This window comes from Iodidimonas muriae (assembly GCF_014647255.1).
Lineage (GTDB): Bacteria > Pseudomonadota > Alphaproteobacteria > Sphingomonadales > Rhodothalassiaceae > Iodidimonas > Iodidimonas muriae.
The window spans coordinates 55,968-113,638 of the sequence record NZ_BMOV01000001.1 but is presented as its reverse complement, the minus strand read 5'-3'; the positions used below and the strand labels follow the sequence as shown (position 1 = coordinate 113,638).

Annotated in this window: 47 protein-coding genes and 2 tRNA genes (2 of these 49 cut by a window edge); 23 read left to right on the top strand and 26 right to left on the bottom strand. The window is 55.1% G+C overall.

Annotated features, from left to right (window positions below; genetic code table 11):
• The 15 genes from IEX96_RS00540 to IEX96_RS00470 form a co-directional block, all read left to right on the top strand.
• Positions 1 to 903: the 3' portion of a peptidase domain-containing ABC transporter gene (locus IEX96_RS00540; protein WP_188873301.1), read on the top strand. Its footprint begins 936 nt before the window's first position; 903 of the gene's 1,839 nt are visible here — the last part of the coding sequence; its start codon lies off the left edge, out of view; it ends in the stop codon at positions 901 to 903.
• Positions 900 to 3,095 (top strand): peptidase domain-containing ABC transporter, encoded by a 2,196-nt coding sequence (locus IEX96_RS00535; RefSeq protein ID WP_188873300.1) that lies wholly within the window; start codon positions 900 to 902, stop codon positions 3,093 to 3,095. The genes IEX96_RS00540 and IEX96_RS00535 overlap by 4 nt, the downstream gene beginning before the upstream one ends.
• Positions 3,092 to 4,471 (top strand): HlyD family type I secretion periplasmic adaptor subunit, encoded by a 1,380-nt coding sequence (locus IEX96_RS00530; protein WP_150004610.1) that lies wholly within the window; start codon positions 3,092 to 3,094, stop codon positions 4,469 to 4,471. The genes IEX96_RS00535 and IEX96_RS00530 overlap by 4 nt, the downstream gene beginning before the upstream one ends.
• 288 nt (positions 4,472 to 4,759) lie before the next feature.
• Positions 4,760 to 5,266, top strand: coding sequence for a PAS domain-containing protein (locus IEX96_RS00525; RefSeq protein ID WP_150004609.1), 507 nt, complete (start codon positions 4,760 to 4,762; stop codon positions 5,264 to 5,266).
• A 42-nt stretch (positions 5,267 to 5,308) separates the two neighbouring features.
• Positions 5,309 to 6,037: a vWA domain-containing protein gene (locus IEX96_RS00520; RefSeq protein WP_188873299.1), complete on the top strand. Its 729-nt coding sequence runs from the start codon at positions 5,309 to 5,311 to the stop codon at positions 6,035 to 6,037.
• Complete coding sequence (locus IEX96_RS00515; protein WP_150004608.1) at positions 6,034 to 6,765, top strand: DnaJ domain-containing protein; 732 nt, start codon at positions 6,034 to 6,036, stop codon at positions 6,763 to 6,765. The genes IEX96_RS00520 and IEX96_RS00515 overlap by 4 nt, the downstream gene beginning before the upstream one ends.
• 116 nt (positions 6,766 to 6,881) lie before the next feature.
• Positions 6,882 to 8,264 carry a phosphoglucomutase/phosphomannomutase PgmG gene (gene pgmG, locus IEX96_RS00510; RefSeq protein WP_188873298.1) on the top strand — a complete coding sequence of 461 codons (1,383 nt, stop codon included), beginning with the start codon at positions 6,882 to 6,884 and terminating at the stop codon, positions 8,262 to 8,264.
• A 265-nt stretch (positions 8,265 to 8,529) separates the two neighbouring features.
• Positions 8,530 to 9,390 carry a phasin family protein gene (locus IEX96_RS00505; protein ID WP_150004607.1) on the top strand — a complete coding sequence of 287 codons (861 nt, stop codon included), beginning with the start codon at positions 8,530 to 8,532 and terminating at the stop codon, positions 9,388 to 9,390.
• Between the two features lie 342 nt (positions 9,391 to 9,732).
• Entirely contained in the window at positions 9,733 to 10,065 is a 333-nt protein-coding gene (gene clpS, locus IEX96_RS00500; protein ID WP_150001058.1) for an ATP-dependent Clp protease adapter ClpS, read from the top strand.
• A gap of 70 nt (positions 10,066 to 10,135) precedes the next feature.
• Positions 10,136 to 12,472 (top strand): ATP-dependent Clp protease ATP-binding subunit ClpA, encoded by a 2,337-nt coding sequence (gene clpA, locus IEX96_RS00495; RefSeq protein ID WP_150004606.1) that lies wholly within the window; start codon positions 10,136 to 10,138, stop codon positions 12,470 to 12,472.
• A gap of 257 nt (positions 12,473 to 12,729) precedes the next feature.
• A complete protein-coding gene (gene galU, locus IEX96_RS00490) occupies positions 12,730 to 13,602 on the top strand; it encodes a UTP--glucose-1-phosphate uridylyltransferase GalU (RefSeq protein WP_188873297.1) in 873 nt (290 codons plus the stop codon).
• 12 nt (positions 13,603 to 13,614) lie between these two features.
• On the top strand, positions 13,615 to 14,967 hold the full coding sequence (locus IEX96_RS00485) for a UDP-glucose dehydrogenase family protein (protein ID WP_188873296.1): 1,353 nt from the start codon (positions 13,615 to 13,617) through the stop codon (positions 14,965 to 14,967).
• Between the two features lie 84 nt (positions 14,968 to 15,051).
• Positions 15,052 to 15,140 (top strand) — tRNA-Leu (locus IEX96_RS00480).
• A gap of 82 nt (positions 15,141 to 15,222) precedes the next feature.
• On the top strand, positions 15,223 to 16,689 hold the full coding sequence (gene mgtE / locus IEX96_RS00475) for a magnesium transporter (protein WP_229773430.1): 1,467 nt from the start codon (positions 15,223 to 15,225) through the stop codon (positions 16,687 to 16,689).
• 57 nt (positions 16,690 to 16,746) lie between these two features.
• Positions 16,747 to 17,520 (top strand): response regulator, encoded by a 774-nt coding sequence (locus tag IEX96_RS00470; RefSeq protein ID WP_188873295.1) that lies wholly within the window; start codon positions 16,747 to 16,749, stop codon positions 17,518 to 17,520.
• On the opposite strand, the gene panC is transcribed toward IEX96_RS00470, so the two are convergent.
• From panC to IEX96_RS00410, 12 genes are all read right to left on the bottom strand, one after another.
• The gene (gene panC / locus IEX96_RS00465) at positions 17,517 to 18,407 is read right to left on the bottom strand and encodes a pantoate--beta-alanine ligase (protein ID WP_150004604.1); all 891 of its coding nucleotides are present in this window, start codon (positions 18,405 to 18,407) and stop codon (positions 17,517 to 17,519) included. The genes IEX96_RS00470 and panC overlap by 4 nt on opposite strands.
• Before the next feature lie 141 nt (positions 18,408 to 18,548).
• The gene (gene recO / locus IEX96_RS00460) at positions 18,549 to 19,295 is read right to left on the bottom strand and encodes a DNA repair protein RecO (RefSeq protein WP_150004603.1); all 747 of its coding nucleotides are present in this window, start codon (positions 19,293 to 19,295) and stop codon (positions 18,549 to 18,551) included.
• 37 nt (positions 19,296 to 19,332) lie between these two features.
• A complete protein-coding gene (gene era / locus IEX96_RS00455) occupies positions 19,333 to 20,247 on the bottom strand; it encodes a GTPase Era (RefSeq protein WP_150004602.1) in 915 nt (304 codons plus the stop codon).
• Complete coding sequence (gene rnc / locus IEX96_RS00450; protein ID WP_150004601.1) at positions 20,247 to 20,939, bottom strand: ribonuclease III; 693 nt, start codon at positions 20,937 to 20,939, stop codon at positions 20,247 to 20,249. The genes era and rnc overlap by 1 nt, the downstream gene beginning before the upstream one ends.
• Before the next feature lie 13 nt (positions 20,940 to 20,952).
• Positions 20,953 to 21,735, bottom strand: a complete 783-nt coding sequence (gene lepB, locus IEX96_RS00445; RefSeq protein ID WP_229773428.1) for a signal peptidase I — start codon at positions 21,733 to 21,735, stop codon at positions 20,953 to 20,955.
• A gap of 127 nt (positions 21,736 to 21,862) precedes the next feature.
• On the bottom strand, positions 21,863 to 22,291 hold the full coding sequence (acpS, locus tag IEX96_RS00440; protein ID WP_150004807.1) for a holo-ACP synthase: 429 nt from the start codon (positions 22,289 to 22,291) through the stop codon (positions 21,863 to 21,865).
• On the bottom strand, positions 22,291 to 23,052 hold the full coding sequence (locus tag IEX96_RS00435) for a pyridoxine 5'-phosphate synthase (protein ID WP_188873294.1): 762 nt from the start codon (positions 23,050 to 23,052) through the stop codon (positions 22,291 to 22,293). The genes acpS and IEX96_RS00435 overlap by 1 nt, the downstream gene beginning before the upstream one ends.
• Positions 23,053 to 23,060: 8 nt before the next feature.
• Positions 23,061 to 23,654: a DUF2062 domain-containing protein gene (locus IEX96_RS00430; RefSeq protein ID WP_150004599.1), complete on the bottom strand. Its 594-nt coding sequence runs from the start codon at positions 23,652 to 23,654 to the stop codon at positions 23,061 to 23,063.
• 33 nt (positions 23,655 to 23,687) lie between these two features.
• Positions 23,688 to 24,269: an orotate phosphoribosyltransferase gene (gene pyrE / locus IEX96_RS00425; protein WP_150004598.1), complete on the bottom strand. Its 582-nt coding sequence runs from the start codon at positions 24,267 to 24,269 to the stop codon at positions 23,688 to 23,690.
• 62 nt (positions 24,270 to 24,331) lie between these two features.
• Positions 24,332 to 26,488: a RelA/SpoT family protein gene (locus IEX96_RS00420; protein WP_150004597.1), complete on the bottom strand. Its 2,157-nt coding sequence runs from the start codon at positions 26,486 to 26,488 to the stop codon at positions 24,332 to 24,334.
• Between the two features lie 207 nt (positions 26,489 to 26,695).
• Entirely contained in the window at positions 26,696 to 26,998 is a 303-nt protein-coding gene (rpoZ, locus tag IEX96_RS00415; protein WP_150004596.1) for a DNA-directed RNA polymerase subunit omega, read from the bottom strand.
• A gap of 105 nt (positions 26,999 to 27,103) precedes the next feature.
• Positions 27,104 to 27,277, bottom strand: a complete 174-nt coding sequence (locus IEX96_RS00410; RefSeq protein WP_188873293.1) for a hypothetical protein — start codon at positions 27,275 to 27,277, stop codon at positions 27,104 to 27,106.
• A gap of 154 nt (positions 27,278 to 27,431) precedes the next feature.
• Between IEX96_RS00410 and IEX96_RS00405 the strand changes: the two genes are divergently transcribed.
• Positions 27,432 to 29,270, top strand: coding sequence for a cation:proton antiporter (locus tag IEX96_RS00405; RefSeq protein WP_150004595.1), 1,839 nt, complete (start codon positions 27,432 to 27,434; stop codon positions 29,268 to 29,270).
• 37 nt (positions 29,271 to 29,307) lie between these two features.
• Here the strand turns inward: IEX96_RS00405 and IEX96_RS00400 are convergent, their stop codons facing one another.
• Positions 29,308 to 30,399: a patatin-like phospholipase domain-containing protein gene (locus IEX96_RS00400; protein WP_188873292.1), complete on the bottom strand. Its 1,092-nt coding sequence runs from the start codon at positions 30,397 to 30,399 to the stop codon at positions 29,308 to 29,310.
• A gap of 203 nt (positions 30,400 to 30,602) precedes the next feature.
• Between IEX96_RS00400 and IEX96_RS00395 the strand changes: the two genes are divergently transcribed.
• From IEX96_RS00395 to ilvN, 3 genes are all read left to right on the top strand, one after another.
• Positions 30,603 to 32,174 (top strand): EAL domain-containing protein, encoded by a 1,572-nt coding sequence (locus IEX96_RS00395; RefSeq protein WP_188873291.1) that lies wholly within the window; start codon positions 30,603 to 30,605, stop codon positions 32,172 to 32,174.
• Positions 32,175 to 32,328: 154 nt separating this feature from the next.
• Positions 32,329 to 34,146, top strand: coding sequence for an acetolactate synthase 3 large subunit (locus IEX96_RS00390; RefSeq protein ID WP_150004592.1), 1,818 nt, complete (start codon positions 32,329 to 32,331; stop codon positions 34,144 to 34,146).
• Positions 34,147 to 34,191: 45 nt separating this feature from the next.
• On the top strand, positions 34,192 to 34,707 hold the full coding sequence (ilvN, locus tag IEX96_RS00385) for an acetolactate synthase small subunit (RefSeq protein ID WP_150004591.1): 516 nt from the start codon (positions 34,192 to 34,194) through the stop codon (positions 34,705 to 34,707).
• A gap of 134 nt (positions 34,708 to 34,841) precedes the next feature.
• Here ilvN and IEX96_RS00380 read toward each other — a convergent pair.
• From IEX96_RS00380 to IEX96_RS00350, 7 genes are all read right to left on the bottom strand, one after another.
• Positions 34,842 to 34,916: transfer RNA gene (locus IEX96_RS00380), tRNA-Gln, on the bottom strand.
• A 64-nt stretch (positions 34,917 to 34,980) separates the two neighbouring features.
• Positions 34,981 to 36,006 (bottom strand): glycosyltransferase family 4 protein, encoded by a 1,026-nt coding sequence (locus IEX96_RS00375; RefSeq protein WP_188873290.1) that lies wholly within the window; start codon positions 36,004 to 36,006, stop codon positions 34,981 to 34,983.
• A gap of 219 nt (positions 36,007 to 36,225) precedes the next feature.
• The gene (locus tag IEX96_RS00370; RefSeq protein WP_188873289.1) at positions 36,226 to 39,138 is read right to left on the bottom strand and encodes a YjbH domain-containing protein; all 2,913 of its coding nucleotides are present in this window, start codon (positions 39,136 to 39,138) and stop codon (positions 36,226 to 36,228) included.
• Between the two features lie 8 nt (positions 39,139 to 39,146).
• A complete protein-coding gene (locus IEX96_RS00365; protein WP_188873288.1) occupies positions 39,147 to 42,026 on the bottom strand; it encodes an SLBB domain-containing protein in 2,880 nt (959 codons plus the stop codon).
• Positions 42,027 to 42,160: 134 nt separating this feature from the next.
• Entirely contained in the window at positions 42,161 to 43,051 is an 891-nt protein-coding gene (locus tag IEX96_RS00360; protein WP_188873287.1) for a 4-(cytidine 5'-diphospho)-2-C-methyl-D-erythritol kinase, read from the bottom strand.
• Complete coding sequence (locus IEX96_RS00355; protein WP_188873286.1) at positions 43,048 to 44,838, bottom strand: tetratricopeptide repeat protein; 1,791 nt, start codon at positions 44,836 to 44,838, stop codon at positions 43,048 to 43,050. Before IEX96_RS00355 ends, IEX96_RS00360 begins: the two co-directional genes overlap by 4 nt.
• A 99-nt stretch (positions 44,839 to 44,937) precedes the next feature.
• Positions 44,938 to 46,593: an electron transfer flavoprotein-ubiquinone oxidoreductase gene (locus IEX96_RS00350; RefSeq protein ID WP_188873285.1), complete on the bottom strand. Its 1,656-nt coding sequence runs from the start codon at positions 46,591 to 46,593 to the stop codon at positions 44,938 to 44,940.
• A 240-nt stretch (positions 46,594 to 46,833) separates the two neighbouring features.
• Here IEX96_RS00350 and IEX96_RS00345 point away from each other — a divergent pair, with 240 nt between their 5' ends.
• From IEX96_RS00345 to moaB, 3 genes are read left to right on the top strand one after another with little or no spacing between them, the layout of a single operon-like run.
• Positions 46,834 to 47,673 (top strand): uracil-DNA glycosylase, encoded by an 840-nt coding sequence (locus IEX96_RS00345; protein WP_188873284.1) that lies wholly within the window; start codon positions 46,834 to 46,836, stop codon positions 47,671 to 47,673.
• The gene (locus IEX96_RS00340; RefSeq protein ID WP_188873283.1) at positions 47,666 to 49,555 is read left to right on the top strand and encodes a lytic transglycosylase domain-containing protein; all 1,890 of its coding nucleotides are present in this window, start codon (positions 47,666 to 47,668) and stop codon (positions 49,553 to 49,555) included. The genes IEX96_RS00345 and IEX96_RS00340 overlap by 8 nt, the downstream gene beginning before the upstream one ends.
• A complete protein-coding gene (moaB, locus tag IEX96_RS00335; RefSeq protein WP_150004581.1) occupies positions 49,542 to 50,072 on the top strand; it encodes a molybdenum cofactor biosynthesis protein B in 531 nt (176 codons plus the stop codon). The genes IEX96_RS00340 and moaB overlap by 14 nt, the downstream gene beginning before the upstream one ends.
• On the opposite strand, the gene IEX96_RS00330 is transcribed toward moaB, so the two are convergent.
• The 3 genes from IEX96_RS00330 to IEX96_RS00320 all read right to left on the bottom strand — a co-directional run bounded on the left by IEX96_RS00330 (position 50,059) and on the right by IEX96_RS00320 (position 53,924).
• Positions 50,059 to 50,577, bottom strand: a complete 519-nt coding sequence (locus tag IEX96_RS00330) for a hypothetical protein (RefSeq protein ID WP_150004580.1) — start codon at positions 50,575 to 50,577, stop codon at positions 50,059 to 50,061. The two genes, moaB and IEX96_RS00330, sit on opposite strands and share 14 nt — an antisense overlap.
• A gap of 123 nt (positions 50,578 to 50,700) precedes the next feature.
• Positions 50,701 to 52,851 carry an acylase gene (locus tag IEX96_RS00325; RefSeq protein WP_188873282.1) on the bottom strand — a complete coding sequence of 717 codons (2,151 nt, stop codon included), beginning with the start codon at positions 52,849 to 52,851 and terminating at the stop codon, positions 50,701 to 50,703.
• Between the two features lie 41 nt (positions 52,852 to 52,892).
• On the bottom strand, positions 52,893 to 53,924 hold the full coding sequence (locus tag IEX96_RS00320; protein ID WP_188873281.1) for a beta-propeller fold lactonase family protein: 1,032 nt from the start codon (positions 53,922 to 53,924) through the stop codon (positions 52,893 to 52,895).
• 127 nt (positions 53,925 to 54,051) lie between these two features.
• Here IEX96_RS00320 and IEX96_RS00315 point away from each other — a divergent pair, with 127 nt between their 5' ends.
• Positions 54,052 to 55,362 carry an MFS transporter gene (locus IEX96_RS00315; protein WP_150004574.1) on the top strand — a complete coding sequence of 437 codons (1,311 nt, stop codon included), beginning with the start codon at positions 54,052 to 54,054 and terminating at the stop codon, positions 55,360 to 55,362.
• Positions 55,363 to 55,371: 9 nt separating this feature from the next.
• Here the strand turns inward: IEX96_RS00315 and surE are convergent, their stop codons facing one another.
• The 3 genes in view from surE to tatC are tightly spaced (at most 31 nt apart) and all read right to left on the bottom strand, a layout consistent with a single transcriptional unit that may run on beyond the window.
• Positions 55,372 to 56,160, bottom strand: a complete 789-nt coding sequence (gene surE, locus IEX96_RS00310) for a 5'/3'-nucleotidase SurE (RefSeq protein ID WP_150001020.1) — start codon at positions 56,158 to 56,160, stop codon at positions 55,372 to 55,374.
• Complete coding sequence (gene serS, locus IEX96_RS00305; RefSeq protein WP_188873280.1) at positions 56,157 to 57,428, bottom strand: serine--tRNA ligase; 1,272 nt, start codon at positions 57,426 to 57,428, stop codon at positions 56,157 to 56,159. The genes surE and serS overlap by 4 nt, the downstream gene beginning before the upstream one ends.
• 31 nt (positions 57,429 to 57,459) lie before the next feature.
• Positions 57,460 to 57,671, bottom strand: the final stretch of a protein-coding gene (gene tatC, locus IEX96_RS00300; RefSeq protein WP_229773426.1) for a twin-arginine translocase subunit TatC. Its footprint extends 610 nt past the window's final position; the window shows 212 of its 822 coding nt (coding positions 611–822); its start codon lies off the right edge, out of view; its stop codon occupies positions 57,460 to 57,462.

Genomic DNA, 57,671 nt, shown 5'->3' with positions numbered 1-57,671 from the left:
GGACGTACGGTTCAGCCCGCCCTGCGCGCTTTGGGACTCTGGTCGCGCTTTCAATCGGTGTCTTTGGCAGAAGACAATCTGCGCGACATTGATGCCATTCCTGCGGAAAGCCGCGGGCGCTTCAAAATGGACCGGTTTGCCTCGCTTGATCTGAAAAATCTGCACTTTCGCTATAGCCCCGACGACCCCGAGGTTTTGCGCAATATCAATTTAAGGCTGGAGCAAGGGCAGATCATCGGCATCACCGGCAAGAACGGTGTGGGCAAATCCACTTTACTCAATCTGGTAGCGGGTCAAATTGTTCCCACAAAGGGCACGGCTCTTTTGAATGGGCAACCGCCCCATGATTTTGATGCGGAAAGTGTGTTCAATCAGATTTCCTATATTCCGCAACGCCCGACCCTGTTCCACGGAACCATTCTAGACAATCTGACCATGTTCCGTTCGGATGAAGTGGACATTATGCAACGCGCCTTGGAATTGGCGGCCAAGCTGCATCTGGACGAAGTATTTGCCCGGCTTCCCAATGGATATGACACCGAAGTTGGTGACAGTTCAGCCGATCTGCTTCCCGCTGGCGTTGCACAGCGCATCACCATCGTCCGCGCCTTGATCAACCGCCCGTCCCTAATCCTGTTTGATGAATCCAATACCAGCCTTGATGGCTATAGCGACCGGGCCTTATGCGACCTGATGCGCAGCCTGAAAGGCTCCGTGTCTATGATTCTGGTCAGCTATCGCCCTTCCCTTCTGGCTTTGGCCGATCAAAGATTCAGCCTTGAAGACGGGCGCCTTAAACCGCTTGATTCTGCGGCCATGGCAACAAGCCAAGGAAAACTGTCCCGGACAAACGAAAATTCAGGCCATAGCCAACCGCCTGCATCCCCAAAGGGTCACCCATGACAGACGCACGCAACGCACCGGATGAGCTTCAAAAGCCCAGAAAGGCCGCTTTAAGCAGCCATGATGCCGATGCCTTGGCCTCCGCGATCCGGCACGGTTCTCTTGGCGATTTCACGGCACAATCGGGCTTTGCAGCTTGCCTGATGGCTTTGCTGGATGCCCGCGGCTGGCGCGGCACCCAACGTGAACTGAGTGAAGCCCTCCCCCATTTTGCTTCGGATCTGAGCCTGGCCAGCCTGCGCAATGTGCTGGCCACTCTTGGCTTTCGCACCGTAGAGCGCCCGGTCAAAGCCGGTGAAAGCCTTGATCCGCGTGTAATGCCGTGCCTGTTTATCAATGGCACGGGCGATCCAAGCGTTTTGACGCTGGATGATGAAGGGCATGTAAGCTCTTTTTCCGGTGATGAAAAAGCGTGGCGGACCCATTCGGGCATTTTGGAAGATGGTCTGGCCATTCTGATCGTTGAATTCGACGAGGATGCCGATCCAAGCCGCCCCGATGTCAAATGGACACGATCCATCTTGCGCCGTTTGCGCCCACGGATCTGGCGTCTTCTGGGCATGACCTTTCTGTTGAACCTGCTGGCATTGGTCGGCCCATTGTTCATCATGGCCATCTATGATCAGGTGATTGCATCGGGCTCCAGCCGCATTTTGCTGCCCCTTGCCATCGGGCTGATTTTGGCTGCGTTGATCGATCTGGGCACACGGGCTTTGCGCGGCAAAGCCATTGCCTATATCGCCGGACGGCTGGAATTCCTGATTTCCAGAAGCGTTTTTCGGCAAATATTGTCTCTTCCCATCTCACGCACCGAATCGGCCCCGTTAAGTGGCCAGATTTCGCGGATCCGAGAGTTCGACAATATGCGCGAGATGTTTGTCGGCACGCTGGTTTCTGTGCTTTTGGAACTGCCGTTCATCGTGCTGTTCATGCTGGTCATCGGGATGTTGGCCGGTTGGGTGGTGCTTATTCCCCTTGTTATGCTGGCACTGTTCGCGGTGCTTGGCATTTTCATCCTTCCCGATCTCAAACGGTCCATCGCCAAATCTTCCGCTCTGCGCTCCAAGCAATATCGCTTCCTTGTGGAATTTGTCACCAATCTGCGCACCATCCGGGAAGCGGGAGCCGCAGAAAAATGGGTCGAGCGATATCGTGAAATGTCGGCCGCCAACAGTCTGGCTCAATTTCGCAACGGACAGATTTCGTTTCTGCTGCAAACACTGGCGCAAACCATCATGGTCATGGCGGGTGGTGCCACCATCATTGCAGGCGTTCTGCGGGTTCTGGATGGCACCATGACCGCCGGTGGACTGATTGCGGTGATGGCCCTTGTGTGGCGGGTTCTGTCCCCGATCCAGAATTTATTTCTGACCATCACCCGCGCCGAACAGATCAAGATGTCGGTCGCGCATCTGGATAAATTGATGAAAATGAAGGGCGAACAGACCCGCAAACATTCCGGCGGTATTCTTCGCCAATGGTCAGGGGCCATTGATTTCACCCGCGTCAGTTTCCGCTATCAGGCCAATACGGACCCGGTCCTTCTAGGCGTTAATTTTCAAATTCGCCCCGGAGAGATGATCGCCATCATGGGGCCGAATGGGTCCGGGAAGTCTTCGATCCTGCGCCTGATTGCCGGGCTTTATGATTCTCAGGCCGGGCAAGTGAGTATTGATGGATTGGACGTGCGCCAGATCGACCCACAAGAATTGCGCCAGCAAATTGCCTATGTCCCCCAGCAATGCCACATCTTTCATGGCACCGTGGCGCAAAATTTGCGGTTTTCCAATCCGGTGGCCAGCGATGCGGATCTGGAAGAAGCCTGCCGGGAAGCCGGACTTTGGGATGATATTCTGCGGATGCCGGATGGGCTTGAAACCCGCTTTGGCGATCAAACCGTGTGGCAACTGAATGCAGGCTTTCGCCAGCGCCTGTCTTTGGCCCGCGGCTATTTGCGTGATGCGTCCATCGTTTTGCTGGATGAACCGGCACAAGCCCTTGATACGGCAGGGGATCTGGCCTTGATTGACGCCTTGCAAAAAATGCGTGGCGAGAAAACAGTTATCATGGTTTCGCACCGCCCAAGCCATATCCGGCTGGCGGATCGCGTGCTGCAATTGGAAAACGGTATGCTGGTCCAAGATGGGACGCCTGAGCAAATTTATGCCCGGATCGGAGAGAAAACCCTATGAGTAAATTGCCTGCAGCCTCTGAAAACGCCGATCACAAAGGCCGCCATAGCCTCCCTTCCTTGCGCTTCACCAAAGGCGAACGACAGGTCCTGAGCCGGTCTGTTTATCTAGAGGAAACAGGTCCGTCTTTGGGGATTTACGGCATTATTTTTGCCATCACCGGACTGATCGCGGTGTTCATCATTTGGTCGGCGCTCACCCGTCTGGATGAAACGGTTGCAGCGCGTGGCTCCATTTTACCTGCGAGTTTCGTGCAGCCGGTGCAACATCTTGAAGGCGGGATTGTTTCCTCCGTTGCCGTAAATGACGGTGATTATGTGGAAGCAGGCGATGAAATCGTCACCATGGACCACACCCTTGCCCGCTCTGACTACTTATCCTTGAAGGTTCGGGAAGCGTCTTTGGCATTGCAAATCGAACGGCTACGCGCATTTGCTTTGGGCAAAGCCCCTGATTTTTCGGTCTATGTCGGCGACTATCCCGATCTGGTTGCCGATCAGAAAGCCATCTATTCGGCGCAAGCAGAAGCCCGTGATGCACAAATCGCCATCATTGATTCCCAGATCATCGCACGCCAGCAAGAAGTCAACGGCCTGCGCGAGCATCTTATCATGCTGGAAAAGCAGCGCATTTTGCTGGCCGAAGAACTGGATATGCGCAAAACCCTTCTGGACAAGGGCCTCACCAATAAAGTCGTTTATCTGGATACCCAAAGGCGCAGCAATCAAGTGGAAGGCGAAATCGCCCGCACCCGCTCTGAAATTGCCCGCGCCGAAGCCGATGTTGCACAAGCGCAGGGAAGCCGGTTGGAAATTGAGGAACGATTGCGCGGTGATGCATTGGAACAACTTGGCCGGTTTTCCAATGATCAGGCAGAAATCAACGAACAGCTTACCCAATTGTCTGACCGTGTGGATCGTACCGTGGTACGCGCCCCTGTTGCCGGGCGCGTGGCGGGCTTGAGCGTGACCGGCCCCGGCGGGGTTTTACCGCCCGGCGCATTGATTGCAGAAATTGTTCCCGACAATAACGGCATCCTTGCCGAAGGACGCATCAGCCCCCGCGATATTGGCCATATCACCGTTGGTCAAACTGTTACTGTGAAAGTGGATACCTATGATTACACACGCTTTGGCGGTGTCACGGGGACAGTAAAATCGGTTTCGGCCACCAGCTTCAAAGACGAAGATGGCAATTTCTATTTCAAATGCCTGATCAGTCTCGACAAAAATTATGTGGGGAATGATCCCCGAAATAATGCAATCACCGCAGGTATGACACTGGTGGCGGATATCAAAACCGGTGAAAAAAGCCTTCTTGGATATCTATGGCGTCCGGTGCAGCAATCCCTTTCCGGAGCCTTCACCGAACGCTGAACAAACAATACGGGAAAAAGGATATGCGTGTCTTTTTCTTTGGGCCGCATATCCTCTTTTTTTACCCGATGGAAAAGAATCCGTCTCCCTTATGAAATCGCTTCAAACGACCCAAAAAATAAGACGAGAAGTCTTGGAAAAAGAAGAACAGTTATTTCTATATTTTCAAAAAATTTACACCATGTAATATAAAGACATAATATTACTTTTTCTAGACTAGTAACAAACAATCAGATAAATCACCGTCACACATTGGATAATTTTTCTAATTTCCGGACACTCTGTGTGATGAAACAAAAAATATTTTCAGCAGCGGCTGACACTTTAAAAGACTCCGAGCTCCGTCCTCTTTATGATTTGTGGGATAGCCGCCGCGGTGAACGCTTTTTACCCGACCGCAAAGATTTCCAATTCAGAGACTTTCAGCCCTGGTTTGGACGGATCGCCGTCGGCTCGATCCCGGCTTCCGGCCAGCATATCTGCTTTGACCTTGTCGGCACGGAAATCACCAAGTGGGACGGCCTGGATATGACAGGACAGATCTTTTCCTTTTCCCCCGGATCCCCCACGCTCCAACTGATTGTTGCCCCTTATCTTCATGCCTATAAAACGCAGAAACCAACAGTATCTGTCTCTTTCAAAAGCAACACACAGGGAGAATTGACACGATTGGTGTTGCCCTGCTCCCATGATGGTGTCTCGGTCAATAAACAGATCGTCGCCTTTTCATTGAACCCCGCCTTCAAGGCTCTTTTCAAGAAGGGCAGCCTGCTTGATTTGATGACACCGGGATAAAGCGTTCTTGCACCCAAGAGCATGTGCAGCCATGTTTTATCCATGAGACAGCCTCGAAAATCACTCGAAACCAGCCGAACCGCAAAAGCCGTGGATAGCCGCACGGCCATTGACCACTTTCTGAACACCATAGCAAAGCGGCCAACCAACGCCCCGCGCACCGGACGGCTGGCCTTTGCTTTGGATGCCACCATGAGCCGACAGCCCACATGGGACCGGGCCAGCCATATTCAAAGCGATATGTTTCTGGCCGCCCAGGACCTTGGCGGGCTTTTGGTGCAATTGATCTATTTTCGCGGATTTCGGGAATGTCGCGCCAGCGGCTGGACCGATAATGGTGCGGCCCTTGCCCGCAAGATGGCCAATGTAACCTGCCAAGGCGGTCTGACCCAGATCGGCCGTGTGCTAAAGCACGTACAAAAAGAACATCATAAAGCCCCCGTTCATGCGGCAATTTTCATTGGCGATGCCTGCGAGGAAAATGCCGATGAGTTGTGCCATTTGGCTTCAGAGCTTGGCATCCTCCATGTGCCTGTTTTTGTGTTCCAGGAAGGCAGCGATCCCACCGCCACCATCGCATTCAAGGAAATCGCACGGCTTTCGGGCGGTGCCTGGGCGCCCTTCGATATGAACAGTCCAGCGCAATTGCGCGACCTCTTAAAAGCCGTTGCCATTTATGCCACCGGCGGGCGGCAGGCCTTACAGGACCAATGTGAAAACACATCCGCCCGACAACGGCTTTTGGAACAATTGAAAGGACCGACGCCATGATCTGGCTAGGCGCAGGGGTTTTGAGCCTGATCCTTTTGCTTTTCGCATTGAACGCTGTTGCCCAGGCATCCAGACAGCAAATCGTCCGTTCCTTTATCGCTTTGTCCCTCGTTTTATTGGGGATTGCGGGCCTTTTGTTAGCCATCACCGGAAAACTGGCCCTGGCCTTTCCGCTTCTTGGCTCTGCCGGCGTTGGTCTGTTGAAATTACGCGCCCTTGCCCACTTGTTTTCGGCGCGCGCCTCATGGGATGCAACGGCAGCACCGTCCGGACGCACATCGCAAGTCCGCAGCCTGTGGCTTTTGATGGTGATGGACCATGACAGCGGCCATATGGAAGGCGAGATCCTAATGGGCCGGTTTGAAGGACGCCTGCTCAGCCAGCTGACATCCGAAGAATTGCTGGATTTGCACCAGGATATTGCGGGCCATGATGAAGACAGCCTGCGGTTGTTGGAGGCATGGCTTGATCGGGAATATGGCACGGATTGGCGCCGTGAGGCCCATCACACGGATAAACCGCAAGATCCCCCGAGCCCAGCCACCGGCATGAATGTAGAAGAAGCCCGTGCCATTCTGGGGGTGGATGAAAACGCCGATGCCGATGCCATCCACAAAGCCCATCGTTCATTGATGAAAAAGCTGCATCCCGATCAGGGCGGGAACACATATTTCGCGGCCAAGCTCAATCAGGCCAAAGATGTCCTTTTGAACGAAAGGCCATCCTGATCCACCCACAGACATATCCATGACCGCATGATGGCACCATCATGGTCGCATCTTGCAAACACTTCAGGCATAAATAGCACAAAGATATCGTGCCGATTTTAGGGGACCAAGGCCACATGGGGACACCGCATCACTTCGATCCAACGATTTTGCGTGAATATGACATACGCGGGATTGTCGATAAAACGCTGGGGGATGCGGATGCTTGCGCCCTTGGAAAGGCATACGGGACGCAATTGCGCCAAAAAGGCGGACGCCAAGTGGTCGTGGGATATGATGGACGTGAAAGCTCCCCCCGTTTGGCAAAAGCCCTGATCGACGGGCTGATCTCCACCGGCATATCCGTGCGCGCCATTGGCCTTGGCCCCACGCCGATGGTCTATTATGCGGTGCATGAACTGCAAGCCGATGGCGGTTTGATGATTACCGGCTCACATAATCCGCCAGATTATAACGGCATCAAAATGATGATGGGCAAAGCCCCTGTTTTCGGCGAACAGATCAAGGCGCTGGGCGCTCTGGCGGCGTCGGGCGATTTTGCACAAGGCGCGGGCACGCTTGAAACCGTTCCCGTTTTCGTTCGCTATGTCGACCGTTTGTTGCGCGATTTCACCGGAGCCCCCATGGCCGTGGCCTGGGACCCGGGCAATGGTGCCGCAGGCGATGCGGTAACGGCGCTGGTGAAGCGCCTTCCCGGTCGCCATATTGTCATCAATGCAGACATTGACGGACGCTTTCCCAATCACCATCCCGATCCAACGGTGGAAGAAAATCTTGAACAGCTCAAGCAGGTCGTTATCCGTGAAGGCATGGATCTGGGGCTTGCCTTTGATGGCGATGGTGACCGCATAGGGGCCGTTGACCGCACGGGCCATGTGGTGTGGGGCGATCAAATTCTGCTGATTTTGGCCCGCCACCTTCTAAAAGAGCACAAAGGCGCTACCATTATCGCCGACGTGAAAGCCAGCCAGGTGTTCTTCGATGGCGTGGTGCAAGCCGGTGGCAAAGCGGAAATGTGGAAAACCGGCCATTCCCTGATAAAATCCCGCATGGCGGAAACCGGCGCACCACTGGCCGGCGAAATGAGCGGCCATATTTTCTATAAAGATCGCTTTTATGGCCATGATGACGGGCTCTATGCGGCCATCCGCTTCCTGAATGCCATATCTGCTCAGGGTGGCGATTTGGCCCGCTTACGCCAAGAGATGCCGCATGTTCTGAACACTCCGGAATTGCGTTTCCCCTGCGCGGAAGACCGCAAAATTCCGGTGATCGAAGGGGTGCGCGACCGGCTGTCCCAATCTGGCGCGCAGGTGATCGATGTGGACGGGGTTCGGGTGCTAACGGAAGATGGATGGTGGCTTTTGCGAGCCTCCAATACGCAAGATGTTCTGGTTGCACGGGTGGAAGCCCGCGATGAAGCCGGCTTGACCCGGTTGAAAGACCTTTTGCGCGGGCAATTAAAACAGGCGGGGATCGAACCACCTGCCGATCTTTGAAAAACAAAAACCACAAAGCTTTGCCGACCCACCTTGAGCGCGTGTCATTTGCGCTGTGGCCCGATAAAACGCTGTCCCGGATATGTCACCGATTCGCCCCTTATTTTGGATATGGGAAAAAGCATAAGACGGCTGAATAGCAAGTTCATCAAGACTTCCAGCCGCTTATGCTGCACTGCAAAATAATTTTGACGAAAGCCCCGAAAACTCCCATAGTTCCCATGCACGGATGGGTCTGCGGATATAGCCGCATAGGGAGAATATCATGACAGCCAAGAACAGCCTGACACGCGAAAAGACCATATCGGCCTCCAATGCGGCCCCAAAGGCAAGCATGGCCAGCGCACCGAAATCGGCCAAAAGCAGCACAAAAACCAAGGCAAAGGGCGAAGCGCCAAAATCCGCTTCTGCATCAGCCAAGCCAAAACAAAATGCCCCTCAAAAAGAGGCACCAAAGCCGGTGAAGGCAAAAGCGGAAAAGCCCACAGCCCCCAAGGCGGACAAGCCAAAGAAAGCTGCGGCCAAAAGCACAAAGGCCACAAAAGCCTCAAGCGCCAAAACCGCCGCGAGCCCCGCCGCGCATAAACCGATCAATGAAGATGCCTCGGTAAAGGCTGCTGAAAAAGCCTATGCCGATGCCACATTGACGGCCAAGGCCCCTGCGGAAAAAATGCTGACCGATATGGAAAAGGCGGTGGATGCAACCGTGGAAGCCGCAACGGTGGAATTAAACGCCACAACCCAATTGAGCGAACGCGGAATTCAAGATGCCACCATGAATTTGGAAGCCTTGATGACCTTCCAGAAAGAAGCTCTGGACAGCCTTGTGGGCGCGACCGTTACCGCCGTTCAAAATATAGAAAATTTGTCCGATCAGATGTCGGACCTTGCCCAACAGCGCAGCGAAAAGCAGGCCTCCTTCTTTTCCGCCTTTTGCGAGGCAAAAGATCCTGTGTCCTTATGCAAAGTGCATGAAGCCTATGTGCGCGACAGCTATGACAGCATGATCGCGCAATATACCGCATCAACCGAAATCTGGATGCGTATGGGACGGGAATCGATGGACCCATTGAGCACGCAATTTGCGCGCATGGTGGATCATATGAAAGGCTTGTCGGGTCAATAAGCCCACGCCAGAAGCTTTCACCATAATTTTCAGCAATCCAAGCCCCCTTCCACCTTCATATGACAGGTGCGGAGGGGGGGGGTCTATAAAATTTCCAGCGAAAAAATACGCAGGAAACACTACATCGTTATACTGGCGTTAATCTTGTTTATGCACAATTGACCTTCTTCACCATGCTTCCCGAATAAGGGGGCAGCACGCTCTTTGAAGGCGTAAATCTTCCCTCGCACGGGGAAGTGCTGGCTGCTACCATAGCAGGACTGGTATTGTACGAATTGTACATTATGTGAAGTCAGGCAGGTGCCGATGCGTTTGGCAAACACGAGCGTAAAGACCATATCTATGTCCGAAAACGATAATGATCACGACGATCAAAGATCGCCATCGACCGGTCTGCTGACCAAAACACAGCCCAAGACCAAAAAGCCGTCGATGTACAAAGTGCTTATGTTGAATGATGATTTCACACCCATGGATTTCGTCATTCATGTTCTGAAGCGGTTTTTCCGCATGTCTTCGGAACAGGCAACACGGGTGATGCTACATGTGCATCAAAAGGGTGTGGGCGTTTGTGGGGTGTTTACCTATGAAATCGCCGAAACAAAGGCGAATCAAGTTGTGGACTATGCACAAAAACATCACCATCCTTTGCAATGCACCTTGGAGAAGGAATGAAATCAGTGAGACGATCGCCATAAGGCCGCAGAAACTGCCCACTCACGGCTTTTGAGAAAAGGACAATATCGTGCCGAGTTTTTCGCCCCATCTGGAACAAACGCTTCATCGCGCATTGGCCGAAGCCAATAAGCGCAGGCACGAATATGCGACATTGGAACATCTCCTGTTGGGATTGCTTGATGATTCCGATGCGGCCGCCGTTTTAAAGGCCTGCAATGTCGATGATGATGTGTTGCGCGTGAATTTAACCGGATATCTGGATAAGGAACTGGATAGCCTGAAGGTGGATGATGATGGCGTTGAAGCCACCCCCACCGCAGGCTTTCAACGGGTTGTCCAGCGCGCCATTTTGCATGTGCAAAGCTCGGGTCGTGAAGAAATGACCGGCGCCAATGTGCTTGTGGCCCTGTTTTCCGAACGGGAAAGCCATGCGGTTTATTTCTTGCAACAGCAAGACATGACCCGGCTTGATGCGGTGAGCTATATCAGCCACGGCATTGCCAAATCCCCCCAGCAATCCGAGCGTCGCCCCTTGCGCGGATCAAGCGATGATGAGCATGGGCACGACTCCGAACAAGCCGCACGGGCAGACACCAAAAAAGGGGATAGTGCGCTTGAAAACTACTGTGTCGATCTCAACCAGCGGGCCCGCGATGGCAAGATCGATCCGCTGATCGGTCGGCAAAGCGAAATTGATCGCACCATCCAGATCTTGTGCCGCCGTTCCAAGAACAATCCTTTGTTTGTGGGCGATCCCGGAGTCGGGAAAACCGCCATTGCCGAAGGTTTGGCACGGAAAATCGTTGAAGGCGATGTGCCCGAAGTGCTGCTGGACGCCACCATCTTTTCGCTGGATATGGGATCGTTGCTGGCCGGCACACGCTATCGCGGCGATTTTGAAGAACGCCTGAAAGCTGTGGTGAAAGAACTGGAAGAGCATGACGGGGCGATTTTGTTCATTGATGAAATCCACACCGTTATCGGTGCCGGTGCCACTTCTGGCGGGGCAATGGATGCGTCCAATCTTTTGAAGCCCGCCCTCGCCTCTGGTGCCATCCGCTGCATGGGCTCCACCACCTATAAAGAATTCCGCGGGCATTTTGAAAAAGACCGGGCGCTTTTGCGCAGATTCCAGAAAATCGATATTGCCGAGCCCACTTTGCCCGACACCATCAAGATCATGCAGGGCTTGAAGCCTTATTTCGAAAAGCATCATCGGGTGCGGTACACGGCCGATGCCATCAAGGCAGCGGTGGAGCTGTCGGCGCGTTATATCACCGACCGCAAATTGCCCGATAAGGCCATTGATGTGATCGACGAAACGGGGGCGGCGCAAATGCTGCTGCCCGTCTCCCGTCGGAAGAAAACCGTTGGCGTCAAGGATGTGGAAGCGGTTGTCGCCAAAATCGCCCGCATCCCGCCGAAATCCGTATCCAAAGACGATACCAAGGTGATGGCCAATATCGAACGCGATCTCAAACGTGTGGTCTTTGGGCAAAACAGGGCCATTGCGGCATTGGCCGCCAGCATCAAGCTGTCGCGGGCAGGCCTGCGTGAGCCCAACAAACCCATTGGCTCCTATCTGTTTTCCGGCCCCACCGGCGTTGGCAAAACCGAAGTGGCGCGCCAGCTTGCCCTGCTTCTAGGGGTGGAACTGACACGGTTCGATATGTCGGAATATATGGAACGGCACACAGTCTCGCGGCTGATCGGGGCGCCACCGGGCTATGTGGGCTTCGATCAAGGGGGCCTGCTCACCGATGCGGTGGATCAGCACCCCCATTCCGTTTTGCTGCTGGATGAAATCGAAAAGGCACATCCTGATCTCTTTAACCTGCTGTTGCAGGTGATGGATGCAGGCACGCTGACCGATCACAATGGCAAAAAGATCGACTTCCGCAATGTGATCCTGATCATGACCACCAATGCGGGAGCGACAGAGCTTGCCAAAAGCGCCATCGGCTTTGCGCGCGACAGCCGCGAAGGTGAAGATGAAGAAGCGATCAAGAAGCTGTTCACGCCAGAGTTCCGAAACCGGCTGGATGCCATTGTTCCCTTCGATTATCTGCCCACAGAGGTTGTGTCCCGGGTGGTTGAGAAGTTCATTCTGGAACTGGAAGTGCAGCTTGCCGAACGCGATGTGATGATTTCCGTCACCGACGGTGCCAAAAAATGGATGGCCGAAAAAGGCTATGACCGGAAATTTGGCGCACGGCCTTTAAGCCGGGTGATTCAGGAAAATGTCAAAAAGCCTTTGGCCGATGAACTGCTGTTCGGGCGCCTGCAAAAGGGCGGCGAAGTGGTGGTCCGGCTACGGGATGGCAAGATCGACTTTGAAATCACGCCCAATGTTGCACCTCCGGGGGGCAAGAAACGCAAGCCTAACCCCGCTCCGGTGGATTAGAGCCCTGGCTCTTGGTTGATATTCAGGCACGCAAAAAGCGAAAATTATTGCTTTGCCGCCTAATTTCCGCACATTTATTGTTATTATTAAAAACGCACCCCAAAAGGTGCGTTTTTTTTCGTGTTGTGCCAAGCATTTGGCCTAATATCGTAAAAACGGTGTTCATAAGAACGCGCAAAGGATCGTTGTTGGGCTTTTCAGTGGTTTTGATAGGCGCATATCAACGATAGGAACAGGGTATCGGAAGGGGAATCTGCATGAAAGCACGGGTACGCAAGGCCGTAATGCCTGTTGCAGGGCTTGGAACACGTTTTTTGCCTGCAACAAAAGCCATGCCAAAAGAAATGCTGCCAGTGGTGGACAAGCCCATCATCCAATATGCTGTGGAAGAAGCCTTTGCCGCCGGAATTGAAGAGGTGATCTTTATCACCGGCCGCGGCAAATATCTTTTGGAAGACCATTTCGACCATGCTTTCGAATTGGAAGCCACATTAACAGAGCGCGGCAAGGATGATGCGCTGAAAACAGTACGCTCCATCATCCCCAAGGCCGGGGGCGTCAGCTATACCCGCCAGCAAAAGCCTTTAGGGCTTGGCCATGCTGTATGGTGTGCCCGCAATCTGGTGGGTGATGAGCCCTTCGCCGTGCTTTTGCCCGATGATCTGGTAAAATCCGACGTGCCGTGCCTGCAGCAAATGATCACCGCTTATGAAAAGACCGGCGGAAATCTGGTTGCGGTGATGGATGTGCCCCGCGACCATACCAGCCGCTATGGCATTCTGGATGTGGGCGCTGTGGATGGCGCTCTGTCTGAAGTAAAAGGCCTGGTGGAAAAACCAAAACCGCAAGATGCCCCGTCCACCCTGTCGATCATCGGGCGTTATATTCTTCAACCGGATATTTTTGATGCCCTTGAACGCAAAGAACGCGGCGCCGGCGGTGAAATTCAACTGACCGATGCCATGGCCCGCCTGATCGGCCATCAACCTTTTCACGGCCTGCGTTTTGAAGGCACGCGCTATGATTGCGGCGACAAGCTGGGCTTTTTGAAGGCCACCATTTCTTTGGCGCTGGAACGAGAAGATCTGGGAAGCGATCTGGCAGATTATCTGAAATCACTAAGTTTATAAGGGAGTCGTTTCGTGCGTGTAACGATTGTGGGAACGGGATATGTGGGGCTTGTTTCAGGCGCCTGCTTTTCGGAATTCGGACATCATGTCACCTGTGTTGACGTGAATGATGACAAAATCAAAGCCCTCAAAGCCGGGGACATTCCTATTTTCGAACCCGGCCTTGATAGCTTGGTGGACCGCAATGTGAAAGCCGGGCGTTTGGATTTTTCCACCCGCCTTGCCGATAGCGTCGGGGCGTCTGACGCGGTGTTCATTGCCGTGGGCACACCGTCACGCCGGGGCGATGGCCATGCGGATCTCAGCTATGTGATGAAAGCGGCGGAAGAAGTTGCCAGCCTACTTTATGGCTATACGGTGGTGGTAACCAAATCCACGGTGCCCGTGGGGACCGGCGCAAAAATCGAAGAAATTCTGATGGAACATGCCCCCGACAAAGAATGGGATGTGGCATCCAACCCTGAATTTCTGCGCGAAGGCGCCGCCATCACCGATTTCATGCACCCGGATCGGGTGGTGGTGGGCACCACATCCGAACGCGCCCAGAATGTTATGAGAGAACTGTATCGGCCTTTGTTCCTGAATGAAACGCCGGTGATGTTTACCCGCCGCGAAAGCGCCGAACTGATCAAATATGCTGCCAATGCCTTTTTGGCCACCAAGATCAGCTTTATCAATGAAATGGCCGATCTGTGCGAACAATTGGGCGCGGATGTACAGGATGTGGCCAAGGGCATCGGCCTTGATAACCGCATCGGGAAAAAGTTCCTGCACGCTGGCCCCGGCTATGGCGGCAGTTGCTTCCCCAAAGATACGCTGGCTCTATTACGCACCGCCCAACAGGTGGACACACCTTTGCGCATTGTGCAGGCCACCGTGGATGCCAATGACAACCGGAAACGCGCCATGGCAGACCGTATCATCGCGGCTCTGGGCGGATCGGCCAAAGGCAAACGGGTGGCCATGTTGGGGCTCACCTTCAAGCCCAATACCGATGATATGCGCGACAGCCCCTCATTGGATATTGTGCCTGCCCTGCTGAAGGCGGGGGCAACCATCCACGCCTATGACCCTGAAGGCATGGCAGAAGCCAAGAAACTTCTTCCCGACATCACCTATTGCGACGGTGCCTATGAGTGCATGAATGGCGCGGATATTTTGGTGATCGTCACCGAATGGAACCAATTCCGTGCCTTGGACTTTGATCGCGCAGGCGACCTTTTGAAAAATCGTATTCTGGTGGATTTACGCAACATTTATGCACGGGGAGAGCCGCAGGCGAAAGGATTTGAATATTATGGCATCGGCCGCGGTGGTGCGGCCTCCTCTATCGCCGCTGCCTCTTTAACCGCAACCGATAGCTGATGGGAAAAATGGGGAATCTTTTTTAAAAAATTCCATCTTTCCCCTTGCGAGGCTGTCAATGCTTGGCTATACGGCAAGTCCCTCGCGGACGTGGCGGAACTGGTAGACGCGCAGCGTTGAGGTCGCTGTGGGGCTTATCCCCCGTGGAAGTTCGAGTCTTCTCGTCCGCACCAATGAAAGCCCGCAGGTGACCGCCTGCGGGCTTTCGTTTATCTTGGGATGTGAACGCAACCATTTTGCATAAGGAAGCGCCCAATGACCACGCCGGAAGATCGCGACGATCTGACGACATCGGATCGCGCCTCCAGCACTCCTGAAGATAATATGCAGGGCACCACCCCCGACGCTGGCCAGCAGGATCCGAATTACGGCATGGATATCCATCTCCAGCCGGATTTTGTCCGCGCCATCGTTGATGCGATCCAGGCTGACGACACAGACACAGCCCGCGCCCTTGTGGCGGATCTGCATGTGGCGGATATCGCCGATCTGTTCGAGGTTTTATCGTCCGAGGAGCGGCGCTCTTTGGCCCGGCTTGTGGCGGATGCGCTAGACCCCAATTTCCTTTCGGAACTGGAAGGCGCCGCGTTCGATGATGTGGTCAAGGTCATCTCACCCAGCATTATTGCCGATGCGGTCAAGCAGCTTGATACCGATGACGCGGTTTACATCCTTGAAGACCTGAACGCCGAATCGCAGCAAAAAGTGCTGCATGCTCTGACCCGTGAAGACCGAACAGCCCTGGAAGAAGGCCTCGCCTTCCCCGAGGACAGCGCCGGTCGCCTGATGCAACGCCATCTGGTGGCCGTACCGGAATTCTGGAGCATCGGTCAGACCATCGATTTTCTGCGCGCGCAGGAAGTTGACCAGTCTCCCAATGATTTTTATGAACTGATCGTTGTGGACCCTGCCTACCGGCCCATCGGTACCGTTCCCTTGTCGCGTGTTTTAAGCTGCAAACGCCCCATGCGGATCAAGGATGTGATGAATCCCGATCCGCATATCATGCATGTGACCACAGACCAGGAAGAAGTGGCCCGGCAATTTGCCAAATACCATCTGATTTCCGCAGGGGTGGTCAATGATTATGGCCGTCTGGTGGGGGTAATCACCGTTGATGATATTGTCGGCGTTATCGAGGACGAGGCACAGGAAGATATTCTGGCACTGGCCGGTGTGAGTGAAGGCGATGTGAACGTCTCCATCCGAGATGTCAGCCGAACGCGCTTTATCTGGCTATTTGTGAATATGGGCACGGCGGTGCTGGCCTCTCTGGTGATCGGCCTGTTCGATGCAACCCTTGAAGCCATGGTGGCGCTGGCGGTTTTGATGCCCATTGTCGCCTCTATGGGCGGCAATGCCGGTACCCAGACCATGGCCGTTGCCGTGCGTGCGCTGGCCACCAAAGAGCTTTCCCCCGCCAATGCCATGCGCATTGTGAACAAAGAACTGATCGTTGCCCTGATCAATGGCGTTGGCCTTGCCATTGTTGTGGCGATTGTCGGGATGATCTGGTTTGGCGATATATTATTATCCCTTGTCTTGGCCACAGCGATGATCATCAATATGGTGGTGGCAGGGCTATCGGGCATAATGGTCCCCATGATACTCGATAGGTTTGGCGTGGACCCGGCGGTCGCATCCAGCGTTTTTGTGACCACCATCACAGATGTGGTCGGGTTCTTCGCATTTTTAGGGCTGGCGGCGCTGGTTCTCGTTTAGGAAAGACGAACATATAATGAGCCGGAACCGCCGATTATGCAGTGACGTGAGGCGGATGTGACGATCCTGTTGATCGACGATGATCCGGCTATTGCCCGGCTTTACGGGGCCGCCATTCAAAAACGCGGATTTTCCGTAAAGCTCTGCTCTGGCGGGCGCGAGGCGCTGGAACTGGTGCGCGAGCGGCATCTGGCCTTGATCGTTTCCGATGTGGAAATGCCGGATATGAGCGGACATGCCATGGTCACGCACCTTTTGGAAAACGGTCTGCGCCCCTGCCCGATCCTGTTTTTATCCGCCAATGATACAGCACAGGACATGCTGCGCGGTCTGGAATGTGGCGGCGATGATTTTTTATTGAAGGGGGGCGATCTTGCCCATTTGATGGACCGGCTGGCTTTTTGGCTTATCTGCGGTTTTCGCGGCCTGCCCCGCACGGCCCGTCTTAACGCCATCAGCGCTTTGGAAAGCATGAGCCCCATCGAACCGGTGCTTGGCCAGATCAAAAACGATCCGGCCTTAATCGATCATGTTTTTGAACGTCTGCACCGGGAGATTCAATCCATGCCGCAAGATTACGGTACGCGCCTGATCCACCGAATCGAGATCATGGGGCGGGTCGCCCATCTGTTGGAAGAAAGCAGCGAAAGCCCGTCACAATGGGTGCGCTTTCCTGATGCCTTGCATCAGATCTTCCGGAAATTACGCGCGCCCTGGGCCGCAGATATTGGCATTTTGTGCAGGTATTATGATGTCTTGTGCCAAGATCCACGCTTCATTCATGCGGGGGAAACCGGGTTGGGAACCACATCCGCCACGCAAGAGCATTAACCGATCTGCACATTATCCAGCAGCCGGGTTTTTCCCAGAACAGCCACCGCCAACAACTGCACCGGAGCCGCTAAATCCTCAGCCGTTTCAAGGCTTTCGGCATTACAAAAGCGCACATAATCCACCCGGTCGAACCCTTTGGCGAGCAAAGCCTTTTCGCCTTCCTGTTCAAGAACACGCAAATCCTCGCCCGCCATGGCACGGCGGCGCAAGTCCGCCAGCACCAGATTCAACTGTCCGGCAATGCGGCGTTGTTCTGTATTCAAATAGACATTGCGCGAAGACGCGGCCAGACCATCGGGCTCGCGGATGATGGGACCTGCCACAATCTCCACAGGCAGATCCAGATCGATCACAAGACGGCGCAGCACCGCAAATTGCTGGAAGTCCTTTTCCCCGAAGATGGCGCAATCGCACTGCGATTGCATCAGCAGCTTCATCACCACTGTGGCCACGCCATCGAAATGCCCGGGCCGCACATCCCCTTCCAGACCTTCGCTCAGGCCTTTCACATGAATATTGGTGCGAAAACCTTGCGGATACATAACCTTCACATCAGGCAGATAGGCAAGATCGGCCCCCACGGTTTCAAGGGCAGCCAGATCCTGTGCCTCACGCCGGGGATAGGCGGAGAAATCTTCATTGGGGCCGAATTGCGCGGGATTGACGAAGATCGACACGATCACCCGGTCAACATGATCGGCCAGACGGTCAATCAGCGACAAATGCCCATGGTGCAGCGCTCCCATGGTTGGCACCAACCCGACACGAAGACCTTGCCCGTGCCAAGCCGCCACATGCGCCCGAAGATCGGCCACCGTGCGCACCACAGCGGTGGTCCCTTGCGGGGCCCCTGACTTTGCCGGTGCTTTTACCTGTGTGGTCATCCTTTATCCTCGTACGCTAAACTATAAAGCCAGCCCTTTTACCGCAGTGCAGCATGATCGGCAAGCGCGAGTGATTGCCCGCCCTCTCGCTGATCTTGTGCATTGGGTAAAACAGCCAAGACCGGGCCCAAGCCACATCGATCAAGCCGTTCCTTCATCCTTGAAGGCCTGCAAAAGCCTTTGCCGCTCTTGCGGCAAGGGCCGAGCATGGCTTTCTCGGACCAAACGCTCAAGGAAAAAACCCGTCAAGAACAATCCATCGCTCACCGCTTTTGCCGTTATCGGGCCGGTTTGTTGCCCCGTCAGAAATGCGGGCAAGGGCAACAGCCGGTCATGATAGGGTTTTCCCGCCTTCGCGCTTACCGCCCGTCCGGATTTGGGCGACACATAAACAAGATCGTCCAAAACACCCGTCGCGGCACAGGCCTTGAGATCAAGGCCATAGCCCAGATCGGCCAACAACCCCACTTCCAGCCGCACCAAAGCCGGGCCCCAATCCACGGACTCCATCGTCTCGTCAGACAAGAGATCAAAAAACGCCGTCGCGGCTTCATAGACCGCCGGATGCGCTTCCCGTTCCGGCAAGCATGCGGCCAATGTGGCACAGACAGACACCAGCGCCGATAAACGGCGCGGCTCTCCCAATAATGCACCGGCGCGGCCTTGGCGCAGTTCAATGGTGGCAGCGCCAAGCTGGCTTTCAAGGCGGGCGCGCCAGTGAGCCTCCACTTCATTGCCCGGTTGCAAAATGCCGGACAAGCGCCGCCCTTTTCCGCCGCGCACCAAACCGCGCCACCGGCCCCGGCTCGCGGTCAGCAAATCGACGATGGCATGGTGTTCCCCATGCCGGCCGGCGGACAGGATCAAGCTCGGTTCGGTCCATTCCATAAGAAAAGGCGATCAATAGCCGCAAAGGATGAAAAGATCAGTCTACGTAATTAAGGCCCATTGCCAGATAATGTTCGCGGTCTTCCGCCCAGCGTTCGGTTACCCGCACAAACAAGAACAGATGCACCCTTTGGCCCATCATGGTTTCCATATCCAGCCGCGCAGTTTCACCAATGGCTTTCAATGTCTGTCCGCCCTTGCCGATCACGATACCCTTATGGCCATCCCGCGACACATGGATCACCTGATGAATCTCGATGGACCCGTCCTTGCGGCCTTCCCATTTTTCCGTCTCGACGGTGATGCCATAAGGCAGTTCCTGATGAAGCCGTAAAAAAATCTTTTCGCGGGTGATTTCCGCCGCCAAAACACGGGTGGTGATATCGGTGATCTGATCTTCGGGATAAAGCCACGGGCTTTTGGGCAAATTCTTTGCCAGATGCGTTTTCAGATCCTGCACGCCATCCCCCGTAAGGGCAGAGATCATGAAAATCTCGGCGGCCACGCCTGCAGCATCCACCGCTTGCGCCAAGGCCAACAGCCGGTCGCGCTTGACGCTATCCACTTTATTAAGCGCCACGATCACCTTACGGCCCGCTTCTGAAAGCCCATCAATGATCTTTTGTTCATCGGCACGGATACCCTTGGCGGCATCAATCAGGAAAACCACCTGATCCGCATCTTGCGCACCTTCCCACGCTGCAGCCACCATCGCCCGGTCCAGCCTGCGCTTGGGCGCAAAAATACCCGGCGTATCCACAAACACAAGCTGGCTTTGGCCTTCAATGGCAATGCCGGTCAGCCGCGTCCGCGTGGTTTGCACTTTATGGCTGACAATGGCAATTTTTTGCCCCACCAAGGCATTCAAAAGTGTCGATTTCCCCGCATTGGGCGCACCGATCAAGGCGATAAAGCCACAGGTGGTTTCTGCACCTTGGGTCACATTTTGCATCAGATATCTCTTTCAGGTGCCAATTTTTCCAATAAATGTGTCGCGGCTTGCTGCTCTGCCTGCCGTTTCGATGGTCCATGGGCCCGCGCGGTCCCCGCCTCCTTCACCGACACTTCTATCTCGAATTTCGGGTTATGGTCAGGCCCGGTGCGGCCAACCAGTTGATAACAGGGAAGCGGTAAGCCACGCCCTTGCGCCCATTCTTGCAAGGCCGTTTTTGCATCCCGATAAGCCTGCGGCCCATTCTTCATGGATGCCGACCAATGGGTTTTAATGAAATGCTGGGCAGGAGCCAGCCCGCCATCCAGATAGATCGCCCCGATCACCGCTTCGCATATATCGGCCAAAACGCCGGGGGCTTCATGGGTGCCTTCCGCCTGCGCCCCGGCTTCCAGCCTGATAAAGGGTGCAAGACCAAGCGCCAGCGCGATATGGGCAAGTGTTTCTTTCCGCACAAGCGCTGTGAACCGGCGGTTGAGCTTTCCTTCCGCTTCATCGGGATAGGTTTCATATAGCCAATGGGAAATCACCAGCCCAAGAACCCTGTCTCCCAGAAATTCCAGCCTTTGATAATTGGGCGCCCCCCCCAAAGAGGGATGGGTCAGGGCCGCAGCCAAAAGATCTGGCTGATCAAAGCCATATCCCAACAGGTCTTGTGCCCGGCGAAGGCTGTCCTCGTCCAAAATCGTCATCGGGTAGGATCACTTATAAAAAAGAGAAAAAGCGCTTATACCGCATGGATTGGAACCAGAACCACGGTTCCCAGATATGGGCGCCCCCATCGGTGGCGAAGAAAATCATCTCGGCGCGGCCCACCAGATTTTCCGCCGGAACATAGCCCACACCGGTGGATTGCGGGCGGCGGCTATCAAGGGAATTGTCGCGGTTATCGCCCATCATGAAATAATGGCCCGCAGGCACAACGAACATGCGCGTATTATCACTGGGCCCTGCCGGATTGAGATCCAGCGTATTGTAGCTCACCGCATTGGGTAAGGTTTCACGATATTGCGGATAGCGGCAATAATCCTTGCCATCTTCAGCCGTTTCTAAAAACGGAGCCGAACAGATGGTGTTTTCGGACACCTCCACAACGAAATCTTCAATACGCTGCCGCTCGACAGCCTGATCATTGATAAACAGATGGCCATCGCGCATCTGAATATGATCACCGGGCAATCCGATCACCCGTTTGATATAATCGGTTTTATTATCGCGGGGCAGTTTGAACACCGCCACATCGCCGCGCTTGGGAGCCCGGTCCAGAATACGGCCGGAAAACAGATCGGGGCTGGTGATGATGGAATGGTGCGAATAGCCATAAGGATATTTGGAAACAAACAGATAATCACCAACCATCAAGGTGGGCAACATGGATTCCGACGGGATATTGAACGGCTCGAACAAAAAGGTGCGCACGCCCAGCACAATCACCGCTACCGACAGAACGAAGCGCACCAGCTCCTTGATTTGACGTCCCAATCCCACTGGCTCACCCGCCTCTTTTTTTGCCGCATATGACGCGTCTGATCCTGTGACTTTCGTCCTGATTTCGCCATCATTCATATTGGGGCCTTTCCATGAGCGGGCATCAAGCCGAGCAAAGGGAGGAATGTCAAGTCAGCGGCTTCATCATCGCGGCATATTCTAAAGGAATAGCGCTGATTAACACAATGGCTTGCGCCCATGGATCATCATCCGTGATGGTCAGGTCCAGCCGCGCCACAAAGCCGGTCGGCGTGATGCTTTCCAGATGCCGGGCCGCCCCACCGGTTAACGCGATGGTGGGTTTGCCGCCGGGTAAATTAACCACCCCCAGATCGCGCATATAAACGCCTTTGTTAAACCCCGTCCCCAACGCCTTGGCGCAGGCCTCTTTGGCTGCAAAGCGCTTGGCATAGCTGGCAGCGCGATTGGCACGGCGTTCGGATTTCTCGATTTCGATATCCGTATAGACCCGATTGATGAAGCGCTCGCCCCAACGCTCCAACGACCGTTCGATGCGGCGGATATCGATCATATCATTGCCCATTCCCAGAACAATCATGAGGCCGCGCCACTTTGTACCATCACTTTTTGCCTGCGGGCCTGATCCATAAGCATACGCATACGGCCCAGCGATGCTTCCAGCCCGACAAAAATGGCCTCGCCGATCAGATAATGGCCGATATTCAGTTCCTCGATCTCGGCAATGGCCGCCACCGGCGTCACATTATCGTAAGTCAGGCCGTGCCCCGCATGCATTTCAAGCCCCAGAGCCGCTCCGTGTTTGGCCGCAGATTTCAAGCCGTCCAAAATAGCCAGCTGTTCAGCACCCGTGGCATTGGCATAAGCGCCCGTATGCAGTTCCACCGCATGGGCACCCAATCTTTGGGCCGCATCCAGTTGCCGTTTTGCGGCATCGAGAAACAAGCTCACGCGGCACCCTGCATCGGCCAGGGCCCCAACGATCGGGACCAAAGCATCAAAACCCGCAACCGCATCCAGTCCACCCTCGGTGGTGAGCTCTTCGCGGCGTTCCGGCACAATACAAATGGCAAAGGGCTTATGGCGCAAAGCAATCGCCAACATATCGCGGGTGGCCGCCATTTCCATATTCAAAGGCGCAGGGCTTTCCACCATCAACCGCTCGATATCACGGTCGGTAATATGGCGGCGATCCTCCCGCAGATGGGCGGTGATCTGGTCGGCGCCACACGCCGCCGCCAACATGGCCGCACGCACCGGATCGGGATGGCGGCCACCCCGCGCATTGCGCACGGTCGCCACATGATCGATATTCACACCCAATCGCAAATGCTTCACTTATCGCCTCACGCCCGTTTCATATCCCGAGACACCGCCCTGCCCTCCTTTTTGGGCAGCCGCTTGCGCACCATTTCCAGCTTTATCCGGCGTGCGGCCTGAAACCGTTCAATGGATCGCCGCACCAGCCAATAGCTTACAAACCATGAAATCAGCGCAATGGGCAGGCCGCCAATGGCCATAGGCAGCAGCAACGGGCCAAGCGCCGCCGTGGGATGGTGCACAAGAAGATCAAAGCTCAGATGGTGCGCCCCTTCATCCATCCGGTTGCCGATCATCCAGCTTCCCAGCCGGTAAATCGCCACCCAGATAAACGGAAATGTCCAGGGATTGCCAATCAATGTACCAATCCACGCGGCAATCACATTGCCCCGCGCCGCCAAAGCGATCCCCATGGCGCCAATCAGGTGAAAGCCCATAAAGGGCGTGAAAGAAATGGCAACGCCCGATGCCACACCAGCAGCCACACCGTGCGCGCTATCTTTCAACCGGGCCAGACGATGCCACACATAACGCGCCGCACGCGACCAGCCGCTTTTCGGCCATAGGCCCTGACGGACCTTTTGCCAAAGATTGAGTGGTATTTTGCGACGAAACAACATCGAAGATGACACCGTCCTGATTAAAAAAGGTCGTTACACAAGGTTTCGGCTACCCGGCTTCACCGCAGGCACATGCCGCAATGCATCGGGCAGAGCATCGGGCTTATAGAGTGGTGCATCGATTTGCGCCAATGCCACAAGTGGGACGCCGATATCGGCTTTTCCACCTGATCGGTCGATGAGACATGCCGCCGCAACCACCGAACCGCCATGTGCCGTGATCGTTTCGATACATTCCCGGGACGATAAGCCGGTTGTTACAACATCTTCCACCATAAGAATTCTTTGGCCCGGTTTAATGGCAAAACCACGGCGAAGACTGAACTTTGTGCCAACACGTTCGGTAAAGATAGAGTCTGCGCCCAATTGCCGCGCCATTTCATAGCCAACAATTACGCCGCCCATGGCAGGTGAGACAACCAACGGAATTTCACCAAAACGTGCACGCACCTTGAAAGCCAGTGCCCGACACAATCGCGCCGCCCGTTCGGGATTCATCAAAACCCGCGCACATTGCAAATAAACCGAGCTATGAAGGCCCGACGACAAAAGAAAGTGCCCTTCCAAAAGCGCTTGCGCCGCACGAAATTCACCGAGCACGGCCTGTTGATCCATTACGCCCACTCCTTATCCTTGATGATAGCCTTTAGTGTTTAACATGCCGTAACAGGCAAAGCTCATTCCCGCAGGCGGTCCGCAGAATTAACCCCCCGCGACGCCCGCAGGCTGGTCAATATCTCGATCAGGTGCCGCACATTGCGCACCTCCACATCGACGAGCATTGTGTAGAACTCGTGGTCCCGCTCGGTGATCTTGAGATTGGAGATATTCCCGCCCTGCTTTGCCACCAGCGAAGCAATATTGGCAAGGGCGCCCATTTCATTGAGCACAATCAATTTCAACCGGCCGGCAAAAAAGGCGGGCGTATCCTCTTGCGTCTGCCAGGCAAGGTCCAACCAGCGCTCCGGCGCTTCAGAGAAATCAGACAGTTCCTCGCAATCAATGGTATGAACCATAACCCCTTGGCCTTGGGTCAAAATTCCAACAATTCTGTCGCCCGGCAAAGGGTGGCAGCAATCGCTGAGATGCACCGCCATACCCGGCGTCAGCCCGGAAATCGGGATGGCAGACGCCCCATTGCGTTCTTTGGCCCAATCGCCGCTCCAATCCCGTGTCACAGGCGGAAGTCTTTTATGATCTTCTTTCAGCTTCAGGCCGGGAAAGGCCGCTAAAATCACATCATAAGCAGACAAATGCCCCTGCCCCACATCGAAAAAGACATCCTCGATGGTCTGGCGTTTGAGCTTCAACAACGAAGACGTCAAAGCCCGTTCTGAAAAATCGAGATCTTCCGCCTCGAACGCGCGTTCCAATATGGTTTTGCCCAAGCCTTCATATTCTTCACGCTGGTTTTGGCGCACCGCCCGCCGGATGGCCGACCGCGCTTTTCCTGTGACAATGAAATTTTCCCAGCGCGGGCTTGGCTCTTGCCCCTTCGAAGTAAGAATGTCCACCTGATCGCCATTATGCAGTTGATGGCGCAATGGCAGCAGCCGGCCATTAACCTTTGCCCCTACACAATGATTGCCGATTTCCGTATGCACGGCATAAGCAAAATCAACAGGGGTGGACCCTTTCGGCAGGGAAATCAGATCGCCCTTGGGGGTGAAGCAAAACACCTGATCGTTGAACATCTCCAGCTTGGTATGTTCCAAAAACTCTTCCGGTGTAGAGGCATTCTCCAGAATTTCCAAAAGCGCCCGGATCCAGCGATAGCGCGACCCGTCCACCTTTTCCGCCGATTGCTTATATTGCCAATGCGCTGCCACGCCCAGTTCGGCAATTTCGTGCATTTCGCGGGTTCTGATCTGGATTTCGATGCGTGTGCGCTTTGGCCCGATCACCGTGGTGTGCAGCGATTGATAGCCATTGCGCTTGGGCGTCGAGATATAATCTTTGAAGCGACCCGGAACCATCGACCATTTTCCGTGCACGATGCCCAAGGCGCGATAACAGGTGGGCAGATCTTCCACCACGATGCGAAAGGCCATCACATCGGAAATCTGCTCGAACGGGGCATTGGTACTTTCCATTTTGCGCCAGATGGAATAGGGGCGTTTTTCCCGCCCGCTCACCTGTGCCGGCACCTTTTCGGCGCGCATGGTATCTACCAATTCCTCCACCACCTCATCCACCAGCGTTCCCGCTTCATCGCGCAAATAGCCAAGGCGCGCATTAACGGTTTCCCAGACCTCTGGCTCGATCTGCTGGAACGACAGCTCTTCCAGTTCTTCCTTGATGTCTCGGATGCCGATCCGCTCGGCCAGGGGCGCATAGATTTCAAGGGTTTCCATGGCTATGCGCCGGCGCTTTTCCGGCTTTTTGATATAATGCAGCGTGCGCATATTATGCAGCCGGTCCGCCAGCTTCACCAACAACACCCGGATGTCATTGGACATGGCGAGAACAAATTTGCGGAAATTTTCCGCATGGCGGGCATGTTCGGTCTGCATTTCGATGCGGGACAATTTTGTCACCCCATCCACCAGTTCGGCGATTTTCGGCCCGAACATCTCCGCCAATTCTTCTACTTTGGCATCGGTGTCTTCCACCACATCATGCAACAGAGCCGTTGCGATGGTGGCGCTATCAAGCTTCATATCGGTGAGAATGCCCGCCACTTCCAAAGGATGCGAGAAATAGGGATCACCCGATGCACGAAGCTGCGTTCCATGTGCCTTCATGGAATAGACATAGGCACGGTTCAAAAGGCTCTCGTCCACCTTGGGATCATAAGACCGCACCCGTTCCACCAGCTCATATTGCCGTATCACCGCCCGTTTTTTCCCTTTCACACATCGCCCGAAGGCCACAAATTCGCTTTCTATTGAAATAGGCGGTTTCCAAGCGTGTGGGAAGGGGAAGGCGTGTAAATCGGCCAGCAAATGCAAACGGCCCCGCTTTTCATAAAGCGAGGCCGTTTATTTCATCATCATTATCCCGTGCAAAAAAGCACCAAAGGAATGGCTTTAGAGCTGTTTTCAGCCCTCGCCCATGCCTTCGCCACGGCGCGCACGCATCATCATCGCCATATCGTCTTCTTCCGGCTCATCCACTTCCACATGCTTTTGCATGCTTTGGACCACCGACTCCCGCAAGGCGGCAGGCGAGCTCACTTCTTCAGCGATTTCACGCAAGGCAACCACAGGGTTTTTGTCATTGTCCCGGTCTACCTGCGGAGTGGCGCCGGACGAGATCTGACGCGAACGCTGGGCAGCGAACAAAACGAGTTCAAATCGATTCGTAACTTTATCGACGCAATCTTCGACGGTTACGCGGGCCATGCGATGCTCCTTGACGGACCGAAAATACTGATGGAAATTCCTAAGGTCGCCTCTCTACAGCTTTCTTGATCGTCTGTAAAGACTGACAATCTGCCCTTATGGGCCTTATTTCTGTTTCTTCTTGCCTATGGGCGGTTCAGACTTGTGGGGTGTACTGTAACTTGGCGGATCACTGGCAGGGAAAGTTTCATCCAGAGCCTCATCCACCGAGCCATTCTTACCCTCCGGCGACGGCGTCTTTTTACGTTTTTTTTCTTTCTCCATAACGGTTTTCACCATTTCTTCTTTCTCATGTTTTTGACACGATTATACTCGAACTATTGTATAAACGTCTGAACCCCTGCGTGGTTCCACGCCAAGGCTGGATATCTTTCTATATAGTGGCGTGCCGCCCCCATATGCCCACAAGGCACAGAGCGAAAAGGCTGACCGCATGCACATTCTTGACGATCCGGCAACCGTTCTCGCCTTCATCCTTGCCGCAGGAATTTTTGCCCAATGGCTGGCGGCACGATTTCGCTTTCCATCCATCTTGCCTTTGCTGTTGCTTGGTTTTCTGGCGGGCCCCATCAGCGGACTTTTAGATCCCGATGCGATTTTCGGTGATCTTTTATTCCCCGGCGTTCAGCTTGGCGTGGCGATTATCCTGTTTGAAGGGGCGCTCACTTTGCGCTTTTCCGATATCAAGGGCGCGGGCAATATTGTGGTGCGGCTGATCACCATCGGCGTGCTGATTACAGTGAGCGTGATTGCCATTTCGGCCCATATGGCCCTCCATTTCAACTGGTCCATTGCCATTTTATTTGGGGCCATCACCTGTGTTTCCGGCCCGACGGTGATCATCCCCTTGTTGCGCTCGGTGCGCCCCAGCGAACGCCTGTCGCGGGTTTTGCATTGGGAAGGCATCTTGATCGACGCCATCGGTGCGGTGCTGGCTGTGGTGGTGTTCGAGGTGGTTTTGGCCGGCTCTATCCAGCAAACCAGCCCTTTCGTGGAATTAAGCAAACTGTTTTTGCTGGGCGGAGCCTTGGGCGGTGCGGCAGGGGCGCTTTTGGGTCTGGTTTTAAAAAAGCACCTTATTCCGGATTTCTTGCGGAATGTGACCACCTTGAGCGCGGTTTTGCTGACCTTTGTTTGCGCCAATATGATCGGCCATGAAGGCGGTCTGGTGGCGGTAACGGTGATGGGCCTTGTGATGGCCAATATCCCCGGCATGCCCAAAGACGGCATTCTCGATTTCAAGGAAAGCCTTTCCGTTTTGCTGATATCGGTGCTGTTCATCGTTTTGGCGGCCCGCATCGAGCTGGAAAGTCTGGCGCTTTTGGGGCCGGGATTGGTGGTCGTTTTGCTGGCTATCTTGTTTGTTGCCCGCCCGTTAACCGCCCTTGCCTCCACATTAGGGTCGGACATGCCATGGTCGGAACGCGCCCTTCTGGGCTGGATGGCGCCACGGGGGATCGTTGCCGCGGCGGTATCCGCTTTATTTGGCTTGCGCCTTGAAGCGGCGGGGATCGAGGCAGGCAATTTGCTTGTTCCCCTTACCTTTTCGGTGATCGTCGTCACCGTGGTCATACACAGCCTCACATCCCGCCCCTTGGCAAAGCTGTTGAAGGTGGCGGAGCCCGAAGCGAGCGGTGTGTTGATTGTGGGCGGCAATCCGGTGGCTTTGAAGCTGGCCAGCATATTTCAAGAAAATGGCATTCGCGTTTTGCTTGCCGATGCCTCTTGGTCGCAATCCAGTCGGGCGCGAATGCTTGGTATTCCCACATTCTTTGGCAATGCCGTTTCGGAATTGGCGGATCGGAAACTGGATCTGGTGGGATTGGGCATGATGTTGGCGCTTTCCCATCGCCCATCTTTGAACGCCTTGGCCTGTTTGCGCTATCGACAGGAATTCGGCACGGCCAATGTCTTTACGGTCCGGCGCGACCAGCATAGTCTCGACAAGGAAAGCGAAACGGTGGCGTTCAATTTCCGGGGACGCTTGCTCTTCAAGGAAAAAGTAACGCTGGATTTTCTGGAACAGGAATTGGCGGCAGGGCGCAAAATCCACCTGACCCGTATCAGCGAAGATTTCCCCTTTACCAGCTTATTGGAAAAAACGGGCGGCACAGAGCCGATGCTGTTCGCCATATCTCCCCAAGGGAAATTACTTCCCTTTTCTGAAGAAGCCACATTCCATGTGTCTACGGGCTGGAAAGTGGCCTATCTGGCCGTCCAAACGGATATGGCAACAGAAGACGAGGCCAAAACCAAGGCCAAGGCCGATTGACGAAAGGGCAAGAAAGCGCGGCGGAAAAGAGGAAACCTTATTCCGCCTCCCCTAAAATTGGCTGCACCTGACCGGCAAATTGCCCTGTTTCGATCAAGGTTTCAAACGCATCGGACAAGCGTTCCGTTTCATCCAGAACCAACCGCCAATAACGAATGCGGTCTTCTGTTTCCAATGTGGTGAAATCCTTGCGGTCGGGAATTTTCCCATAGGGCAAGCGCGACACAAATTCAGCCGATGGTGCAACCAAAACCACATTGGATGCATTCTCGGCACGCGCCTTCCGCCAGCCCAGATGTTTATCGAACCATCCCGGTATGATGCGGTCCGTAAAATGTGGATATAAAACAAGGCCGTCCGGGTCATGGTGAAAAAACGGCAGGTCAAAATGATAATCAATAATGCCGCCATCCCGATAAAGCCCTTTGGGCGCACCGGGGATTGTGATCCCATTCAGCAACATGGGGATCGAGCAAGACGCCATGATCGCATGGGGCAGATTATCTGCTGTCAGGTTCAATCGCCGCATGGGAAAGCCGGACCACGCAGTATAAGAGCAATCGCTGCGCGGATCAGCGAACAAAGCCCGTTCGAAAAACAGCCCCAAGGCCGAACGATGCGCCATATTTCCCAAAGCGGCCGCCGCCAAGCCCACGCCCAAAGGCACGCGCCGGTCCGTATTCAGCACATGCCGCCCACGGACCGCCATCACCGCAAGGCGCATGGGCCCCTGAAACATGGCCGCTCCACCATCTTCACCAAGAATATCGCCAAGAATGGCATAGCTGTCACGGGTGATCTTGTCGGCTGTCTGGCCCTTTTCCGGTCGATAGTCCAAATAGGCCTCTTCAAAGCGCGCCAATGCTTTCAAAGGATCGGGCTGCGCATAACAAGCAAACCGCCACGTGCCGATGGAGGACGCCAAAAGGTCCATAGATTGGGTGCGACCAACGATCCAATGGCGCAAAATGGCCCGATCCAACCGCGCCAAGGCGAGCCATTTCGGACCGCCCGATGCGCCGACCATCAGCTTGATGCGCGAAGGCTCTAGGCCGCCTTCCTTGCGAATAAGCCGTCGGGCATGGTGGCCCGCCCGAATACTTAGCAGTTTGAAATCATTTTTCGACATATCACCGATCTTGTTTTGTCTTCTTGAACCGTTCAGGCAACCCGTTATGCCTTATGCCAAAAGCGCCCCATGTTCAAAACATGGACGGGCCATCATTTTGCACACGCTTTTTCCGGGTGTTGTTTCTGCGCGCACTCATCTTCAGATTTCCTCAAGATATTTGTGATTATCTGTGTTTCCGGGCAGGGACCAAGGGGAGCTAGATGGCCGACAAGAGTGATATTTTTGTTGCATATGCCTTTAGCGTTGGCGACGTTTTTATTGAAATTGATGAATCTCAGCGAATTTCACGTATTGAAGGGGCGCTGGAATGGATCGGCATTGATAAGGCCCAATCAGCGATTGGGCGCCCGATTACCGATTTCGTCTCCGCCGATGATGCCGTCATTTTGCAATCAGGATTGTCTCTTTTAGGGGGGATACTCCGGCTTGGCCCCGTACGGGTGGGCTTTGGCGCAACGGTGGACACCCGTCGCCGCATCGGCTTGTTTTTATCCCGCTTGTCAAGCAATGCCACCCGCACCCATATCGTTGCCATGTCGTTGAACCGGCTGGATGGCCCGGACGCCGAATCCAATGCGCCCCTTGCGGATATGGAAAGTTTTCTAAGGCGTCTGCCCGATATTCTGGAAGAAGGCGAAAAAAACGCCAATAGCGACATTCTGGTCAGCATGCTGCAAATGAACAAGCACATGCAGGGCCGGGACAAACAAGGTTTCGAGCGCCAGCTTGCCGCTTTGTCTCTGGGCGGTAAAAATGCCACCGAACTGGGGGATGGCCGCTTTGCCCTTGTCCATGAAGCTACGAATGAAGGCGATGCCCAACGCTTGATGGATACCTTGGCCAGCACCACCGGCCAACGCTTTGAATCGGCGACATTGGATGCGGAAACCCTGGGCGACGGGTCCGATGCCGCAAAGGCGCTGGTCTATTCCATCCGAAAATTCTCCGAAGAATCCCCAGACTTCAGCCTGCAAGACCTGTCTGAAAATTACACCGAAAAGATGGAGGACACCCGCAAACGCATCCAGACTTTGCGATCCTTATTAAAAGAGCGCCAATTCGATATTGCTTATCAGCCCATCATCTCGCTCAGCACACAAAAGATGCACCATGTGGAAGCGTTGGTGCGCTTTGATAAACGCGGCAGCTCGCCCTATGAACTGATCACTTTCGCGGAAGAAGTGGGCATGATCGGAGATTTCGACCAGATCATGTTTGAATCGGTGGTCGCAAAATTGCGGCATCTGGTTTCCCGCGGGGCTCCCGCCAGCATTGCTGTCAATCTCTCGGCCCGTTCGCTGACCACCGCCGCCTTTGTCGAGCGATTGGAAGCCGATCTCAAACAAAACAAGGAACTGGCCGGGCGTCTGCTGATCGAAGTCACCGAATCCGCCCAGATTTCCGATCTGGATGCCTTGGGGGAAGCCATTAACAAGATCCGTGCTTTGGGCTTTGCCGTTTGTCTGGATGATTTTGGTGCAGGGCTTTCAGGTTTTCAATATCTGCGCCATTTGAAAGTGGATATTGTCAAAATTGACGGCAGTTATGTGCGTGACGCGGAAAACGATCCGGAAAGCCGGGCCTTTTTACATGCCATGTCCACTTTGTGCCGCGATCTGAAAATCCGCACCGTCGGGGAATGGGTTGAAACCCCTGCCCAATTCGAGCTCTTGCAATCCATTGGCGTAGATATGGGACAAGGATATCTTTTCGGTCGCCCGAAACTGACCCTTCCCCAAGACATGCGCGGCGCTTTGGAAAATGTCGATTGATCGCATTTTTATAACATTACAACTGCTATATATAAATTATCTTTCCATATCTTTCATTTTGTTGTTTGACAGTAGAAGATTTCGCCATTAGTCGTGGTCTGATACGGGTGCAGCTATCACTGCGCCCCCATAGCAGACATTTCAGGAACGACCGATGACAACCGCCGAAAAGCAGCCATTAGAAGAGCCCCCTTCGCCCGCCGATCATCAAAGCAACGCACCGGAAATGATGAGTGGTGCGGCCCTGGTGATGCGGGCTTTGGCGGATCTGAAGGTCGAGGTGATTTTCGGTTATCCCGGTGGCGCTGTTCTGCCGCTTTATGATGAACTGTTCCGGCAATCAAAAATCAAACATATTCTGGTGCGCCATGAACAAGCCGCTGTGCACGCCGCCGAAGGCTATGCGCGCGCCTCTGGCAAACCCGGCGTGGTTCTGGTGACATCAGGCCCCGGGGCCACCAACGCTGTGACCGGCATCACCGATGCCATGCTGGATTCCATCCCCATTGTCGTGCTCACAGGCCAGGTGGCCACCCATCTGATCGGCAATGATGCCTTTCAGGAAGCCGATACCGTTGGCATTACGCGGCATTGCTCCAAGCATAATTATCTGGTGAAAGAATCGGACCAGCTTGCCCATGTGATCTTCGAGGCCTTCCATGTGGCCACATCCGGGCGGCCCGGCCCGGTGGTGGTGGATCTGCCCAAAGATATTCAAGTGGACCCCGCCCCCTATAAGCGTCCCAACGGGGTGTCCCATCGTACATACCGTCCGCAGGTGAAGGGAGATCGGGCGCTGGTAGAAAAGGCCGTGGCCATGCTGGCGGGGGCCAAAAAGCCCATCATTTACTCCGGCGGCGGCGTAATCAATGCAGGGCCCCAAGCATCGGATGCCTTGCGCCGCTTTGCCCGCACCACCGGCTTCCCCGTCACCTCCACCTTGATGGGGCTTGGGGCCATGCCGGCAAGCGACCCGCAATTTTTGGGAATGCTGGGCATGCACGGCACCTATGAAGCCAATATGGCCATGCATGCGTGCGATGTCATGTTATGTGTCGGTGCGCGCTTTGATGATCGGGTGACCGGCCGTGTGGATGCCTTTGCGCCCCATGCCACCAAGATCCATATCGATATCGACCGTTCGTCCATCAACAAGAATGTACCGGTGCATCTGGGTATCGTGGGGGATGCCGGCCATGTTCTGGAAGATATTCTGGCCTTGTGGGAAGACCGCAAGAAAACACCTTTAGAAGGCGATCACAAACGCTGGTGGGCTGAAATTAACGGCTGGCGCGACCGCAAATGTTTGGCCTTTGAACAATCCGGCCCTGTCATCTTGCCGCAACATGCCATTGCCCGCCTTCATAGCCTGACCAAAGACCGGGCCCCCATTATCAGTACCGAAGTGGGCCAGCATCAGATGTGGGCGGCGCAGTATTTTGGTTTTGAAAAGCCCAATCACTGGCTCACATCGGGAGGGCTTGGCACCATGGGCTATGGCTTACCCGCCGCCATTGGGGCGCAGTTGGCCTTTCCCGATGCCTTGGTGATCGACATTGCGGGCGAGGCCTCGATCCAGATGAATATCCAAGAGTTGGCAACAGCCACGCAATATCGTTTGCCGGTGAAAATTTTCATCCTGAATAATGAATATATGGGCATGGTGCGCCAATGGCAGGAACTGACCTATGAAAGCCGCTATTCCGAAAGCTATTCCGACAGCCTGCCCGATTTTGTAAAACTGGCAGAGGCTTATGGCTGGACCGGCTTGCGAATCACTGATGCTTCCCGGCTTGATGACATGATCCAGACCATGATCGAAACGCCCGGCCCGGTATTGGTGGATTGTCAGGTGGCCCAATTGGAAAATTGTTTCCCCATGGTGCCTTCGGGCGCGGCCCATAATGAAATGATTTTGGGACCGGAAGATATTTCCGCGCCACTTTCCAGCGATGCGCAGGCTCTCGTCTAAACAGGCGGCCACGAACGCACCATAAAGACCAAAGGACTTACGATCATGCCATCATCCGACCAAAGCATAGGCCGGCACGCCATCGCCCTTGTGGTGGATAATGAAGCCGGGGTTCTGGCCCGCGTTGCAGGGCTGTTCTCCGGCCGGGGCTACAATATTGAAAGCCTGACCGTGGCCGAGGTTTCACCAGACCATGATGTGTCGCGCATTACCATCGTCACCACAGGCACCCCCATGGTGGTCGAACAAATCAAAGCACAGCTTGAACGGCTGGTGCCTGTGCAAAAGGTCACGGATCTTAGCGTCCATGGCCCACATCTGGAACGCGAACTGGCATTGGTGAAAGTGGCTGGCTCCGGGGAAAAGCGTGTAGAAGCCCTGCGCCTTGCCGATGCATTTCGCGCCCGGGTGATCGACACCACCACGAAATCCTTCATTTTCGAACTGACAGGAACGCCAGAGAAAATCGACGCCTTTGTGGACTTGATGCGTGAATTGGGATTGGTTGAAGTGGCCCGCACAGGCGTTGCGGCCATTATCCGTGGGGCGGAAGGGCTTTAGCTTCCCCCCTCGGCTTTAAGAAAAGACACATATAAGAAAAATGCCCTGCTTCGCGCGGGGCTTTTTATGGGGCATCAAACCCAAAATAAGATTGAAAGCTGACGGCTGTGTTTTTGATTTACACAGTCGGTGACTGGCTGGGGCGGCAGGATTCGAACCTGCGCATGACGGGATCAAAACCCGTTGCCTTACCACTTGGCTACGCCCCATTAGCGCGTCAGCGAGGCTCTTAAAGCATAGCCGAACGCGCCTGTAAAGTATCAAGAACAAGCTTTATCGTGGTTGACCCAATAAGCTTTGACGACGGGTCAGCGAGACATAGATCAGGCCATAGGAAAAGCAGGTGAGAACGATCAAGGCCAGCGTCCATTCCGGCCAGATCAAGGCCGCTACGCCCGGCAGGGCCACAAGCGCCAGATAACATGGCAATCCATAGCGCCAGGCCATGCTGTCATAGAGCACATGATGAAAGTGATTCCGGTCCGGAGCAAAGGGTGCACGGCCCCGGCTAACACGGCTGACGATCAACCGCATGCAATCAAGGACCGGGATCAAAAACCACAGCACGACCAAATCCGCCGACAGTTCCATACGGCTATGGTTGAACACATAAATGGACAGCATGCCAATCAGAACGGCCAGAGAGTAACTTCCCGCATCCCCCAGAAACAATTTCCCGCGCACATTAAAGTGAAGTGTCACCAGAAGCGACACAAGCAGAGTCACCAAAATCGGGCGCAATTCAACAGGAGCAGCAAACAACAAAAATGCCGTCCATAAACTGGACAGGCCAATCACCAGCCCGTTATTGCCATCGGCCATATTCACCGCATTTTGCAGGCCCAAAAGGCACACAAGGGTAAAGCCGCCCGCCACAAGCGGCGACAGGATAAAAGGCGATTCGATAAAGGAGAAATAGAGAATCTCAAGCCGCAAATCCGGAACCTGAAACAAAGCCCCCGACAGGATAAAGGTGGAAAGAACAAGGCGCCAGATCGGCTGCACATGATTGCGATCGTCGAAAAAACCGATCAAAAAAATGAAAAAAATCGAAAGCCCGACAATCCACGGAAATCCGTTAAAGCCCGGCTGAAACAAAAATGTGCTGACCAATACCGGCAAGACAATGGCAGCCCCTCCGACCAGAGGCGTTGGGCGTGCATGGCGTTTGCGGCCATTTTCACCATCAGGCAAATCCATCACGCCTAGGGCTTTGGCAATCGGGTTGGCCAGCAAACACACGGTCAATGCCATGATCAGCGCCAGAACCCCTATACCAAACAACAGTTCCCCACCCACGCTTAGCCTCCAACCATTTTTACGTCTTATTCGCGCACTGATATCAAATAGCATCATGGGCATATGGCGTAATTGTGTATTTTTCGCGGCACAACTGGCGCATTTAAAGCGGCACCCACAAAAAATGACACAGATATCAGGAATTTGAGGCAACCTGCCCGACCAATCGACCCATAGACTGATCCTCTAGCCCAAAGATGTTAACCAATTATCAATGACCTAGTCTAGGATTTCCGTCCAATCCCGCTCAAGCCGTTGGCGATTAAGCCCGCTCACATACTCATAAAGCCGCCCATTCAAGCGTAAGCGCTGGCCGCTATCCCGCGTCAAATCGCTAAAGCGCGTGGAAACAGATTTACGCGGGCCGCCAAAGGGCCAAAATTTGCTCAAGGGAACGGTTAGATACAAACCTTTATCCGGGGCAGAGCCACCGAATTCCCGGTCCGAGCCATCGCTCAGCGTGACATACCCACCAAGGCGCACCCCATTGTCGAAGCGCTTGGACATATCCACCGTTGCGCCCCAATCCCCGGCAAGGAATCGCCCGACCCGCACGGTCGATAAAAGGCCGCCGCCCCATTCCCGGTACAGGCTGACATCCCCTGTCAGGGTATCACGCCCTTCAAATCCGAAAAGCTGATCGGCATCACGGCGTTGCACCCAGTTCAATTCGCCGCCCAAAGACCAGCCCGTATCGGGGGTGCGGTAGAGCATTTCCAAAGACAAGCCGCCAAACATTTGCTCAAAAATACCTGCCGACAAGCGCCCATAAAGATTTTCACCCAATCCACCGCGCCAATCCGCTTGCAGATATGGAATCGCAGTCCGCCCTTCCTTGATAAAGTCCCGGATATCGCTGCGCACCACCGGCAAGTCGCTTGCCTCGGACGCTTTGCCGATCTGATCCAGATTGCCACCAATAAAGCGCCGCACCGCACCGGAAAGCTGCAAACCAGGCATCAGATCAAGGCTGGCCAAAAGGTCCACATTCAGATCTGCAAGCCAGGCACCGCTTTTTGAATCGCCCACCTGCTGGATCACAACCGGAGCCACGCCCCACTGAAATGCGGGATAAGCATTGTCATTGGCAATGAAGGTCCCGTCCGCTGCCACGGAGTCTGGCTCCATCTTTACCTTCGCCGTGATCCACAATTCCTCCGGGCTGCCCCGCCCTTCCAACGCATTCACCAGATCACGGCGCAAAATCCGCGTTTCCAAAATATCATGGCTGCCAAGACTGCGCCGGACCGCAATGGCCTCCACCTGCGCCCCGGCAAAACCCGATACCTGTCGGGCCACCTGCCCAACCAACTGCATTTCTCTATCCGTGGGCGCATCATCCAGCCACAGGGTCATGCGGCCATTATGCCAAGCCAAAGCTCTGGGACGGTGTCCATTGGCTTCCAGCTTTTCAAATAAAAGCCCGGCTTTGCGCTCCAAAACATCCCGATTATCATAGCCCGCCGCTGAAACAACGGCTTGCGCCACATTGGCCCTTTCGGCCAGTTCCGCGCCATCAATGCCTGTTGTATCCGCTTGATCCACCTGCAAATGCGCAGCGTGCTGCCCCTTGATGGAAAGGCCGGTGACAAGGCTGTCCCCGGCCGCCTCCAGCAGATGGGAAGCTTGTGCCAGCGCCCGCACAGCATGAAGATCCAGCACGGTTTCACCGGATTGCGCGGCCTCGCCATGGTGCGCCGGCTTGGCAAGGCGCACAGCCCCTATATCCGAAGGCAAGGCAACCAACAGCGCATTATCAAGGGCTGCAGGGTCCAATAACGCGCCCCCCTCTCCGCCTGAAGGATGAAAAACCGCTTCGCCATCTTTGAGCGTGATTTCAGAAACAGGCCCCCTATCCGCCAAGGCCATCACAGCGCGGGCTTGCAAAGCGGACGCATCATTGGAGGTGTAGAGCCGCGCCTCACTCAGCCTCTCGCCGCGCCAAACCAGCCACAAACGGTTCACTGTGTCAGGTAGATATGCCAGAATTTGTGCGGCTATCCCGGCCTCGGGAAGCCCCTTCTCCGCACCCTTTGTGTTGAGCGGCAAGTCCACATAAACCGCTTGCGCGTCTCCCCGCACCAAAGCCCCGTCAAAGCCCAGACCCGCCAATATTTGCCCAATGACAATCTCTGGGTTAGGGCCGCCTTGGCTAACGGTTTGAGGGTTCTCCCCGGCATCTTCGGACTGCTGAGCGGTCACCGGAGGATGTGGCTTTCGGCTTTTTGGCCGATCAAAACCCCCCGGAAGATCAAACAGATCAAAGCGGATTGCTGTGCGCGCTGAAACCGTATTCCCGCGTTCAAAACCCAGCCCCATATCCAGCCATGGGAAAGGCCGGTAACGCATCCCGAAATTTACAGGAAAATCTTCATCCAAACGGTTACCCAATGGTTCGAATTCAGGATCGGAGCCGCTATATTCCACCAGCATGGACAAGCCATGAATGGGTGTTTGCCACGAAACGCCGCCAAAAAAAGCAATATCGTCGCCCGAAAAGTAATTCCCTATATTAAACGATCCGCGGCTATTGGCCGATCCACGCCGATCAAAGCTGTTGCTGATCAGACCAAAGGGATTGCCCACATGATTGCGGCTTCCCAAATAGCCCCATCCAAGGCCAAAACTGAAATCAAATGCCCCAAAGCGCTTATTGGCAACAATATATTCGCCGCCAAAGCGGGCATCGCCGAACATATCTGAAAAGCCCACAGCAATGGCAGGGAAAAGGCCCCCTTCCTGCAACAGCCGGATTTTCAGGTCAAAGGCGCGATCCGTGATTGTTCCACCACCTTTAAAGCCGAACAGATCTTCGAGAAAATCCACCTGCCCAAGCGGCAAGACCGTACCATCTTCTTGTACATTGGTGATATCGGTGAAGCGAAAATTTGCCTCCAGCCACTGGAATGGATGGGCCCGCAAATAAAAGCCGCGATAAGGCTCTTGCGCAAAACCGCCAAGCTCGATCGTCCCCGCATCCATCGTACGCGCCGTTGGTGTGCGCAACAAACCGATGGTGCCAAAATCTCCGGCCCCGGCCTCATCAGACCGTCCTAAAGCCTCTGTCTGCGCCCCCACCCCCATGGCGGTGGCGACAATCAGAATAGCTGACGCCGCAAAAATGAGGCGCATATCGCCCCCTAGCGCGAAATAACGGCGATAGAGGCAGCAGACACGGCCAAATTACTCAGAACGCCGGCGATTTCTCTCACAATGTTAAGTGTTTGCAACGGATTGACATCTTTCGGCACCACAATGGTGCTGCCTGGCGGCACCATCACAGAACTGCGCGACCAACGCGACATGGTGACAGGCTGCGCCACCCCATTGGGGAACACAATAAAGACACGGCCTTTATCGGCTGTTTCCTGAAAGCCGCCCGCCTCGCCCAGATAATCTTCCAGCGTTTTTCCGGGCCGGAACTGCAAGGCTCCGGGATTAAGCAGATCGCCAGCCGTTAAAACAAAATTGGGGCGCTTGGGCATGAAGATGGAATCGCCACCTTCCAGCACCAGATCCCGATCCGGCTCCTGTTGCAGTATGCGGGGGTCCGCTTCCACCACCACACGTCCGGCCGCTTCCACCATCGCAAAGGAATTCACCAGACCACTGGCTGCGGTAAGCGCGTTGCCGGAAATATTGTTCTGCACCATCGCCAATGCCAAAGCATTGTTCAGTTCTCTGGCTGTGCGGCGGAAACTTTCCTGCTGTTCCTGTTTGACGCGAACACGTGTAAAAACGGCCCCGAAGGGATAGGCTTGCTCGGTCAGTCCTCCGGCGCGATCCATCACCTCCATCAAGGTTTCACCGCGTTTGATGCTATACACGCCGGGACGGCGGAATTCACCGGACAACAACACGGTTCCCGCTTCCAAAGACCCCGAAAGCGAGGCAAAGCGGATTGCACTCCCCGGTGTAATTTGGATTTCGGACAGCGCTGTGGTGCGGCTGTCGATATAGCGCCGTTCCACCGCCCCTAAAGCGGCCAGATCGCCACCGCGGAAACTGGAAATTTCAATTTGCGAAGGGTCCACAGACAAGCTCATGCCACCACTTGTGGCCACCAGATCGCGCAAGGAGGCTGTGTTGGCAATGGGATAAAGCCCGGGCTGGCGCACAGCCCCCATCATGACAACGGAATATTCAATGGCCAACGGCAAAACTTCGGGGCTCTCCTCGAAGAAATCATTGCAATCCGCATCTTGCGAGGCCAAACGCGCCAATTCCGCGGAAGAAACGATTTCATCAGATGAAAAATTTGACGCCTCTTCCACCATTTGCTGTTCGCTGGTTCCGCCGGAACTGTCATTGCCCCCCTGTTCAGCCCCTGTCACCACAAAAACCGAACGGGCTGCCGCAGCCAGACGCTCACTATCTGCCTGTCGTGCCCGACGCGCCAAGGACGTAATGGCCTTGCATTGATCGGATGTGACAGATTCTGGCGACAAAATCGCACTGCGAACCGCTTCCGATGAAAGATAGGCCATTTCCTCCGGCCCCATCACCAAAAGTGCGTCTTGTTCTTTCAAGGCGATATCTTCAATACCGGACAGGATCGGCCCTAAATCGACAGGCTGATAAATCCGCTGACGCGACACCTCATCCGTGGTTTCCAAAATGGCAAACAGCAAATAAGGAGCCGGTTGAAGCGCATCCCCATCCATCAAAAGGTCGGAAATGGTCGGAACAGAAGCCAAAGGCTTAAGACCCGGCTGACGCACATGGCCATCCAATCGGACCTGTCCGATCTGCACCTCGCGCTTGGGGAGAACCTGAAGCAAATCGCCCGGCAAAACCGGGTCTTGGGGAGCAGAGGGGGCAATATGTTGCTGCCCATTCGCCCCGATCCGGTTGCGTTCGATGCTATAGCCTCGTGGCCGCAAAGATCCGCCAGCCAGCGCCAGAACATCTGCCGATGTCAATTGCATGTCCGGAAGAAGCTCATAAATGGCGGGCCGCACCACATCACTTGCAATGGCAATTGTATCCCCCACCAAAGGCACAAACAGCCGATCACCGTCACGGATATCAAGCGACACATCCGCCGACCCGAACAACACATCATAAAGATCAATGCTACGCCGTTTGCCATCACGGAAAATGGCGATTTTGCGCAATGACCCGGTTTTCTTGATGCCGCCGGCCAATGCCAAAACCTGCAAGGCATCAGACTGGCTGGTGGCCTGATACACGCCGGGATAGGTGACTTCCCCCACCACAGTTACACTGATCTGGCGCAAAGCCCCCACGGAGACATAAGCGTCCGTACCGAGCAAAGTCTCGGAAACGCGCCGTTGCAAGTCTGCACTGAAATCACCGAACTGCCGACCCGCCGCAGGAATGGGCGCAAGATCAGGAATAACCACCCGACCTTCCCGATCCACACTGGTGATAATGCTGCTCTTGGTCTGTCCGGCCAAAGAAACGACGATTTCATCGCCCACCCCAAGAACATAGCTATCGGATAAACGGCCGGTGACCGGGCCGTCTGCCGCCATATTTTCACGGAAAATATCATAGCCGAATTGGCGCAAAACGGGCTTTTCAAGGGCCAGCTTTTCCGCCTCGCGCTGTTCATCCAGCCTTTTCTTTTCTTCTTCGGTCGGCGATCTTGTGGCCTGTGTCATTGCTGACGGCGTTGTCGCCCCTATTACTGTTGGGTCACCCAGAAAGGGCAAGAGACTATCATCCGGCTCCGGTGGCAATTCCCGCCCCAAACGCCGGTTATAATCGGCCTCAATGGGAGACAAAGGTTCTACTTCTTTTTCTTCTGCAAATTCGTCTTGGAAGCCAAAAAGATTGCTGCTGCTACGGCCATCGCGCGATCGATCCAGCGGCGATTGCGTTTGCCCGATACTGCTTTGCAAAGCCTGTCCCTGTTCCAGCAACCGGCCCAAAGTCTCCGGATCGGGAAGCTGAGCCTTGGCGGACCCAAATGCGAACATCATGATCCCGACAACCAAAACAGCCCAAACAGTGCGCATGGAGAAGAAAGAGGCTTTCGCCCAACCGCTTGTCATCAAGTTCCCAAATCCCTGAATATCTTTTGGGGCGATCATGGTGCCGGATTTCCAGCATGACGATCACCGATTGTCGTGCACAATACAGAAAAGCAAGACCTTCCCACAACCACTATCATGTGGAAAGCGTCTCATTAAAACGTCGCGCCAGCCCAACTCCACCAGCCGGGATGTTTTTTCACGAAATCCGCATGGGCGGCAAGAGCCTCTTCCGGACTGTCAAAAAGGGCAAAACATGTGGCTCCGGAGCCGCTCATCCGCGCCAAACGGGCACCGGGCAGCGCAGCCAATGCATCGATCACCATTTTGATCTCTGGCTGAAGCGCCAAAGCCGTCGCTTCCAGATCATTGCGCGCCACGGTTTGCAGCCAATCCATATCCGTCCAGAATGGACCATCTTCAAGCGCGGCAGAAAACGGCAGACCGCTGTTTTTATAGGCTTTGAAGACAGCGGGCGTTGGCATCGCCACATTGGGATTGGCCAGGAGAATACCCCAATCAGGCGCGGTCCCAACAGGGCTGAGCTGCTCCCCGATCCCTTCGACACGCACCGGCTTGCCATCAAGGCACGGTGGCACATCTGCGCCCAAATGCTCCGCCAGTTCGATCATCCGGCTTGATGACAACCGATGGGCTTGTTCCCTGTTTTGCCACAGGGTAGCGCATCCCTGCATGGCCGCAGCAGCATCTGCCGACCCGCCCCCAACGCCTGCAGCCACAGGAATATTTTTGGTCAGGCGGATATCCAGTTTTTGCGACACGCCCATGGCCTCGCCCATCAAGCGCACAGCACGCAACACCAGATTATCGTCCACAGCCTCTCCGGCCAAAGCGCCAGATGTGGGGCCATCAATCACCAGACGCATCTGGTCAGCGGGCGTCATCACCAGCTCGTCCGCAAGCCCTGTGAACAAGAACACACTATCGAGACAGTGATAACCGTCTTCCCGACGGCCCGTAATGTGCAAATACAGATTGATCTTCGCCGGGGCGAAAACCTTAATCCCTACGTCTTTCTGCATCATGGCTTTGGCAGTTGCCCATCTTCGATCTTGGCCACGTCCTGTTGGCCCATATGCTTATTGGCCTGCATTTGGTCTTTTTGGCTTGCCAGCGCCAATTCCAGCCCCACCTCCAGCTTGTCAATGATCAGCTGACGCGCCTCTTCATCGGGATCGGCAGCCAAGGCATGGGTCCATTGGAAACGCGCGTCCTTTCGTTGGCCGACTTTCCAATAGGCATCCCCTAAATGGTCGTTCAAGGTGGGGTCCGAAGGCTCCAGTAAAACGGCACGCTCCAAATGCCGCACCGCTTCTTCATAATCGCCGCGCAGATAATATGCCCAGCCCAAACTATCGATGATAAAGCCGTCATTGGGGCGCAATTCCACCGCCCGTTCAATCATTTCCGTTCCGCGCTCCAAATGAAGGCCACGATCGATCCAGCTATATCCCAGATAATTGAGCACCTGCGGTTGATCGGGATTAAGCTCCAATGCTTTTAAAAGATCCGCTTCTGCCTTGTCGAAATCACCCATCCGCTCATAGCCGATGCCGCGCGTAAAGTGCAAAAACCAAGCCTGCACATCGCTGTCCGCCGTGTGCAGATTGATGGCCCGTTGATAAGCCTCTACCGCCTTCTCATAGGCTTCATTGCTGCGGTGAATATCCCCAAGGGCGGCCCATCCACGTACATTTTCCGGATGAATGGACAAATAATCCAAAAGGACGGTGATCGCCTCTTCATAATCATCGGATTGTTGATGAATCCACGCGGTTTGCAATTGCGCCGCATCGAATTCCGGAGCGTCTTCGTCAATCTTCCTCAATTCCGAAAGCGCCGCGCTATAAAGGTCTGCATCCGCAAGCATGGCCGCCAATCGCAAGCGGGCATCGCCCATATCCGGCGAGAGATACGACGCCAAACGGGCATAAATAATGGCAGGGCGCGGGGCATCATCGCGGCCCAGCTCGCCCGCAGCGCGGAACATCACAAGGCTGACAGCGCCCGCAGGGGTTGACGCCAAATGCGTGACAGGTTTTCCGGCCACCAACCGATCACGGGCATCCAGCAAAAAGACATTATTGCGAAAAGCCTTCAGATACTCATCCAGCATCGCAATGGCATCGTCGTTTCTGCCCAGTCTTTGCAAAAAAGCGGCATAAGATACCACCGGCTGCAAGGAGGAAATCTGCGCCCCTTGCAAGGCCTCCAGATACGCATTTTGCGCGGCATCGTCTTCACACAGATAATCCAGCAAAAACGCCCGATGCGTTGCCCCAAAGGGTCTTAAGGCCGGGATCGCCTCTAAAGGAGACAAAGCCTGCAAAGCCGCTTCTCGATGCCCCTGAGCCGCCTGCACCCATGCTTGGGTAATAGGAACCGCCAGCATTTCAAAACCGTTGGCGCTCAATTCCTCAAGATAGACCTGAGCCTGGGAATAGCGTTCAAATTTCAAGGCATCCAATGCCAAATACAGCACGGCCAATGTGTTGCCACTGTCTTGTGCATGCAGGCGTTTGGCCGCCGCCACCGCGTCGGCAAAGCGCCCATCGGTCAATAATGTAAGAAAGGCCTGACTAAGAATAATTGTGCTTTGCGGGTCTTGATCGGCAGCACGCAGCAAGAAATCCGCAGCGCGTGGGTCCCCAATTTGATGAGCAAAACGGCCAGCAACATAATTGCCAAAATCCATCTCGCCAGCATAAGGGCTCGTGACATAGCCATAAGGATTATCGTCTTGCTGCGTCATGGCGCATCCCGACAGCAACACTGCACCAAAAACCCATAAGGCCGCGCGCGCTTTTCGCATCAATTTGTCTCCGCTCCAGTTCGCCATGCACCACCGACGCCCCGCCTTTTGTCGGCCATCCTGCTCCGCCACGCACAATATCGCGCGAAGGAAAGCCCCTTACATATTGGGATAATTCGGCCCACCGCCACCCTCGGGCACCACCCAATTGATATTCTGTGTGGGGTCCTTGATGTCACAGGTTTTGCAATGCACGCAATTCTGCGCATTGATCTGCAATTTCGGCTTGCCTTCTTCCCGCCCGACAATCTCGTAAACCCCGGCCGGACAATAGCGTTGCTCCGGCGCATCATAGATCGGCAGATTGATCTTGATAGGCACCTCGGGATCTTTGAGTTGCAAATGGGATGGCTGATCTTCTTCATGATTGGTGTTGGATAAAAACACCGATGACAACCGGTCGAACGTAATCACCCCATCGGGCTTGGGATAGGTGATCTTTTCACACTCCTTTGCCGGACGGGTGGCGCTATGATCCGCATGGTTTTTAAAGGTCCAAGGTACCAAAAAGCCAAGCTTCAAGGAATTGAGCCACAGATCAAGGCCGGAATAAAGGGTGCCAAGGGTGATGCCGAATTTCGCCAATGCCGGACGCGCATTGCGCACCTGCTTCAATTCATCCCACACCCATGATGCCCGCACGGCTTCGGGATAGGCGCTCAGTTCATCTTTGCCTTCCCGGCCTTCACCAAGAGCCGCAAAGGCAGCCTCTGCCGCCAACATGCCGGTTTTGATGGCTGTATGCGATCCCTTGATGCGCGGCACATTCACAAAACCTGCCGAACAGCCGATCAGCGCGCCGCCGGGGAACACCAGTTTGGGAACAGATTGCAAACCGCCTTCATTGATGGCCCGCGCACCATAAGAAATGCGTCGCCCCCCTTCCAGAAGGGGTCGGATCGCCGGATGGGTTTTCCAACGCTGCATTTCTTCAAAGGGATAAAGATGCGGATTGGCATAATCCAGAGCCACCACAAAGCCGATGGCCAGTTGGTTGTTTTCCTGATGATAGATAAAACCACCCCCGGCCACATCGGTCAGCGGCCAGCCTTGCGTATGGATCACCGTGCCCGGCTGATGCTTGGCGGGGTCGATTTCCCACAATTCCTTGATACCGATGGCAAAGGTCTGCGGGTCCACCCCATCGCGCAGATTGAATTTCTCGAACAACCCTTTGGTCAGCGACCCGCGGACCCCTTCGGCAAAGAATGTGTATTTGGCATGAAGCTCCATGCCCGGCTCATAGCTGGCTTTTTTCGACCCGTCCTTGGCAATTCCCATATCGCCGGTGGCCACACCGCGCACCGCGCCATTTTCATCATAAAGCACTTCGGAAACGGCAAAGCCGGGATAAACCTCGACGCCCAAGGCTTCCGCCTGTTCAGCCAGCCAGCGACACATATTGCCAAGGCTGCCCGTATAGCAGCCTTTATTGTTCATCAGGGGCGGCAACAGGAAATGCGGCATGTCGATTTTTTTGGACTCGCCCAAAAACCAATGGTGATTCGCGCTCACCGGAGTGGACATGGGGCAGTCCTTATCGCGCCAATCAGGGATCAGTTCATCAAGGCCAACGGGGTCCACAACCGCGCCCGACAGGATATGCGCCCCCACTTCGGAGCCTTTCTCCAGCACGCACACGCTCACATCCCGGCCTTCTTTTTCGGCCAATTGGCGTAACCGGATTGCCGCAGCCAACCCCGCAGGGCCCGCCCCCACAATCACCACGTCAAATTCCATGGCCTCGCGTTCCATCCCGCATCCTTTCCATCCACACACATATCCAATCGGGATATGATAACTCTTAACCACTCACATATAAGCGCTTTGCACGCTTTATGCCCGTTCTCACCTCTCTTGGTCAAACCCGATGGTGCTTTCTTCTCGTGAAGGTGACAAGCTGCCTTTAAAGGAAGGCCGCTTCTTCCATGGATGACAAGACACCGAACGCGTGTTAACGAGCTTTTTGCACAGATCCAGTAAGTATACCGCATCATGACACAGCATTTGACCAATGACGGACAAAGTTTCGATGCTAGGGCATTGCTCGGCTGGTATCTGGCCGCAGGTGTGGACGAAGCCATTGCCGATGCGCCCATTGACCGGTTTGCCCAACCTCAAGCCGTGCCTCTGCCCCAATCTGCACCCCAGGCCCAAGCACCGCAAACCGCAGCCACAAGACAAGGCTCTGCTACGGTTCGTCCCGCCGCCGCCCCGCGGGTCTTGGCGTCCACCCAGATCGCCGCTGACTGTAAAAACCTTGAAGATTTGAAGGCCGCCATTAACAGCTATGAAGAATGCGGGCTGAAACATACGGCCTTGTCCACGGTATTTGCCGACGGGGCCCCCACAGCGAAGGTGATGTGCGTGGGCGATATGCCCGATAAGGATGATGATCGCACCGGCACGCCCTTTTCCGGGCAAGCGGGACAATTGCTGGATAAAATGCTGGCGGCCATCGGTCTTGATCGTACAGAAAACGCTTATCTCGGCACGGTTATCCCATGGCGTCCGCCGGGGAACCGCGCTCCCTCTCCCATGGAGCTTGCCCATTGCCTGCCGTTCATTCGGCGACATATCGAGCTGGTGGCACCGGATTTTTTGATATGTCTTGGCGCCCTGCCCGCCACGGCTTTATTGGGGATAGAGGCAAGCATCAGCAAGCTGCGCGGGCGCTGGAAAACATTGGAAATAGGACAGCGCAATATCCAGATGCTGCCAATCTATGCCCCCAGTTATCTTTTAAGGCAGCCGCGTCTGAAAGCCGATGCATGGAAAGACCTTCTTGCTTTATCCGAAAAGCTGGACGCAAAAAATAAGGGCGACAATGCCTGACCAATCTTTTGACCCGGCTTTCCGCCGCTCCTGCTTTGGTATTCTGAAACGCTTTTCCGCGGTCTTTTTGGCTACGGCAATGGTGATGGCCGCGCCATATGCCCCCGCATGGGCCAATGACACCAGCAAAACCACCGGCACATCCAGCCCAGCTGTTTTGACGGGCAATGGCGCACTTTATACCACGCCGTCGATCCTCGGCCCGGACGATCAAGCCCTTTACCGCTCCATCTTCGACCTGCAGGCCGATGGCAAGTGGCGACAGGCCGATGCCCTGATCAAAGAATTGGAAAACCCGATTTTGATGGGGCATGTGCTGTTCCAGCGCTATATGCACCCCACCGCTTATCGGTCACGCTATGCGGAATTGCGCGATTGGATGGCAGCCTATGCCGATCACCCCGATGCAACCCGCATTTATAAGCTGGCCAAAAAACGCCAAGGAAACGCCGCAGCTCCCAAAAAACCGGTCCCGGCACGGGGCATTTATGGCAGTGCGCCGCAACGGCCATCTTTGCCAAAAGCCCCCAAACGCAGCGCAGCCACCAAGAAAATGGTGGCGGATTTTTTCAAAATCGTCGACAGACAGATGCGCCGCCGCAATCCGGACCGGGCGGAAAAGCGCTATTGGGCCATGGAACGGCTGAATATTCTGGCCCCCCATGAAGCGGCCAAAGCCCTTGGCAAAGTGACCTTTGCGCATTTTTTCGATGGCAATGACCACAAAGCCTTGTTGTTGGCCAAAATGGCCACAGATCTTTCGCCCGATTATGCCGAAGATGCCCGCTGGTATGGCGGGCTTGCGGCATGGCGCTATGGCGATTGTGCAACGGCTCTCGACCTGTTCGCCGGTATTTCCCAGTCTCCCATGGCCGGAAGCTGGCGGCGATCCGCCGGAGCCTATTGGGCGGCCCGCTCTGCGCAATCCTGTAGCCAGTTCAAAGCGGTAACTGCGTATTTGCGCTTGGCGGCCAAAGAACGGGAAACCTTTTATGGCCTGATCGCCATGCGCCAGCTTGCCCTTGATCCGGGATATGATTGGACGGTGCCACCGCCCGATGACGCCCAGTTGAAAACGATTTTGAAAAATGCCTCGGTGCGCCGCGCCATTGCCCTCGTGGAAATTGGCGAAAGCCTGCGGGCCGATCTGGAATTGCGCTTGGCTCTTGGCCGCTCGAACCGCAAGGACTGGCCGGTGCTGGCCGCCTTTGCCGCACAGTTGAAATTGCCTGCAAGCCAGCTTCGTGTGGCGCGGGCTTTGCGCGATGCGGATTTGCCCATAGCCCTCCATTATCCCTTGCCCGATTGGGCCCCCGATGGCGGCTTCACCGTGGACCGGGCCATTGTTTTTGCCTTCATGCGGCAAGAATCACAGTTTTCTTCGCGGGCCTTATCCCATGTGGGGGCGTCTGGCCTGATGCAAGTGATGCCGGAAACCGCCAGCTATCTGACCGGCGACAGCAGCCTGAAATGGAAGCGCAGCCGCCTTTATGATCCGGATTTCAATATGGCTTTGGGGCAAAGCTATATCGAACATCTGGCCGATCTTTCGGTGGTGGAAGGCAATCTGTTCATGTTGGCCGCCGCCTATAATGCCGGTCCGGGAAATCTGTCGCGCTGGCGCAGAAAAACCGATTATCGCAATGACCCATTGCTGTTCATTGAATCTCTTCCCGCTCGGCAAACCCGCACTTTCATCGGGAATGTGATGTCCAATCTGTGGCTTTACCGCATGCAGATGGGGCAGCCCACGCCCAGCCTTGATGCCGTTGCATCAAATGTCTGGCCTGTTTATGAAACGCTGGACAATGCTGCGCCCCATCGATTTGCGGACAGCAGCCCCGCCCATACAACAAGAGCCGAAATTCATGCCGGGAATTGACGAAAACCGCCCCTTCATTGCCGTTGGCATCGCCATTCTTACCGTATCGGACAGCCGCACCCTAGACACCGATACATCCGGCGATTGCCTTGTGGACAGGCTTGGTCGTGCCGGACACAGGCTGGCGGACAGGGCCATTGTTGCCGATGATATTGCGGCCATTCAATCGCATCTGAAAACATGGATTGCATCATCTGATGTGGATGTTGTGATCGCAACGGGCGGCACCGGCGTTACCGGACGCGATGTCACACCGGAAGCCTTTGAGGCCTTATATGACAAGGCTATTCCCGGCTTTGGCGAGCTGTTTCGTGCCCTTAGCTATCCGATCATCGGGACATCCACAATCCAGTCCCGCGCCACCGGGGGCGTTGCGGGCGGCACCTATTTATTTGCCCTGCCCGGCTCCACTGGCGCCTGCAAGGATGGTTGGGATAAAATTCTGCACGATCAATTGGATAACCGTTTCCGGCCTTGTAATTTCGTGGAGTTGATGCCCCGGCTCAATGAACGTTGAGCGCCGCCAACCGGGCGCCATCCCGATCTTCATCAAGACTGCCCCGCAGGCCGGCCAGTGTCTGCTCGACAAAATCCGGCGACAAAGGGCCTTCACGGGTTGCAAAAGCCACCCCATGCACCTGTGCCAGCTCTACAAAATAGTCAATCAGGGCCGTGGTGCGCTGCTCGAATAAATTGATATGGGCATCCGGCGACAAGCGCTGGGTCCGCACCACATCCACATAGGTTTTGGCCAGATCAAACAGCAAGGGGCCGCTCATTTCGCGCAAGGCATCGCAAAAGCGCAGCAGCCGCGCCCCCGGATTCAATCCTTCGGGCAGATCGAAATTCGATGAAAGGCCCGGGCCCGCTTCCGGCGTGGGGCAATTGGCAATCTCTTCCAAGGCAGCGACCATCCCGGACAATTTATCGTCCAACCGTTCGGCCACCGCCGAAGGCTGGCGAATCAGGCCCGGCCCTGCCAGAATGGTTGCACCCGCCCCCTTTCCCTTGTTTGTGCTCATCTCTTTTCCACAACCAGAATGATCGTCAGAAGCCGTCTTGCGGTTTATTTTATGCGTCAACCCAAGGCGAAAACAAGACAGTCCTGCCCGATATCAGCCACCAGTGATAACTGTGCGCCATCCTTATCGCCGGGGCAAGCGGTAGCGGCTGCTGGCCTTTGATGCAAGGCTCGGCATAGTTTGATCGACAGGCCTTAATCGTTCCGCAGCAAAAAGGGATAGCTGGTCGCCATAATGGGGGGAGCGTTCATCCAATGTGGCCGATCCGAATTGATGCACGGCCCATGCCTTCACCTGACCGTTTTCATCCCAATCCACAAGCTGGATATAGCTATCCCCCGCCATGCCGTGCAAAGTGCCATCCTCTGCTAGGCTATTGCCGCCATAAACCGCACGCAAGGTATCCGGCCCGCCACCAAGACTTGCTTCTTGATCGCCGCGATAGACCTTGTTGATTTTCGACCAGGGCACATGAACGGTTCCATAATGCTTGTGCAGCGCATCCACCGTTTCCTCAAAGGCTTCTACCGGGTCCATATCCCAGCCCTTGAATTCAAAGCTATGCACCGCTTTCAGGCTACCCAGAATTGCCAGAGCCGCGCCTTCGCTTTCCAATTCCGCCGTCCCGTCCCAATCCAGCAAAAGCTGCTGCGCTTCCAAAAGCTTAGGCTGGTCGCGGAAATCACGGCCCGAAATATAGCGCACAAAACGCGACATATTGGACCCCGGCGCATAGGCTTTATCGAATTTATAACGCAAAAATTCTTCAGCGCTGATGGATGTATCCTTGCCAAACAGCGCCAAGGCCCGCAAAGCGCGATTGGTCAGATGGCGTTCTATGCCCAAATCCGGTGGAAAATCGCTTTCCTTCAAATCATCGGCCACATCACTGGCCCGCAAGGGGGTGCTATTGGCGCTCACCAGATAACCCGATTGCGGATTGACGATCTTTGGCACCTCTGAAAAGGGCCGCACACCGCGCCATACCAAATGCGGATCATTGCCGGGCAAAATACCCTCATAATCTGCACCGGGCGCACGGTCTGGAATACGGGCATTATAAACAAAGGCAATATTGCCCGCCTTATCCGCATAAACCGTATTCAGGCTGGGAACCGCCATCATCGCCATGGCATCCATCCAGCCTGTCAGGCTTTCTGCCTTGTTCATGCGGTACCATTGCTCCACCGCCCGCACATCCCCTTCTCCGGCAAAAGCGATGGCGAACACCCCTTTGGGCGTTTTCAAAACCGGGCCATGCACGCTGCGATAGAGCGGTTCTTTGAAGGTCCATGAAAATGGCCCCCAAAGACGCACCTGCAGATGGGCCGTATCACGCTCCAAGGCGCGCCACTCCCCATCATAGCGGTAGCGAACGGGATCATCGACATCATCCACTTCCAGCCGATAAATATCCACCAGATCCGGCTCGTTCACCGTATGCGCCCACCCCAGATCCCGATTGTGCCCCACCAGCATCACCGGCGAGCCGGGAAACAGCGCCCCATTGGCAGCCCAGCCTTCATCGGACTGGAGATGCGCTTCATACCATGCCACCGGCCCCGTATAGGGCTGATGGGAATTCACCATCAAACGGGTGTGCCCATCCTCCGAACGGCCCGGAGCCACGGCCATGGCATTGGAGCCAAGATGCGCACCGGCCTTTAAATGAAGCGCCGTACGAATGGCATCATTGAACGCGGTTTGTTCAGGATCAGCTTGCGACAAATCCTTCAAAACACGTTCCAGCCCATAGAAAAAGGGAGCGCGAAACACAAAGCCCGCCACCACATCCTGCGCCGAAACCGGCAAAGCAAGGGGATTGACCCGATCGGGATGATCCGCGGCATAAAGATTGATCCCGGCGGCATAGCCTTCCAGAACCGCGCGCATCTTTGGGCTGAGATCGGTTTCATACCGTTCGGCCACGGCTTTTTGCACCCCGAACATGCGCACCAGATAATCTGTGGGGGCGGCCTCTGCGCCATCACGGCGGGCCAAGGCTCCGCGTGCCATCAAGACCACCATCTCTATGGTTTGCCAATCGTCTTCCATATGGGCATAGCCAAGACCAAAGGCCACATCCTGATCGCGGGCGCCAAAAATATGCGGCACGCCATACTCATCGCGGATCACTTCGACATCATAGGATTGCGCGGCCTTTATGGCAGCGTCCGCATTGAAATCCGGCAAAGGCGACCAAGCGATCACAGCCACAAGGCAACTGGCAAGAGCCACCGCCATACCCGAACCAATAGTAATGCGTTTGATCATGATGCCCCCGATTGGCAATTTCGATAAAGCACTGTAACGCTTTATTTCTCTGCCAGCAAAGCCAAGGGCGACCAGCCCAGACCATCGGACCCGGCCCCCGCTTTGAAATGCCCTGTTTGCTGCCAAGTGGCCGTATCGATCACCGCAATTTCGGCCACATTGGTAAGCGCCGCATAAAGCCGCGTTCCATCTGGCGAAAAGAGCAGCGTCACCGGCATCAGAGCCGTCGCCTGACCAGAAGTCGAAAGCGGAATGGTCTGGATCACCGTTCGGCTTTCGGTGTCGATCACACTGATGGTGGAATCGCGGGCATTGGACACGACAGCAAAACGGCCATCGGGACTGATCGCCACCCGGATCGGCATTTCCCCTGTTTCAATGATCGCCAGCGGCTCATACCCATCCGCATCAAACAGCGTGACCGTATCCGCTGCCCGGTTGGATACCCAGATTTCACGGCCATCCGGGGTCACGGCTATGCCTTCCGTTTCAAGGCCCGCCTTAATGGTGGTCAGGCGCTTGCCTGTTTCCAGATCGATCACCGTAAAGGAATTGGATCCCAAATTGCTTATATAGGCCAGCCGTGCATCCGGTGATAACGCCACCATATGCGAGCCGGATTGGCCGGTGGCGATCACATGCTGGATCTCTCCCGTTTGCGCATTCACCAAAAGCAACGATCCGCTGCCTTCCGCGGTGATCACCAGTCTTTCGCCATCGGGCATCCACAGCAGGCCATGCGGTTTGGTATGCTTTCCCAGATCAATCACCTTCAAAGGCGTGGCGCTTTGCACATCGAACAGGCCGATAGTATGGCCTTCCTGTTCAGCCGATCCATAAGAGACGACAGCAGCCACCGCCCCGTCAGGGGAGATCGCCACTTCATGCGGCCCATGCCCGGTGGCCCGCACGGCACGCATTTCTCCTGATGAAATGTCGATGAAGCCTAGGGTGTCTGCCGTTTTATTGCCAACGACCAATGTTTGCGCCACAGCAATCCCGCTTGAAAAGCCAAGGGCCGAAAGGCAAATAATCGCTCCAACTGACAGCGCTCTTGCCAGACCGTTCCCCATCCCGTCGTCCTTTCAAAACACAAATAAATTCTGTTCAACAATTACCTGTCCACATTCACTTGTCTACCCATGTGCGGGAAATGCCGATATACAAAATTGCTCCCGGATATATTTGAAAAGATCTAGAATGACGACCACAGCAAAAGAGGCGATCCACCAGCTTTTAACCGGAGACGATGAGGGGCGTTTGTGCCGCGACATCCCTGAATCCGCCTGCAAGGATCAGCCGGGGAACTTCCTTATCCATATCGCCAGTCTGACGGCCACAAAAACCGGCGATGGATTGGCCGATCCGAAACTGGTTTTGTCCTGGTTGCTTGGCGCTTTGGGAGCCCCCGCTTTTTTCGTCGGCCTTTTGGTTCCCATCCGCGAAGCCGGTGTTTTGGTGCCGCAGCTTTTCATTTCCGCCGCCATCCGCGCCCTGCCTATGCGCAAATGGATATGGGTTTTTGGCAGCGCCCTTCAGGGCCTTTCGGTGATTGGGATGGGGATGACGGCCTTCTTTATGGAGGGCCGCATGGCAGGCTGGACCCTTGTGGGGCTGTTATCCCTTTTCGCCCTTGCCCGCAGCCTTTGTTCCGTCAGCTATAAAGATGTTCTGGGCAAAACCTTGTCCAAATCCACCCGTGGCACGGCATCCGGCACCGCCGGCACAGTGGCGGCCGCCTTCGTTTTGTTGTTCGGCATTTTATTAAGCAGCGGGATCTTGGACAAATCCGTCCCCGTCATCGCCAGCGCCTTGATATGTGCCGGTGGCTTATGGGGGATATCCGCCGTTCTTTTTGCCACACTCAAGGAAGAACCGGGGGCCACAGAAGGCGGGAAAAACGCTCTGCCATTGGTGATCGAGCAATTCGGATTATTAAAGCGCGATCGCCAGCTTCGACGGTTCATTCTCACCCGCGCATTGCTGCTTTCAACGGCGCTCAGCCCGCCTTTTCTGCTCGCCCTCAGTGGCCAACAAAGTGGCCGGAAACTAGGAGAATTGGGCCTGTTCGTACTGGCCTCTGCGCTTGCATCTTTGGTGAGCACCTATGTCTGGGGACGCATGTCCGATCGGTCCAGCCGCAAAGTGCTGCAGTTCACCGGGCTGTTGGCCAGTCTCCCCCTTGGAATCGCAGGTGGCCTTGGACTATGGGCTCCGCAGATAATCGGCCTTCCCCTGTTGATGCCTTTTGTGCTGTTCGTTTTGATGATCGCCCATCAAGGGGTGCGGTTGGGGCGCTCCACGCATCTGGTGGATATGGCCACCCCTGACAACCGCGCCGCCTATACAGCACTCTCCAATTCCATGATCGGGCTGTTGCTCATCATGGGCGGGGGCTTTGGCGTTCTTGCCTATATATGGAACGAAAGTGCCGTGCTCCTTTTGTTTGCCATCATGGGGCTTTTGGCCGCCTGGGCCGCATCGGGCCTTGATGAAGTGCAGCAGGATTAGGCCGCAAGATCAGAAAGTTTCATCCAGCGGCTTTGCCAAGGCATCCCGCGTTTTTGAATGTGTGAGATTGAGATGCAGCGGCGTGATGGAAATCCATCCCTCGCGCACCATTTTCAAATCCGTTTCCTGAGCAGGCCGCCCCGGCTCCCGCGACAGGCGAAACCAGTAATAAGGAACGCCGCGCATATCCGTGCGTTGTTCCACATTCAATTGCCCTAAATCGCGCTGGCCCTGCTTTGTCACCCGCACACCCTTTACCAAATCCGCATCCACCGACGGGAAATTGATATTGATCAGGGTTTCTACCGGCCAACCTTGAGCCACCACTTTTTCGATCATGGATTTGGCATAAGCCTTTGCGGCGCTCCAATTGGTGAGCACCGGTGCGGGCTTGACGGCTTGGCTCAGCGCAATGGAGGGAATACCCGCCAAAGTGCCTTCCATGGCAGCCGCCACTGTACCGGAATAGGTGACATCTTCCGCCAGATTGGCCCCGCGATTGATGCCGGACAGCACCAGCGTCGGGCGCTGGTCTTTCATGATATGATTGACCGCCAGCATCACGCTGTCGGTGGGGGTTCCGCGTACCGCAAAGCGCTTTTCATCCACCTGCCGTAGCCGCAAAGGCTCCGTAAGCGTAAGGGAATGTCCGGCGCCGGATTGTTCCGAATCCGGGGCCACCACCCACACATCGTCCGACAATTCCCGTGCGATGGCTTCCAGATACCGGATACCGGTGGCGTGGATGCCATCGTCATTGCTGACCAGAATACGCTTTGTGGAAATAGGCCTGCTCATGGAGTTATTCTGTCCATCCCGCCCATATAGGGCTTTAATGCTTCGGGTACGGTGATGGAGCCGTCTTCATTCTGATAGGTTTCCATCACGGCAATCAATGTGCGCCCCAATGCCAGTCCAGAGCCATTGAGCGTGTGGGGAAAGCGTGTTTTCTTTTCCGCCTTGCCACGGCTGCGCATGCGCATCCGCCGTGCCTGGAAATCACCGCATAAAGAACAGCTGGAGATTTCACGATAGGTATTTTGCCCCGGCAGCCATGCTTCGATATCGAATGTCGCTTGCGCCGAAAAGCCCATATCTCCGGTGCATAAGCGCATCACCCGATAGGCAATGCCCAAACGCTTCAAGACCTCTTCGGCACAGCCCACAAGGCGGTCCAGTTCAGCACGGGAGTCTTCAGGCGTGGTCACAGACACCAGCTCAACTTTGCTGAACTGATGTTGGCGCAACATGCCGCGTGTATCACGCCCCGCCGCCCCCGCTTCCGAGCGGAAACACGGTGTCAGGGCGGTCACCCGGATGGGAAGGTCTTCTTCCGTCAGAATATGCTCGCGGCCCAGATTGGTCAGGGTCACTTCCGCCGTCGGGATCAGCCAATGTTCATCACCGGCGCGGTACAAATCTTCGGAAAATTTCGGAAGCTGTCCGGTCCCGATCAAGGCATCGGAACGCACCAGATAAGGGGTTGCCACTTCTTCATAGCCATGCTCGGAAGTTTGGAGATCCAGCATAAACTGGCCAAGCGCCCGTTCCAGCCGCGCAAGACCGCCTTTCAAGACCACAAAGCGTGAGCCGGACAAACGGGCCGCCACTTCAAAGTCCATCAAACCAAGGGCTTCCCCCAGTTCGAAATGCTCTTTCGGGGCAAAGGAGAAGTGCGGCTTTTCGCCATGAACGCGCACCTCTACATTATCGGCCTCATCGGCCCCATCGGGGGTATCGTCCAACGGCAAATTGGGGATGCCCAGCAACAGGTCATCCAGTTCGGCGGCAACCGCACGTTCGTCGGCTTCCAGCCCTGCCATTTTTTCTTTCAGGGCCGAAACCGCATCCATCAGATCCTGGACATCGCGGCCTTCACGCTTGGCAAGGCCAATGCCTTTCGACGTTTCATTGCGTTCAGCCTGCGCTTTTTGAATGTCGGTCAACAGCGCCCGACGGCGGCTATCCAACGCGGCAACCTTGGCGCCCACAGGGGCAACACCCCGGCGTGCCAGTGCTGCATCAATGGCTTGGGGATTTTCACGAAAAAGGGAAATATCGAGCATCTATATCTGTCCAACCGACGATGAGAGCGGATCAGGATGCAGCACCGGCCTTATCATCTGCACGCGCAGCACGGCGCGCCGACATCCCTATGGCTATGATCGATATCTCGTAAAGCAGCAGGATCGGAATGCCAAGTCCGATCTGGCTGATAAGGTCCGGCGGCGTGATCAAAGCGGCCACCGCGAACGTGATTACAACGGCATATTTGCGCTTTTCCCGCAAATCATCCGCGGTGATCAACC

Bases quoted from the DNA above. Each gene is read 5' to 3' on its own strand.
- IEX96_RS00535 (WP_188873300.1), top strand. From the start codon at position 900: ATGACAGACGCACGCAACGCACCGGATGAGCTTCAAAAGCCCAGAAAG.
- IEX96_RS00530 (WP_150004610.1), top strand. From the start codon at position 3,092: ATGAGTAAATTGCCTGCAGCCTCTGAAAACGCCGATCACAAAGGCCGC.
- IEX96_RS00525 (WP_150004609.1), top strand. From the start codon at position 4,760: ATGAAACAAAAAATATTTTCAGCAGCGGCTGACACTTTAAAAGACTCC.
- IEX96_RS00520 (WP_188873299.1), top strand. From the start codon at position 5,309: ATGAGACAGCCTCGAAAATCACTCGAAACCAGCCGAACCGCAAAAGCC.
- IEX96_RS00515 (WP_150004608.1), top strand. From the start codon at position 6,034: ATGATCTGGCTAGGCGCAGGGGTTTTGAGCCTGATCCTTTTGCTTTTC.
- pgmG (WP_188873298.1), top strand. From the start codon at position 6,882: ATGGGGACACCGCATCACTTCGATCCAACGATTTTGCGTGAATATGAC.
- IEX96_RS00505 (WP_150004607.1), top strand. From the start codon at position 8,530: ATGACAGCCAAGAACAGCCTGACACGCGAAAAGACCATATCGGCCTCC.
- clpS (WP_150001058.1), top strand. From the start codon at position 9,733: ATGTCCGAAAACGATAATGATCACGACGATCAAAGATCGCCATCGACC.
- galU (WP_188873297.1), top strand. From the start codon at position 12,730: ATGAAAGCACGGGTACGCAAGGCCGTAATGCCTGTTGCAGGGCTTGGA.
- mgtE (WP_229773430.1), top strand. From the start codon at position 15,223: ATGACCACGCCGGAAGATCGCGACGATCTGACGACATCGGATCGCGCC.
- panC (WP_150004604.1), bottom strand. From the start codon at position 18,407: ATGACCACACAGGTAAAAGCACCGGCAAAGTCAGGGGCCCCGCAAGGG.
- recO (WP_150004603.1), bottom strand. From the start codon at position 19,295: ATGGAATGGACCGAACCGAGCTTGATCCTGTCCGCCGGCCGGCATGGG.
- era (WP_150004602.1), bottom strand. From the start codon at position 20,247: ATGCAAAATGTGACCCAAGGTGCAGAAACCACCTGTGGCTTTATCGCC.
- rnc (WP_150004601.1), bottom strand. From the start codon at position 20,939: ATGACGATTTTGGACGAGGACAGCCTTCGCCGGGCACAAGACCTGTTG.
- IEX96_RS00430 (WP_150004599.1), bottom strand. From the start codon at position 23,654: ATGTTGTTTCGTCGCAAAATACCACTCAATCTTTGGCAAAAGGTCCGT.
- pyrE (WP_150004598.1), bottom strand. From the start codon at position 24,269: ATGGATCAACAGGCCGTGCTCGGTGAATTTCGTGCGGCGCAAGCGCTT.
- rpoZ (WP_150004596.1), bottom strand. From the start codon at position 26,998: ATGGCCCGCGTAACCGTCGAAGATTGCGTCGATAAAGTTACGAATCGA.
- IEX96_RS00410 (WP_188873293.1), bottom strand. From the start codon at position 27,277: ATGGTGAAAACCGTTATGGAGAAAGAAAAAAAACGTAAAAAGACGCCG.
- IEX96_RS00405 (WP_150004595.1), top strand. From the start codon at position 27,432: ATGCACATTCTTGACGATCCGGCAACCGTTCTCGCCTTCATCCTTGCC.
- IEX96_RS00400 (WP_188873292.1), bottom strand. From the start codon at position 30,399: ATGTCGAAAAATGATTTCAAACTGCTAAGTATTCGGGCGGGCCACCAT.
- IEX96_RS00395 (WP_188873291.1), top strand. From the start codon at position 30,603: ATGGCCGACAAGAGTGATATTTTTGTTGCATATGCCTTTAGCGTTGGC.
- IEX96_RS00390 (WP_150004592.1), top strand. From the start codon at position 32,329: ATGACAACCGCCGAAAAGCAGCCATTAGAAGAGCCCCCTTCGCCCGCC.
- ilvN (WP_150004591.1), top strand. From the start codon at position 34,192: ATGCCATCATCCGACCAAAGCATAGGCCGGCACGCCATCGCCCTTGTG.
- IEX96_RS00370 (WP_188873289.1), bottom strand. From the start codon at position 39,138: ATGCGCCTCATTTTTGCGGCGTCAGCTATTCTGATTGTCGCCACCGCC.
- IEX96_RS00365 (WP_188873288.1), bottom strand. From the start codon at position 42,026: ATGACAAGCGGTTGGGCGAAAGCCTCTTTCTTCTCCATGCGCACTGTT.
- IEX96_RS00360 (WP_188873287.1), bottom strand. From the start codon at position 43,051: ATGATGCAGAAAGACGTAGGGATTAAGGTTTTCGCCCCGGCGAAGATC.
- IEX96_RS00355 (WP_188873286.1), bottom strand. From the start codon at position 44,838: ATGCGAAAAGCGCGCGCGGCCTTATGGGTTTTTGGTGCAGTGTTGCTG.
- IEX96_RS00350 (WP_188873285.1), bottom strand. From the start codon at position 46,593: ATGGAACGCGAGGCCATGGAATTTGACGTGGTGATTGTGGGGGCGGGC.
- IEX96_RS00345 (WP_188873284.1), top strand. From the start codon at position 46,834: ATGACACAGCATTTGACCAATGACGGACAAAGTTTCGATGCTAGGGCA.
- IEX96_RS00340 (WP_188873283.1), top strand. From the start codon at position 47,666: ATGCCTGACCAATCTTTTGACCCGGCTTTCCGCCGCTCCTGCTTTGGT.
- moaB (WP_150004581.1), top strand. From the start codon at position 49,542: ATGCCGGGAATTGACGAAAACCGCCCCTTCATTGCCGTTGGCATCGCC.
- IEX96_RS00330 (WP_150004580.1), bottom strand. From the start codon at position 50,577: ATGAGCACAAACAAGGGAAAGGGGGCGGGTGCAACCATTCTGGCAGGG.
- IEX96_RS00325 (WP_188873282.1), bottom strand. From the start codon at position 52,851: ATGATCAAACGCATTACTATTGGTTCGGGTATGGCGGTGGCTCTTGCC.
- IEX96_RS00320 (WP_188873281.1), bottom strand. From the start codon at position 53,924: ATGGGGAACGGTCTGGCAAGAGCGCTGTCAGTTGGAGCGATTATTTGC.
- IEX96_RS00315 (WP_150004574.1), top strand. From the start codon at position 54,052: ATGACGACCACAGCAAAAGAGGCGATCCACCAGCTTTTAACCGGAGAC.
- surE (WP_150001020.1), bottom strand. From the start codon at position 56,160: ATGAGCAGGCCTATTTCCACAAAGCGTATTCTGGTCAGCAATGACGAT.
- serS (WP_188873280.1), bottom strand. From the start codon at position 57,428: ATGCTCGATATTTCCCTTTTTCGTGAAAATCCCCAAGCCATTGATGCA.